41 protein-coding genes (1 of these 41 running past the window's edge) are annotated in these 44803 nt (G+C 64.3%); 16 read left to right on the top strand and 25 right to left on the bottom strand.

All coding sequences use genetic code 11. The features are described 5' to 3' along the window. From FJ951_RS21295 to FJ951_RS21285, 3 genes are all read right to left on the bottom strand, one after another. The coding region (locus FJ951_RS21295) for an FAD-binding oxidoreductase (RefSeq protein ID WP_140517274.1) at positions 1-765 on the bottom strand (765 nt) is incomplete at its 3' end. Continuing rightward, positions 762-1232, bottom strand: coding sequence for a DUF559 domain-containing protein (locus FJ951_RS21290; RefSeq protein ID WP_140517272.1), 471 nt, complete (start codon positions 1230-1232; stop codon positions 762-764). The genes FJ951_RS21290 and FJ951_RS21295, both read right to left, overlap by 4 nt. Positions 1233-1369: 137 nt before the next feature. Next, entirely contained in the window at positions 1370-2947 is a 1578-nt protein-coding gene (locus FJ951_RS21285) for a trimethylamine methyltransferase family protein (protein ID WP_140495671.1), read from the bottom strand. A 216-nt stretch (positions 2948-3163) separates the two neighbouring features. Here FJ951_RS21285 and FJ951_RS21280 point away from each other — a divergent pair, with 216 nt between their 5' ends. The 6 genes from FJ951_RS21280 (at position 3164) to FJ951_RS21250 (ending at position 12232) form a co-directional block, all read left to right on the top strand. Further along, a complete protein-coding gene (locus tag FJ951_RS21280) occupies positions 3164-5053 on the top strand; it encodes a phospholipase D-like domain-containing protein (protein ID WP_140517270.1) in 1890 nt (629 codons plus the stop codon). Between the two features lie 165 nt (positions 5054-5218). Then, on the top strand, positions 5219-6394 hold the full coding sequence (locus FJ951_RS21275; RefSeq protein ID WP_140517268.1) for an MFS transporter: 1176 nt from the start codon (positions 5219-5221) through the stop codon (positions 6392-6394). A gap of 94 nt (positions 6395-6488) precedes the next feature. Continuing rightward, positions 6489-7649, top strand: a complete 1161-nt coding sequence (locus tag FJ951_RS21270; protein WP_140517266.1) for an MFS transporter — start codon at positions 6489-6491, stop codon at positions 7647-7649. Between the two features lie 104 nt (positions 7650-7753). Continuing rightward, positions 7754-9814 (top strand): prolyl oligopeptidase family protein, encoded by a 2061-nt coding sequence (locus tag FJ951_RS21265; RefSeq protein ID WP_140517264.1) that lies wholly within the window; start codon positions 7754-7756, stop codon positions 9812-9814. A gap of 257 nt (positions 9815-10071) precedes the next feature. Continuing rightward, complete coding sequence (locus tag FJ951_RS21255) at positions 10072-11451, top strand: aspartate aminotransferase family protein (RefSeq protein ID WP_140517262.1); 1380 nt, start codon at positions 10072-10074, stop codon at positions 11449-11451. Between the two features lie 136 nt (positions 11452-11587). Continuing rightward, positions 11588-12232 (top strand): cytochrome c oxidase assembly factor Coa1 family protein, encoded by a 645-nt coding sequence (locus FJ951_RS21250; protein WP_140517260.1) that lies wholly within the window; start codon positions 11588-11590, stop codon positions 12230-12232. 271 nt (positions 12233-12503) lie between these two features. Here the strand turns inward: FJ951_RS21250 and mmsB are convergent, their stop codons facing one another. Together mmsB and FJ951_RS21240 are read right to left on the bottom strand one after the other, a co-directional pair. After that, positions 12504-13388, bottom strand: a complete 885-nt coding sequence (gene mmsB / locus FJ951_RS21245; RefSeq protein WP_140517258.1) for a 3-hydroxyisobutyrate dehydrogenase — start codon at positions 13386-13388, stop codon at positions 12504-12506. 26 nt (positions 13389-13414) lie between these two features. After that, a complete protein-coding gene (locus tag FJ951_RS21240) occupies positions 13415-14581 on the bottom strand; it encodes an isobutyryl-CoA dehydrogenase (protein ID WP_140517257.1) in 1167 nt (388 codons plus the stop codon). Between the two features lie 144 nt (positions 14582-14725). Between FJ951_RS21240 and FJ951_RS21235 the strand changes: the two genes are divergently transcribed. Both FJ951_RS21235 and FJ951_RS21230 read left to right on the top strand, forming a co-directional pair. Further along, the gene (locus FJ951_RS21235) at positions 14726-15340 is read left to right on the top strand and encodes a dimethylsulfonioproprionate lyase family protein (protein ID WP_140517255.1); all 615 of its coding nucleotides are present in this window, start codon (positions 14726-14728) and stop codon (positions 15338-15340) included. A gap of 3 nt (positions 15341-15343) precedes the next feature. Then, the gene (locus FJ951_RS21230) at positions 15344-16819 is read left to right on the top strand and encodes a cobyric acid synthase (RefSeq protein WP_140517253.1); all 1476 of its coding nucleotides are present in this window, start codon (positions 15344-15346) and stop codon (positions 16817-16819) included. On the opposite strand, the gene FJ951_RS21225 is transcribed toward FJ951_RS21230, so the two are convergent. From FJ951_RS21225 to FJ951_RS21210, 4 genes are all read right to left on the bottom strand, one after another. Beyond that, complete coding sequence (locus FJ951_RS21225; RefSeq protein ID WP_140517251.1) at positions 16820-17242, bottom strand: VOC family protein; 423 nt, start codon at positions 17240-17242, stop codon at positions 16820-16822. It lies immediately after the preceding gene. Positions 17243-17327: 85 nt separating this feature from the next. Continuing rightward, on the bottom strand, positions 17328-18167 hold the full coding sequence (locus FJ951_RS21220; protein WP_140517249.1) for an AraC family transcriptional regulator: 840 nt from the start codon (positions 18165-18167) through the stop codon (positions 17328-17330). An 82-nt stretch (positions 18168-18249) separates the two neighbouring features. Continuing rightward, a complete protein-coding gene (locus FJ951_RS21215) occupies positions 18250-18420 on the bottom strand; it encodes a hypothetical protein (RefSeq protein ID WP_140517247.1) in 171 nt (56 codons plus the stop codon). Positions 18421-18476: 56 nt separating this feature from the next. Next, positions 18477-19262: a TSUP family transporter gene (locus FJ951_RS21210; RefSeq protein ID WP_140517245.1), complete on the bottom strand. Its 786-nt coding sequence runs from the start codon at positions 19260-19262 to the stop codon at positions 18477-18479. A 185-nt stretch (positions 19263-19447) separates the two neighbouring features. Between FJ951_RS21210 and FJ951_RS21205 the strand changes: the two genes are divergently transcribed. Beyond that, positions 19448-19879, top strand: a complete 432-nt coding sequence (locus FJ951_RS21205; protein ID WP_140495687.1) for a TerB family tellurite resistance protein — start codon at positions 19448-19450, stop codon at positions 19877-19879. Positions 19880-19974: 95 nt separating this feature from the next. On the opposite strand, the gene FJ951_RS21200 is transcribed toward FJ951_RS21205, so the two are convergent. The 5 genes from FJ951_RS21200 to FJ951_RS21175 all read right to left on the bottom strand — a co-directional run bounded on the left by FJ951_RS21200 (position 19975) and on the right by FJ951_RS21175 (position 26548). Then, positions 19975-21597: a dipeptide ABC transporter ATP-binding protein gene (locus tag FJ951_RS21200; RefSeq protein ID WP_140517243.1), complete on the bottom strand. Its 1623-nt coding sequence runs from the start codon at positions 21595-21597 to the stop codon at positions 19975-19977. Next, entirely contained in the window at positions 21594-22463 is an 870-nt protein-coding gene (locus FJ951_RS21195; protein WP_140517241.1) for an ABC transporter permease, read from the bottom strand. Before FJ951_RS21195 ends, FJ951_RS21200 begins: the two co-directional genes overlap by 4 nt. Beyond that, positions 22460-23407: an ABC transporter permease gene (locus FJ951_RS21190; RefSeq protein WP_140495690.1), complete on the bottom strand. Its 948-nt coding sequence runs from the start codon at positions 23405-23407 to the stop codon at positions 22460-22462. The genes FJ951_RS21195 and FJ951_RS21190 overlap by 4 nt, the downstream gene beginning before the upstream one ends. A gap of 229 nt (positions 23408-23636) precedes the next feature. Beyond that, positions 23637-25115 (bottom strand): ABC transporter substrate-binding protein, encoded by a 1479-nt coding sequence (locus FJ951_RS21180; protein ID WP_140517237.1) that lies wholly within the window; start codon positions 25113-25115, stop codon positions 23637-23639. 158 nt (positions 25116-25273) lie between these two features. Beyond that, positions 25274-26548 carry an acetylornithine deacetylase/succinyl-diaminopimelate desuccinylase family protein gene (locus tag FJ951_RS21175; RefSeq protein WP_140517235.1) on the bottom strand — a complete coding sequence of 425 codons (1275 nt, stop codon included), beginning with the start codon at positions 26546-26548 and terminating at the stop codon, positions 25274-25276. A 217-nt stretch (positions 26549-26765) separates the two neighbouring features. Here FJ951_RS21175 and FJ951_RS21170 point away from each other — a divergent pair, with 217 nt between their 5' ends. After that, positions 26766-27194 (top strand): L,D-transpeptidase, encoded by a 429-nt coding sequence (locus FJ951_RS21170; protein WP_140495693.1) that lies wholly within the window; start codon positions 26766-26768, stop codon positions 27192-27194. Between the two features lie 46 nt (positions 27195-27240). Here the strand turns inward: FJ951_RS21170 and FJ951_RS21165 are convergent, their stop codons facing one another. The 6 genes from FJ951_RS21165 to FJ951_RS21140 form a co-directional block, all read right to left on the bottom strand. After that, positions 27241-28209 carry a lipid A biosynthesis lauroyl acyltransferase gene (locus FJ951_RS21165; protein WP_224519172.1) on the bottom strand — a complete coding sequence of 323 codons (969 nt, stop codon included), beginning with the start codon at positions 28207-28209 and terminating at the stop codon, positions 27241-27243. A gap of 12 nt (positions 28210-28221) precedes the next feature. Further along, entirely contained in the window at positions 28222-29250 is a 1029-nt protein-coding gene (locus FJ951_RS21160; RefSeq protein WP_140517233.1) for a zinc-binding dehydrogenase, read from the bottom strand. Positions 29251-29287: 37 nt separating this feature from the next. Continuing rightward, complete coding sequence (locus FJ951_RS21155; RefSeq protein WP_140517231.1) at positions 29288-30559, bottom strand: beta-ketoacyl-ACP synthase; 1272 nt, start codon at positions 30557-30559, stop codon at positions 29288-29290. A 41-nt stretch (positions 30560-30600) separates the two neighbouring features. Then, positions 30601-31788 (bottom strand): beta-ketoacyl-ACP synthase, encoded by a 1188-nt coding sequence (locus tag FJ951_RS21150; RefSeq protein WP_140517229.1) that lies wholly within the window; start codon positions 31786-31788, stop codon positions 30601-30603. Between the two features lie 17 nt (positions 31789-31805). Further along, positions 31806-32087, bottom strand: a complete 282-nt coding sequence (locus FJ951_RS21145) for an acyl carrier protein (protein WP_010909964.1) — start codon at positions 32085-32087, stop codon at positions 31806-31808. A gap of 303 nt (positions 32088-32390) precedes the next feature. Then, a complete protein-coding gene (locus FJ951_RS21140; RefSeq protein WP_140517227.1) occupies positions 32391-32939 on the bottom strand; it encodes a histidine phosphatase family protein in 549 nt (182 codons plus the stop codon). A 263-nt stretch (positions 32940-33202) separates the two neighbouring features. Here FJ951_RS21140 and FJ951_RS21135 point away from each other — a divergent pair, with 263 nt between their 5' ends. The 3 genes from FJ951_RS21135 to FJ951_RS21125 all read left to right on the top strand — a co-directional run bounded on the left by FJ951_RS21135 (position 33203) and on the right by FJ951_RS21125 (position 36946). After that, positions 33203-34153, top strand: coding sequence for an AEC family transporter (locus FJ951_RS21135; protein ID WP_140495699.1), 951 nt, complete (start codon positions 33203-33205; stop codon positions 34151-34153). A 227-nt stretch (positions 34154-34380) separates the two neighbouring features. Continuing rightward, on the top strand, positions 34381-35838 hold the full coding sequence (locus FJ951_RS21130) for an NAD-dependent succinate-semialdehyde dehydrogenase (protein ID WP_140517224.1): 1458 nt from the start codon (positions 34381-34383) through the stop codon (positions 35836-35838). A gap of 85 nt (positions 35839-35923) precedes the next feature. Continuing rightward, positions 35924-36946, top strand: a complete 1023-nt coding sequence (locus FJ951_RS21125; RefSeq protein ID WP_140517222.1) for an aldose epimerase family protein — start codon at positions 35924-35926, stop codon at positions 36944-36946. A gap of 3 nt (positions 36947-36949) precedes the next feature. On the opposite strand, the gene FJ951_RS21120 is transcribed toward FJ951_RS21125, so the two are convergent. After that, the gene (locus FJ951_RS21120) at positions 36950-37870 is read right to left on the bottom strand and encodes a sugar kinase (RefSeq protein ID WP_140517220.1); all 921 of its coding nucleotides are present in this window, start codon (positions 37868-37870) and stop codon (positions 36950-36952) included. A gap of 151 nt (positions 37871-38021) precedes the next feature. On the opposite strand from FJ951_RS21120, the gene FJ951_RS21115 reads away from it, so the two are divergent. Together FJ951_RS21115 and FJ951_RS21110 are read left to right on the top strand one after the other, a co-directional pair. Next, positions 38022-38471: a FixH family protein gene (locus FJ951_RS21115; protein WP_140495703.1), complete on the top strand. Its 450-nt coding sequence runs from the start codon at positions 38022-38024 to the stop codon at positions 38469-38471. A gap of 7 nt (positions 38472-38478) precedes the next feature. Further along, positions 38479-39678, top strand: a complete 1200-nt coding sequence (locus FJ951_RS21110; protein WP_140517218.1) for a cytochrome c peroxidase — start codon at positions 38479-38481, stop codon at positions 39676-39678. Between the two features lies 1 nt (position 39679). Here FJ951_RS21110 and FJ951_RS21105 read toward each other — a convergent pair whose 3' ends face one another. Continuing rightward, positions 39680-40132 (bottom strand): Lrp/AsnC ligand binding domain-containing protein, encoded by a 453-nt coding sequence (locus FJ951_RS21105; protein WP_140517216.1) that lies wholly within the window; start codon positions 40130-40132, stop codon positions 39680-39682. Positions 40133-40296: 164 nt separating this feature from the next. Between FJ951_RS21105 and putA the strand changes: the two genes are divergently transcribed. Then, entirely contained in the window at positions 40297-43908 is a 3612-nt protein-coding gene (gene putA, locus FJ951_RS21100) for a bifunctional proline dehydrogenase/L-glutamate gamma-semialdehyde dehydrogenase PutA (protein WP_140517214.1), read from the top strand. A 28-nt stretch (positions 43909-43936) separates the two neighbouring features. Here putA and FJ951_RS21095 read toward each other — a convergent pair whose 3' ends face one another. The 3 genes from FJ951_RS21095 to FJ951_RS21085 all read right to left on the bottom strand — a co-directional run. Further along, positions 43937-44251: an antibiotic biosynthesis monooxygenase gene (locus tag FJ951_RS21095; protein ID WP_140517212.1), complete on the bottom strand. Its 315-nt coding sequence runs from the start codon at positions 44249-44251 to the stop codon at positions 43937-43939. A 71-nt stretch (positions 44252-44322) separates the two neighbouring features. Continuing rightward, complete coding sequence (locus tag FJ951_RS21090) at positions 44323-44766, bottom strand: hypothetical protein (protein WP_140495707.1); 444 nt, start codon at positions 44764-44766, stop codon at positions 44323-44325. Between the two features lie 2 nt (positions 44767-44768). Next, positions 44769-44803: the 3' end of a TonB-dependent hemoglobin/transferrin/lactoferrin family receptor gene (locus tag FJ951_RS21085; protein ID WP_140517210.1), read on the bottom strand. Its footprint extends 2155 nt past the window's final position; 35 of the gene's 2190 nt are visible here — the last part of the coding sequence; its start codon lies beyond the right edge, outside the window; its stop codon occupies positions 44769-44771.

Genomic DNA, 44803 nt, shown 5'->3' with positions numbered 1-44803 from the left:
AAGCGTCAGTTCCATGACGCCGATCATCTCGCGGCCGGTCGATTTGTTGAATTCCTCGACCTCCGGCATGGGCTCGGTCAAGAGATACATGTGCTCCATGGCGAGCACCGGCAGTTCGAGGCCTACCATGCGGCCGATCTCGCGCGCCCACAGACCGCCGCAGTTGACGACATGCTCGGCGTGAACCGTGCCTTGTTCGGTGATGACGTTCCAGGTGCCGTCGACCTGCTGCGTCAGTTCGACGACGCGGTTGCGCAGCACGATCTCGGCGCCGAGTTTCTTCGCCGCTTTCGAGTACGCAATCGTCGTGCCGGACGGATCCAGATGGCCTTCGACCGGATCCCACATGGCGCCGACGAAATTCGTCTCGTCCATCAGCGGGAACATCGCCTTGGCCTCGGATGGCGTGATCAGCTCGGTATCCATGCCGAGATAGCGGCCCTTGGCATGGGCAAGCCGCAGGAAGTCCATGCGCTCGGGCGAGTCGGCCATCATCACGCCGCCGGTCAGGTGCAGCGAACAGGACTGGCCGGAAAGCTCCTCGATCTCCTTGTAGAGCTGCACGGTATAGGCCTGCAGCTTGGCGACGTTGGGGTCGCCGTTGAGCGTATGGAAGCCGCCCGCCGCGTGCCAGGACGAGCCGGAAGTGAGCTCCGAACGCTCGATCAGCATGATGTCGGTCCAGCCGGCCTTGGCCAGGTGATAGAGCACCGAGCAGCCGACGACGCCGCCGCCGATGACAACCGCTTTTACATGGGATTTCATGAAGATAGGTCCGTTTTTGAAGAGATTGAATCGGGTGAGTGCGGTGTGAAAACAAGGCGGAGGTCGGATGCAGCGATGTTTTCGGTCAGCCTGCCGTCGAGCGCGGCAAGGACGGTTTCACAGACGGGAGTACGATGTTTCGAGAGGCGCAGGATCGAGTAGCCTTGGGCGCGCATGAAATCGTCGCGGCGGCGGTCGTAGGAACTGTCGGCGTGCTGTGAGCCGTCGAGCTCGACGACCAGCCATTTTTCGCGGCAACAGAAGTCGGCGTAGTATGGTCCGATAGAGAACTGGCGTGTGAACTTGTAGCCACCAAGTCTGCGGGCTTTTAGTTCGAGCCAAAGCAGTGCTTCGGCCTGATTGTTGCCTTGCCTGAGTTTCCTGGCTCTCTGGGTTGTGCCTGACTTTCGGCGACTGCGGGTTTTACGAGCGGCTTCCCCCACTCCGTCGCTGCTTCGCAGCGCCACCTCTCCCCCCTCCGGAGGGAGAGGAAGGGAGCCAGCCCGGCCAAGCTCACGCCCTTCCTCTCCCCCGTCGATCGGGGGAGAGGTGTCGAGCGCAGCTCGACGGAGTGGGGGTCGACTGCTCATGAAGCCAATACAGATCAAAAATCGGTCGGCGCGCCGCCTTCGGCGCGGCGTTTCTGGACGAAGGCGTTGAGCTCTTCGCGGATCGCCGGGTCCATGTAAGGCTCCTCATAGGAGGCCAGCCGCTCCTTCCACACCTTGTTGGCCTTTTCGAGCGCCGTCGGCGAGCCGGCTTCCGCCCAGGTCTCGAAATTGCGCCAGTCGGACAGGATCGGCGAGTAGAAGGCGGTCTTGTAGCGGTCCTGCGTGTGCTGTGTGCCGAAGAAGTGGCCGCCGGGGCCGACCGACTGGATGGCGTCGAAGCCAAGCGCCTGTTCGGACAGGTCGAGCGGGGTCAAGAATTCCGCCACCATCTGCAACAGGTCGATGTCGAGGATGGTCTTCTCGTAGGAGCAGCGCAGGCCGCCTTCGAGCCAGCCGGCGGCGTGCATCATCAAATTGCCGCCGCCCTGAATGGCGCCCCACAGCGAGAACACGCTTTCATAGGCGGCCTGTGCGTCGACCGTGTTGGCGGCGCAAGTGTTGGAGGTGCGGTAGGGGATGTTGTAGCGGCGGGCGAGCTGGCCGCCGACGAGCTGCGCCTTCATGTATTCGGGCGTGCCGAAGGCGGGCGCACCCGACTTCATGTCGACATTGGAGGTGAAGCCGCCATAACCGACCGGCGCGCCCTTTCTGACCATCTGGGCAAACGCGATGCCGGACAACGCCTCGGCGTTCTGCTGCACCAGCGCGCCGGCAATGGTCACCGGCGCCATGGCGCCCGACAGGGTGAAGGGCGTGACGATGACGACCTGGCCCTTGCTAGACATCTGGATGATGCCTTCCATCATCGGCACGTCGAGTTTCAGCGGCGAATTTGTGTTGATGATGGTGAAGACGGACGGTTCTTCGAGCAGCTGCTCGTGGCTGATGCCGCGCGCGATACGGGTGATCTCGATGCCGTCGACATTTCGCTCCTTGCCGAGCGAATAGATGTGGAACACCTTGTCGGTCAGCGTGGCGAGGTCGCGGATGCATTCGAGGTGGCGGACGGAGGGGTGGATGTCGATCGGCTCGACCGGATAGCCGCCCGTGCAGTTCAGTATGTTGTGCATCTGCGCCAGGCGCAGGAAATTGCGATAGTCCTGCTGGTTGCCGGGCCGGCGGCCACGATCGATGTCCGAGCAATTGGGCGCCGAGGCCATCATCGAGATGATCAGGTTGTCGCCGCCGAAGCGCACATTGTGCGCGGGGTTGCGGGCATGGATGGTGAATTCAGGTGGGCAGTGCGACACCAGATCGAGGATCATGTCGCTGTCGAAGCGCACGCGCTCGCTGCCTTCGCGCACGTCGGCGCCATGTTCCTTCATGATGCGGCGGGCTTCGTCATGCAGGACGTCGACACCGATCTCCTTCAGCACCCGCAGCGAGGCCAGGTGGATCGATTCCAGCTCGTCGTCGGAAACCAGCTTGGTCGGCTGGAGCGGGATTTTCAGCTGGCGGAACGGCGGCTGCTCGAACGCGGCCGAGCCGCCTGCGCGTTTTCCGGCGCGGCCGCCGCGGCGGGCACGATCGGTTGCCAATGCCGGTTCGGCGGGTTGAAGGGCGGCGGTCATGAGGGGCCTCGTACGATGCGAAAGTGGGCGGCATAATGGACCGGCGGCTGTCCGGCCATTGCGGAGGCGGCGACCACTAGAGCGAGGGAAGCGACATGCCGGAACGGCAGCTGCGTGGTCCCGAGGCGGGCCCGCGGATAAGGGGGCGCCATTCGTTGCAGTATCGTCTTTTGCTTCTGATAAACTTGTGCGTCGAATATCTCCGGAGGGAGAGCCATGCCTGACGTCGTCAAAGTGCGTGCCGCCACCAACAACGAAGTCGCGTTCCTCTCCTGGGACCTCGACGGGATGATCCCGGGCTGCCTGGGCTTCGAGATCGTTCGCCTCTATCCCGACACCGGCGAGGAGCGTTGCCTGGCTTCCTGGGTGCCCTTCAAGGGACAGCGCAACAAGGACTGGATCCCCCAGGATACCGGCGTCTGGCCGGTGCAGAAGACATTCTGGCGCGATCTCACTGTCCGGCGGCGCCGCGACAGCCTGGATGTCAGGCCAGACGGCGAAATGATCGCCTACCGGGTGCGTCCGGTCGGCGATATGAAGGCCGGGCTCGATCCCGTGCCGGTGCGCCCGGAAAAGACCTATACCGGCCCAGCGCGGCCGCTGGGCTATCTCGGCCGGGGCGCGGTCAGTCCGCCGATCTTCCTCGGCCAGATGTTCGGCAAGGCGCGCGTCGCCTTCACGAATGGCGTGCTGTCGACGCAATGGATGTCGCGCGCGCTGGCCGAGGCCGGCATCAAGCTCGGGCAGCGCGACAAGATCAGGGCTGTGCTGCAGGACCCGACCAGCAAGATACGCGCCTACCTGCACGGCGACGTGCCTGATGTGCTGACCAGCCTGCTGAAGCGGGCCAAAGCCGAAGGCGGCACGGTCAGGCTTGCGCTCTACGAGCTTGGCGACGACGAACTGTGCGACGCAATCATTGCCGCCAAGGATGTCGTGGAGGTCATTCTTTCCAACTCGGGCAGGGATGACCAGACGAAGGCCTGGGACGCTGGCAACGCGCCTTACAGGAAGCGGCTGCACGACGCGGGCGTCGCGGTGACGGATCGCCTGTTCAACAACAACCATATCGGCCACAACAAGTTCGCCGTCTATCGCGATGCCCAGGGCAAGCCGCAATCGGTGATGACGGGCAGCACCAACTGGACCTCGACGGGCATTTGCGGGCAATCCAACAACGCCTTCATCCGCGACGAGCCGGCGATGGCCGAGATATTCGACGCCTACTGGCAGCGCATGAAGGCCGACCTGTTCCCGCCGCCGGCCACGGAAAGCGCCGCCGGCCATGTCGCGCAGACGCAAGGCGTGCCGTTTCGCAGGGAAAACCACAGGCCAAACCCGCTCAACGGCGCCACGGCGGCGCTGGACGGCATGACGGTGTGGTTCTCGCCCAATGATCCCGAGCGCAACAAGAAGGACATCTCGGTGCGGCCGGTCGATCTCGAGGACCTCTTCGCCCGCATCAAGGCAGCCAAGCGCGCCGTGCTGTTCCTGGTGTTCAATCCTTCGCGGCTCGGCGACAATTCGATCGTCGACCAGGCGGTGGCGGCGGCAAGGGCCGATCCGAAGCTGATCGTGCAAGGGGCAATCAGCGATGAGACCGCCATGCCCAATTATGTCGCGCCGACCAAGGATCCGGTCACCCATAAATCAAACAGGGACGGCAAGTCGCCCTTCGTCTATCCGGAGAAGGTCTGGGAGGCGCCGAACGTTTCCATCGTGCGGGCGGCGAACCTGACCGGCGCCACGATCGCCCGCGATTTCCAGGCGGAGGTGCTGACCGTCGGCCATGCCATCGTGCACGACAAGATCGTCATCATCGATCCGATGGAGGACAACGCAACGGTCGTCACCGGCAGCCACAATCTCGGCTACAAGGCTTCCTACGAGAATGACGAGAACATGGTGATCGTCGAAGGCGACAAGACCTTCGCCGCGGCCTATGCCGTGCATATGCTCGACGTGTTCGACCACTATAAGTTCCGCGCCTGGCGCAGGACCATCGGCAAGGGACCTTCGGATGACGATGGGCTGTCCATCGACGACAAGTGGCTGAAGCCTTACGCGCAAGGCAGGAAAGGCGCGATCGCACGGTATTTTCCATAGCGCTGCCGGCGGGTGCTGACGGCTTTTGACGCGAGCCTTCCGGTGCACGGCGCCGGCCGTTGGCGCAAGCGGATTTCGCTGTCCGGCCCTTCCTTTCCGGTGATCGAACCGGTAGCTGATGGCTTGCCGATCCGCTGGTCGGCGATTCACTCATGGAACGGCAGCATGGTCGCGACCGGCTCGAGCCAAGGCGAAGCGGCAACGCAGTGGGCAGCGCTCGCCGGCGTCACCGCAGCGCTGGCGATGTTCGGCGCCGCGCAAGGGCTGAGCTCGCCGCTGTTCACGCTGCTGATGCAGAAGCAAGGCATGTCGCCGGGCCTGATCGGCCTGTCGGCGGCGATGATGCCGGTTGGCTTGATCCTGTCTGCCTCGTTCGTGCCCGCCGCCGTGCGGCTGGTCGGCGCCCGCACGCTCGCCGTCGGCTGCTCGCTGATCGGTGCGCTGTGCTTCCTGGGCATCGGCTATCTGCAGGACTGGGTGGCGTGGTTCGTCCTCCGTTTCATCATCGGCGTGGTCATCAACCCGCTTTATATCCTCGGCGAGGTGTGGGCGCTGTCGCTGGCGCCGCCGGCGCGACGCGGCCGGGTGATGGGCGTGTTCAACACGCTGATGGGGGCCGGCTACGCGGCCGGGCCTTTCACACTGACCCTGCTCGGCACGTCGGGCTGGGCTCCCTTCAGCGTCGGCATTGGCGGGTTCGTGCTCTGCGCCGTCATTCTGCGCCTTGTCTCCTCAAAGCTCACCGGTTTCGAGGATGACGGCCAGCCAGCCGGCAGCTTTATCGGTTTTGCCCGGCTGGCGCCGGCGCTGCTGCTGGCGGTGCTGGTCTCGGCAGCGGTCCAGCAAAGCACCTATGCGCTGGTTCCGGTCTTCGGCGCCGGCTATGGCTTGCCGGAAGCCGTGCTCGCCGCTCTGGTGATGGCGTTATCCTTGGGCAATATCCTGCTGCAGATCCCGCTCGGCCTGCTCGCCGAACGCTTCGGCGGCCGCCCCATGATCCTGGCCTGTGCGGTGGCGACCACCGTTTGCGCGCTTCTGCTGCCGCTGCTGATCACGACGCCGCTGATCTGGGCGGTGCTGCTGGTGATGGGAGCGGTCGGCTATGGCGTCTACACGATGGCGTTGGTGGAACTCGGCAGCCGCTTCAAGGGCTCGCTGCTGGTCACCGGCAACGCCGCTTTCGCCTTGTTGTGGGGCGTTGGCGGCATTGTCGGTCCGCCCAGCGCCGGTCTGCTGATGCAGGCGATCGGGCCTTTGGGATTGCCGGCGGTGATCGTCGGCCTGGACGCGCTGCTGGTCGCCTTCGTGCTCTACAGATCGGCCAGCCGCAGAGGCTCCTGACAGGGTTTGGCCGGAACAAGCGTGGGTTCGGACTTTGGGGCTTACGGCTGTCGGGTCGAAACGCTAAGCCTGCAGCCGAGAGGCGATGTGGATCATGGACCGGGTGGAACCGAAGCGCGACGATACGATGCAGTGGGCAGCGATCACCGGTGTGATCGCGACCGTGTCGGTGTTCGCCATCGCGCAGGGACTGTCCTATCCGCTCTTGAGCTTCATCCTGCAGCGGCAGGGCGTTTCGCCTGTCATGATCGGCCTGTCGGCGGCGATGACGCCGATTGGCTTCATCGTCTCGTCGCCGCTCATCCCGTCACTGGCGCGGCGGTTCGGGGCAGGGCGCACGGCGCTGACCTGCGCGGCGCTTTCGGCGGTCGTGCTGGCGCTGATCGGCTGGACACAGAACGTCTATCTCTGGTTTCCGCTGCGGTTCCTGATCGGCGCGGTGACCAATCCGCTCTATGTCTTAAGCGAAATCTGGGTGATCGCGCTGGCGCCGCCGGCCCGGCGCGGCCGCATCATGGGCGTCTATTCCACGATCATCTCGGCCGGCTTCGCCGCCGGGCCGCTTTGCCTGCTGGCCGTCGGTACGGAGGGCTGGCCGCCATTCCTGGTCGGCATTTCCGCTTTCATCTTCTGCGGCGGGTGCCTCGCCCTGGTGGTCGGGCGCCTGCCTAAGGTCGACGAAGCCGGGCATCGGCTTTCGGTGATGGGCTTCATGCCGCTCGCCTGGCTGCTTTTGTCGGCAGTAATCGTGGCTGCCGGCTTCGAGCAGGCGGTGCTGGCGCTGCTGCCCGTCTACGGCACGCATTATGGCATCGCCGAGAACCGCATGTCGGCGCTGTTGTCGACGATGATCGCCGGCAACATCGCCATGCAGGTGCCGCTCGGCCTGCTGGCCGAGCGGCTGACGGCGCGCTTGGTGCGGTTCATCTGCCTGGTGCTGACGCTGCTCGGCTGTCTGCTGCTGCCGCTATTGATCGAAACGCCGCTGGTCTGGCCGATGATCTTCGTCTGGGGCGCGGTGTCCTACGGCATTTATACGATGGCGATCATCGAACTCGGCGAGCGTTTCAGCGGCTCGGCGCTAGTTGCCGGCAATGCCGCTTTCTCCCTGATGTGGGGCGTCGGCGGCATCCTCGTTCCGCCGCTTGCGGGCGGCGTGATGGACGGGATCGGCGCGAGCGGCCTGCCGGTGACGCTCGGCGCGATCTGCCTGGCGCTGGCGGCTGCGACCGTCATCCGGCGGCGGATCGTGTGACGGCCTGAAGCGATCTGCCGCGATGACGCGGCTTCAACACCTTGAATCCGGCGCCCTTTGACGCGATGTAGGCAGGGCCGCCCCCCGATTTCCCGGAGACCCCCATGACCATTTCGACGACAAAGCCTGGCTTGGCGACCGATGATCCCTTTCTTTGGCTGGAGGAAAGGACGAGCAAGGAGGCGCTCGACTGGGTACATCGCCAGAACGAAGTCACGGTGGCGCAATTGCAGGGCGATCCGTCCTACCAGGCGTCGTTCGAAACCGCGCTCGATCTGATGACCGCCGAGGACAACATAGCCGTCGGCTCCGCGCTCAACGGCTACGTCTATAATTTCTGGCAGGACAAGACCAATGTGTTGGGCCTGTGGCGCCGCACGACGGTGGCTTCCTACAAGACCGACAGACCGGACTGGGAAACCATCATCGACTTCGACCAGCTCGCGGCGAAGGAGGGAGTGAAGTGGGTGTTCGGCGGCGCCAGCCGGCTCTACCCCGATTTCAACCGCTGCCTGGTTTCGATGTCGCCTGATGGCGGTGACGCCAGCGAGATGCGCGAATTCGACATCGCCGCCAAATCGTTCGTCGAGGACGGTTTTCGCGCGCCCGCTTCCAAGTCCGGTTTCGGCTGGCTCGACAAGGATACGGTGATCGTCTCGGCAGCCTTCGAAGAGGCCGACAAGACCGAATCCGGCTACCCGCGCGTCGTCAAATTGTGGACGCGCGGCACGGACCTTGAAGACGCGACGCCGATCTTCGAAGCGCAGAAGGAAGACCTCGCCGTCGGCGCCGGCCTGGAGTTCGATGGCGAGAAGCGGCATTTGTTTCTAACGCGGACGCTCAACTTCTTTGCATCGCACAGTTTCCTGCGTCTCCCGTCAGGTGAAAACATACGCATTCCGTTGCCTGACGACGTTACCGACACGGCGCTCTTCAAGGACCAGATGGTGTTTGGCGTGCGTACGCCTTGGACGGCGCAGGATGGAACGGCCTGCCGGCCGGACGGGCTCTATTCGTTCGATTTCGCTCATTGGATCGAGACCGGCAGTTTCGGCGCCACCGAGACCTTGCTCGCGCCGGCGCATCGCGTGTCCATCGCCACTCTTGCCAGGACGCAGGACCGCCTGTTCATCAGCCTGATGGACAATGTGCGCGGCAAGGTTGTGGCCTGCGAACGCAGGGACGGCGCCTGGTCGCTGAAACCGGTCGCGTTGCCGGAAAACGGCACGGTAGGCATCAGCCATGCCGAACATTTCGGCGCCAGCGTCTCCTTCTCTTTCACCGATTTCCTGACGCCGAGTTCGATCATCTGGTCCGACGACAATGGCGAGACGCTCGCCACAGTGAAGTCGCAGCCGTCGCGGTTCGATGCTTCGCAGCTCGTCTCGGAACAGTTCGAGGCGCGCTCGAAGGACGGCACGATGATCCCCTATTTCGTCGTCAGGCGGCGTGACCAGAAGGGCCCGGTGCCGACGCTGCTCTACGGCTATGGCGGCTTCGAAGTGCCTTTGCTGCCTGGCTATGCCGGCGTGCGCGGCAGGCTGTGGCTGGAGAAGGGCAATGCCTATGTGCAGGCCTGCATCCGCGGCGGGGGCGAGTTCGGCCCGGCCTGGCACCAGACAGCGCTCAAGGGCAACCGGCAGAACGCTTTCGACGATTTCGCGGCGGTCGCGCAGGATGTCGTCAGGCGCGGCATTGCGACAGCTGCCTCGCTCGGCATCCAGGGCGGCTCGAATGGCGGCTTGCTGACGGGCGTCTCGCTGACGCAGCATCCTGAGCTGTTCGGCGCCGTCATCATCGAGGTGCCGCTGCTCGACATGCTGCGCTACACCGAATTGCCGCCCGGCGCGTCGTGGATGGCCGAATATGGCGATCCGTCGAAGCCGGAAGATGCGACCTGGCTGGCCGCCTACTCGCCTTACCAGCATGTCGAGGCCGGTGCCTATCCGCCGGTGCTGCTCACCACCTCGACCGCCGACGACCGGGTGCATCCCGGCCATGCGCGCAAGATGGCCGCCCGCCTGCAGGAGGCCGGCCACGCCGGGACGCTCTTCTTCGAAGAGACCGAGGGCGGCCATGGCGGCCGCGGCGACCGCCGGCCGCAGGCGGCACAGGCCGCGATGAAGTACGTTTTCCTGCAGAGGACGCTGGGCGGGAAGGGCTGAACCGAAAGCCTTCGGACCGGAGCGAAGGGTGGTTCACCTCGAACCTTCTTTGCTCTAAGGTGCCTTCATGGCTCCCGTGGTGACATTGGCCGGCCTTTTCGGGGTTCGGGCATTTGGGGGCGCGGTGACGCCGTCGCTGCGCACGTTGCGCGCCGAGCTTTTGCGGCTTTGCGCCCGCATAGGCTATTCGCCACCCGCTATCCTCTGAAGAATCCGCCCCGGCGCAGCCGGATTGGTTCCAGAGGAAGATCAGATCCATGACCTATCAAAATTATTCGCTGAAGCAGCTTCAGCAGATCGATGCCGCGCATCATCTGCACCCGTTCACCGACCATAGGGAACTGCGCGAGGCCGGATCGCGCATCATCACCCACGCCAACGGTCCCTTCATCTACGATTCCGAAGGGAACGAACTTCTCGACGGCATGGCGGGGCTGTGGTGCGTCAATATCGGCTATGGCCGCGACGAGCTCGCGGAGGCAGCCTATGCGCAGATGAAGGAGCTGCCTTACTACAATTCCTTCTTTAAATGCTCGACACCGACGCCTGTGCTTCTGTCGAAGAAGCTGGCGGAGATCGCGCCGAAGACCATCAACCAGGTGTTCTATGGTTCTTCCGGTTCGGAAGCCAACGACACCGCGCTCAGGCTCGTGCGCCACTATTGGGTGCTCGAAGGCAAGCCGCAGAAGAACCGCGTCATCTCGCGCAAGATGGCCTATCACGGCTCGACCATCGCCGGCACGTCGCTCGGCGGCATGGACGCCATGCACAAGCAGCTCAACGGAGAGGTGCCCAACATCGTCCATGTGATGACGCCGTACGCCTATGAGCTGTCGCTGCCGGGCGAGAGCGATCATGATTTCGGCCTGCGCGCGGCAAAGGCGGTCGAGGACGCCATCCTCGAAGCCGGCGCCGACAAGGTCGCCGCCTTCATTGGCGAGCCGGTGATGGGAGCCGGCGGCGTGAAGATCCCCCCGGCAAGCTATTGGCCCGAGATACAGCGCATCTGCCGCAAATACGATGTGCTGCTGATGCTGGACGAGGTCATCACCGGCTATGGCCGCACGGGCGAATGGTTTGCCGCGCAGACGCTTGGCATCGAGGCCGACACCATCACCACCGCCAAGGCGCTGACGTCGGGCTACCAGCCGCTGTCGGCGCTGCTGGTCGGCGATCGCATTGCCTCGACGCTGATCGAGAAGGGCGGCGAGTTCAATCACGGTTATACCTATTCCGGCCACCCCGTGGCTTGCGCCGTGGCGCTAAAGAACCTGGAGATCATGGAGCGGGAGGGTCTGGTCGACCGCGTTAGGACCGACACCGGGCCCTATTTCGCCAAGGCGCTGCAAGAGCGCCTCGCCGGGCACGAGCTGGTCGGCGAGGTGCGTTCGATCGGGCTGATGGGTGCGATTGAGATCGTCAAGGACAAGGCGACCAAGGAGCGGTTCCTGCCGGCTGGAAGTGCCGCGGTGACCGTGCGCGACCATGCGATCGCCAACGGCATGATGCTGCGCGCCACCGGCGACACGATGATCCTGTCGCCGCCGCTGATCTGGACCCGCGACACGATCGATATGGCCTGCGAGCGTATCGGCAAGGCGCTCGACCTGGCGCAAGCGGATCTGCGCAAACGGTAAAAGAAATGGCCGGGCGTTCGTGATCGAGACGCCCGGCCGTCGGTGACCCAATGCCGGCCCCAGACAGACTGAGGGTTCCGGTCGCCGGCGCTATCGGTTACAACCCGCCAAGGCAGTTTTGCCGACGGGGAACGCGATGGCCGGACAACCGCTCAACCAGCCCGCCGAAATCCCGGCTGAGCTCGATCGCTGGAATTGGGGCGCCTTCTTCCTCAACTGGATCTGGGGCATCGGCAACTCCACCTTCATCGCCCTGCTGGCGCTGATCCCGATCGTCAACATCGTCATGATCTTCGTGCTCGGCGCGCGCGGCAGCCGCTGGGCATGGCGGAACCGGGTGTGGCGCGATGCCGAGCAGTTCCGCAGAACGCAGCGCAACTGGGCGATCGCCGGTCTTGCCGTCTGGGTGCTCAGTATCGGGGGCTGCGCGACGATGGTCGGCGGCATCCCTTTCATGATCAAAGGCAGTGACGCCTATCACATGACCATGGAGGTCGCTCGCGCCGATACCCGGGTGAAAGCCGCCATCGGCGACGACGTGACCGCCAATTTCTGGGTCGGCGGCCATCTCAACGTCAACGCAAACGGGACGGGTGACGCGCAGTTCAGCATTCCCATCCACGGCGCCAAGGGAAAGGGCACGGTGTTTTCGCATCTTGTTCGCAATGCAGGCACGTGGAGCACGCGCCTGCTCGTGGTCCGGGTCGATGGCGCCGATGCGCCGATCGTGCTGACCAATGAAGATCACGTGCCGATCCCGAACGCGGCAATCGGAATATGAGGGATGTCGGATCCTGGAACGCAAAAACCGCGCCCCACCGGGAACGCGGCTTTGCCAGATACGCTTGGCGTTTCGCTACGCAAACACTTGGCGAAACTTACGGGCTCCGGTACGCGAGACCTGATCCGGAGCGCCGGGCGGACGCGATATCCGCCTCGCAGTCCGTTTTATAGGGACATCGTTACCGCGGAGTTATCGAGAGCTTAAGCAAACCTAAATTTTGCGGTTCTCCGGCGAGGCGTACGAAAGAAAAACGAGCTTTATCAATTGCTTATTGATTGGCGCCGCGCAGAAAATTTATGATCCCGGAAAAATCGGCGCCGGCATTCCCTTGCGCGTTGAACAGGCCGTAGAGCTGTGTCGCTTCGGCGCCAAGCGGTGTCACCGCGCCCGCGGCTTGCGCGGCTTCCTGCGACAGCTTCAAATCCTTCAGCATGAGCGCGGCGGCGAAGCCGGGCTTGTAGTCGCGGTTGGCGGGCGAGGTCGGCACCGGGCCGGGCACCGGGCAATAGGTGGTCAGTGACCAGCACTGGCCTGAAGAGGTCGAGGCAACGTCGAACAGGGCCTGGTGCGCCAGGCCGAGCTTTTCGGCCAGCACGAAGGCCTCGGCGACGCCGATCATCGAAATGCCGAGAATCATGTTGTTGCAGATCTTGGCCGCCTGGCCGGCGCCGTCGCCGCCGCAATGGACGATGCGCCCGGCCATGGGCTTCAGGATCGGCTCGGCGGCGGCGAAGGCATCGTCCGAGCCGCCGGCCATGAAAGTCAGGGTGCCGGCGGCGGCACCGCCGGTGCCGCCCGAGACCGGCGCATCGACCGACAGCAGGCGGTGCCTTGCGGCAATGGCATGCGCCTTGCGCGCCGACTCGACATCGATGGTCGAAGAATCGATGAAAAGCGCGCCCTTCTTTGCCTTGGACGCGATCTCTTCGTAGACCGACAGGACATGCTTGCCGGCGGGCAGCATGGTAATGACAACATCCGCATCTTTCACTGCGGTCAAGGCATTGGCCATGATCGTAACGCCATGTTCTTTGGCGACGGTGAGGTTTTCGGACACTAGGTCGTAGCCGTGCACGGCATACCCCGCTTTGACCAGGTTCGCCGCCATTGGATTGCCCATATTCCCAAGGCCGATGAAGGCGATTGTGGTCATTGTGTCTCTCCCGGAGTTTGCACGCTTCAGCGACCGATCAACGCACGGGCGATGATGACGCGCATGATCTCGTTGGTGCCTTCGAGAATCTGATGCACACGCAGGTCGCGCACCAGTTTCTCGATGCCGTAATCGTGCAGGTAACCATAGCCGCCGAGCAGCTGCAGCGCATCGTTGGCGACGTTGAAACCGGTGTCGGTGACGAAGCGCTTGGCCATTGCCGACCATTTCGAGGCATCCGGTGCCTTGCGGTCGAGTTTGGAAGCGGCGGCATAAAGAAAGATGCGCGCCGCCTGCAACTCGGTTTCCATATCGGCCAGCCGGAACTGCAGCGCCTGGAACTGGTTGATCCTGGAGCCGAATGCCTTGCGCTCGGCGGTGTATGACAGCGCCTTGTCGAGCGCCGACTGGGCCCCACCAAGCGAACAGGCGGCGATGTTCAGCCGGCCGCCGTCGAGGCCGGCCATGGCGATGCCGAAACCGGCGCCTTCACCCGACAAAAGGTTCTCGGCCGGCACCTTGCAATCCTCGAAGATGACCTGGCGGGTCGACTGCATGTGCCAGCCCATCTTGTGCTCATTGGCGCCGAAGGAGAGGCCGGGAGCGTCTTTCGGCACGACGATGGTGGAAATGCCTTTCGGTCCCTCGGCGCCGGTGCGCACCATGACGGCATAGACATCGCTGTCGCCGGCGCCGGAGATGAACTGCTTGGCGCCGTTCAGCACGTAGTCGCCGCCGCTCTTCACCGCCCGCGTCTTCAATGCGGCAGCGTCGGAGCCGGAACCCGGCTCGGTCAGGCAATAGCTCGCCAGCCATTCCATGGAGGTGAGCTTCGGCAGGAAGCGCTGGCGCTGGCCGTCGTCGCCGAAACGGTCGATCATCGAGGCCACCATATTGTGGATCGAGATGAAGGAAGAAAAGGCCGGGTCGGCGTGGGACAGCGCTTCGAAGATCAGCACGGCGTCGAGCCGGCCGAGCGCGGAGCCGCCGACATCGTCCCTGACATAGATGCCGCCGAGGCCCAGCGGGCCAGTCTCGCGGATCACGTCGGCGGGGAAATGCTTGTTGCGGTCCCAGTCTAGCGCATTCGGCGCGACGCGATCGGCGGCGAAGGCCTGAGCCATCTCCTGGATGGCGCGCTGGTCCTCGTTGAGTTCGAACTGACTGGTGCTCGCATCGACCGCGGCGTCCATGGCGTGCTCCCTATATGCTGGCCAGCTGGCTCGCTGGCCTGTCGTTTTTGGCTTTGCGCGCGCACCAATCTAGACCAATGATGCCGCCGCGCAACCCGAGCCGCCGCGGAGCGGCTGTGCGTCAATGCATGCCCGGAGCAAGATGTGACGACAAAATTCGATGAGCTGCTAGAGCGGTTCCACGCCTATCTCGCTTCCGTGGATGACTTCCTGGTGCAGGATGCGGTGGCGCGCATAGGGTGGGATATGCCCGCCCGCGAGCTTGAACCGCACCCACTCGGCTGCCTGCGCCATCTCGATCGCGCCGCCGAATTGACGCCGGCGCGGACCAAGCAGCTGGTGCAATTTCTGGCGCAGGAGCGCGGCGAATTGCGCTGGGGCCAGACCTACGGCGAGTCGGATTTCGGCAAGGCGTTCATCGACAATTATGGCTGGCTCGAAGTATTCGGCACCCGCGGCCACTTCGCCAACGACGAGGTCGCCGCCGGCGTGCTAATCCTTGGGCCTGATATCGTCTATCCCGACCACCATCATGTCGCCGAGGAGATCTATATCCCGCTGACCGGCGGCACCGAGTGGCGCATGGGCGAGGACAGCTTTCACAAGCGAGAGGCCGGCGAGGTCATCCACCACGCTTCTAAGGTCAATCACGCCATGCGCACCGGCAAGGAGCCGTTGCTGGCGCTCTATATCTGGCGCGGCGGGCCGCTGGCGCAGAAATCCACGATCACCGGGACCGCGACGCAGGGCAGGGGCTGAGCCATGGCTAAAGCCATTATGCTGCAAGGCACGGGTTCGGATGTCGGCAAGACCGTGCTGGTCGCAGGGCTGTGCCGCGCCGCAAAAAAGCGTGGGCTGAAGGTGCGTCCGTTCAAGCCGCAGAACATGTCGAACAATGCCGCTGTCGCCGATATTCCCGGCGACAACAGGGCTGGCGGCGGCGAGATCGGCCGCGCGCAATGGCTGCAGGCGATCGCCTGCGGCGTGCCGCCATCGGTTCACATGAACCCGGTGCTGCTCAAGCCGCAGACCGATGTCGGTGCGCAGGTCATCGTGCAAGGCAAGGTGTTCGGCGAGGCGCGGGCGCGCGACTACCAGGCGTTGAAGGGCCGGCTGATGGACGCCGTTCTGGACTCCTGGGGCAAGGTCGGCGAGGGCGCCGATCTCGTCATCGTCGAGGGCGCGGGTTCGCCGGCGGAGATCAATCTCAGAAACCGCGACATCGCCAATATGGGCTTTGCGACGCGGGCCGATGTGCCTGTCGTACTGGTCGGCGACATCGATCGCGGCGGCGTCATCGCCTCGGTCGCGGGCACGCATCTGATCCTGCCGGAGGAAGACCGGCGCATGATCGTCGGCTACCTCATCAACAAGTTCCGCGGCGACGTCTCGCTGTTCGACGACGGCATCAAGGCGATCGAAGGGTTCACCGGCTGGCGCTGCTTCGGCGTCGTGCCGTGGCTGAAGGCCGCTGCCCGGCTGCCCTCGGAAGATTCGGTGGTGCTGGAACGGCTTGCCTCCGGGGAGGCGCGTGCGCTGAAGGTGGCGGTGCCGATGCTTGACCGCATCGCCAATTTCGACGATCTCGACCCGCTCAAGGCCGAGCCGCAGGTGGAAGTGGTGTTCGTGCCGACTGGAAAGCCGTTGCCGCAGGATGCGGGACTGGTGGTCATTCCCGGCTCGAAGTCGACGATCGGGGATCTGCTGAAATTTCGCGAAAATGGCTGGGACCGTGATCTTCTCGCCCATCGCAGGCGCGGCGGTCATGTCGTCGGCATTTGCGGCGGCTTCCAGATGCTTGGCCGCATCGTGCGCGATCCCGACGGCATCGAGGGCAGCGTCACCGAAGCGGAAGGGCTTGGCCTGCTCGACATCGAAACAGTGATGGAACCGGAAAAGACGGTGCGCAACGTCAGCGCCCGCTCGGTGCCGTTCGACCTGCCGCTCGAAGGCTACGAGATCCATCTCGGCCGCACCACCGGCCCGGACATGCTGCGGCCGTCGGCGATCATCAATGGCGCCGAGGACGGTGCGGTCTCGGCGGATGGCAAGGTGGTCGGAACCTATATGCACGGGCTGTTTGGCGCCGACGGCTTTCGAGGGAGGTTCCTCGAAAGCCTCGGCGTCAAGGGCGGCGGCATCGACTATCGCGCCGAGGTCGAGAGGGCTCTCGACGAGGTCGCGGCCCAGTTGGAGAGCCATCTCGACTGCGACGCGATCTTTTCGCTGGCGCGGTAGCTAGCTGCTCTTTTCTCCCGCCTTCGGCCAATAGGTGCCGAAGGACCAGACATTGCCCTCCGGGTCGCGGCAGATGAACTCGCGACTGCCATGGTCGCGGTCGGTCAATTCCTGGAGGATCGTGGCGCCTGCCTTCTTCGCTTTGGCGTAGGCGGCGTCTGCGTCGTTGACGGCGATGTAGATCGACTTGCCGCCGCCTGTGCCGGGTTCGCCGACCATCTTGCCGTAGTCATCGTCGCGCGCGCTGCCGAGCATGATCATCGAGGAGCCGAAGACCAGTTCGGCGTGATGCACGACATCGCCTTCGCCGTAGCGGGCACGGATGCTGAAGCCGAAGGCTTCGCAGAGCCAGTCAATCATTTTTGCCGCGTTCCTGTAACGCAAGGCGGGGTAGAGGCGGGGGGCTTCAGGTGATGCGGGCATGGCAACCTCCTTCATTCAGGCTGGTCGATGAACCCAGTCTGAGCGACAGCCGTTCCGGCGTCTTGAAGAAATGTTACCCGGGACTTCAGGCCTGTGCCGAACCCTCGATCGCGGTCGGTGTCTCGCCGGCAAGGACGCGGAACTCACGCACCAGATGCGCCTGGTCGGCATAGCCGCAATCGGCCGCGATGTCGGCCCAATCGCCAGCTTGCTGCCTCGACAGGCCAAGCGCGCGGTTGAAGCGGACGATGCGCGACAGCGTTTTCGGGCCGATGCCGGTCGCGTCCGCGAATTTCCCCGCCAGATGCTTGCGGCTCCAGCCCAGCCTGTCGGCCAGCGAGGAGACGCGCACGCGGCCGCCGGAGGCGAGGATCCTGTCATAGGCCCAGGCAACCCCGGCCTGCGTTTCCGGCGCATCGGCCAGCCGGGCGGCGACGAACATCTCGAGAAGGGCAAAACGTTTGCTCCAGTCCGCCGCGTTGCCAAGCCGCTCGCGCAAGGCGACGCCTTCGATGCCGAGCACATCGTCCAGGCTGACCATGCGGTCGGTCAACCCGCTCATCGGCTGGCCAAAGAATCGGCGTGCGCCAAGCGGGGTGAAATTGACCTGGACGCAGCAGGCGCCGCCGAAGGATTCGATCATCACGGGTCCGGCATAGAGGCCGGCGGCGAAACTGGCGAAGCGATCATTGTCGCCGGGCGGCTTGCCAAGGCCGATGGCGAAAGGTTCGGCGAAGCTGATGACCAGAGGCACGGTAAGGGAGGCATATTCGACATTGCGGTAATGGCCGGGCGCCGTTTCGCGATAACCGCAAATGTCTGACACAATGCCCGCGAGGGCAGGGCTGGGAAGGCGCCGCCGCATCTCGAACCGCCCGGGGACTGACCGGTCCTGTTCCTCCTGACATGGCATCTCGATTGGCATCGACAGGACTCTAGCAGAGCCCGGACCCGAATCAAAAGCGCCCGGCTCGGCCGGGCGCTCCGAATTGCCTGAGATTTGAATGTCAGGCGCCGCGCATCAGGCAGCCGCCGGCAAGCACGAGGTAAGCAATGAGCACGATCCACACCGATGCGAGTGGGATGAACGAAAGAAGGCCGAGGGCGGCGAGAATGCCGATGAGGGCGATGACAAGGGAGATGATGAAAACAATCTCGGTAGGTGCGCTGAGATTCATGTGCGGGTCCTCTCCTCGACATGATTCGAACAGCGGCATTCCATCAGGCGCGCGGGTCACACACCAATCAGGACGCGCAGCGGGTTCGCCGGGTCGGCCAGGAGCTTCGCCGCCAGAGCGACGCAGACGATGACAAGCAGCGGCTTGATCAGCCTGGCGCCGATGCGCATGGCCAGGCTGGCGCCGAGGCGGGCGCCGAGGAACTGGGCGACGCCCATCATCAGGCCGATCTTCCAGGAGATGACACCGACCGCGGCGAAGACGACGAAGCCGCCGATGTTGGAGGCGAAGTTGAGCAGCTTGGTGTGGGCCGTCGCCTTGAGTACGCCGTAGCCGGCAAGCGCGACGAAGGCCAGCATGTAGAAGGACCCGGCACCCGGCCCGAACAGGCCGTCGTAAAAGCCGATGGCCGGCACCAGCGTTATCCCGAACAGGAAGGGCGTCATACGTTCGGCGCGGTCAACGTCGGTCATGTTGGGCTTCAGGGCGAAATAGAGCGCGATGGCGATCAGCACCAGCGGCAGAAGCGCCCGCAGCAGATCGCCGGGCACGACCGTTGCCAGCAAGGCGCCGACGGCACCGCCGGCAAGCGCCAGCAGCGCAGAAGGCAGTTGCCGGCGAAGGTCGACATGGCCTTTCGCGGCATAGTGGATGGTCGCAGATCCCGAGCCGAACATGCCCTGCAGCTTGTTGGTTCCCAGCGCCTCGACCGGCGAGAAGCCGGCCAGCAGCAGTGCGGGAATAGTGATCAGCCCACCGCCGCCGGCAATCGAGTCGACAAAGCCCGCGGCAAAACCGGCGAAGGCGAGCATGGCGACGGATTCTAAGGTGAAGTCGATCATCAGGGAGAAATCAAGCCAGAGATGCTCCGGCTTCGATCACGAACACCCCGTTTGCGCAAGACCGATTTCACGCTACTTCTATCCAAGCGCGTCGCGCCTGGATTTCGCGTTGTGCTGTCATTATCCCAAAACCGCTGCGCTTTTTTGGGCTACATGGATTAGAGGAATCGGCAAAGGGGCTCCCGATGGCATTCGAACTGCTCGACCAGATACGCTCGATCTTCGATGGCGACCCCGGGGTGCGCAAGGTGGCGGACGACCCCGTGTTGTCGGCGGAACTTCTGATGCTGTTCCGCATGATCCTGGCTGACGGAACGGTCAGCGAGAGCGAGATGGTTGCCTTCCGGCGCATCTGCAAGGATGCCTTCGGCATTCCGGAAACCAGCATCGACGCCGTCATCGAATATCTCAACGAATTCGGCTACGAAACCAATGGCTCACAGGCCATCGCGCTGTTCCGCGACCTCGATGTCGAGCGGCGCAAGCAACTGGCGCAGCATATGGCCGAGATCGCCAAGGCGGACGCGCAATTGGCCGAGACCGAGGTGCGCCTGCTGCGCCGCACGCTCGACCTGCTCGACATCAGCCCGGTCGACGTGGTGAAATCTGAGCAGTAGGTTGATGGGATCCCAGCCGGGCCGGCTGTCTACGGCAGCCTCCGGCATTTGCGGCCTTTCACTCACACGGCGGATTCGCTTCGCGAACCGATCGCTCACCCCTGCTCCTGCATACGGCGTGCAATTGCCCTGTGCAGGTCCGGCGCTGCGGCGACAAGCGCCTTGGCCGCCTCGGATTGCGGGTGATCCAGCACCTCGCTCGTCCGGCCACGCTCGACGATCTGACCGTCATGCATGACCAGCACTTCGTCCGTTATGGCGCGGGCGACGGTGAGGTCGTGGGTGATGAAGAGATAGGCGATGCCGAGTTTCTGGTTGAGCTCGGCGAACAGGTCGAGGATCTGAGCGCGGATCGAAACATCGAGCGCCGAAACCGGCTCGTCGGCGACGACCAGTTTTGGGCGGGTGATGATGGCGCGGGCGATCGACAGGCGCTGGCGCTGGCCGCCGGAAAATTCGTGCGGATACTTTTCCATGTCGTGCTGGTCGAGGCCGACCTCGTGCAGCGCCTGCGCCACCATCTCGCGGCGCTCGGCGCGCCCCGGTTTCCTGTCCAGCACGTGCAGCGGCTCGGCGACCAGTTTCTCGACCTTCTGGCGCGGATCGAACGAGCCATAGGGGTCCTGGAACACCACCTGCATGTCGCGCCGCGCCGGCTTCAGGTCCGCCTCGCTCTTGCCGGTGAGGGGCTCGCCGCGAAAGCGGATGGTCCCCGAACTCGGCCGGTCCAGCGCCAGGATCATGCGCGCCAAGGTGGACTTGCCGCAGCCGGAGCGGCCGACCAGCGCCACCGATTGGCCCGGCGCCATCGACAGCGACACGCCGTCGACGGCGCGGATATCAGGCGCGCGCCGGAACAGCGAGGTGCGCCGGCCTGGATAGTCGCGCGTCACGCCCTCCACCTCGAGCAAGGGCCGGGCTGCCGAGGCGCCATGCGGCCGGGCGCGGGCCGGCACGTGCATCGAGGCCAGCGCCAACTGGCGGGTATAGGGGTGGAGCTGTTCAGAGAGCGTGCGGGCCGTATCGCCGGCTTCCATGACTTCGCCCCGACGAAGAATGGTGATGCGATCCGCCATCTCGGTGACCACGGCGAGGTCATGCGAGATCAGGAGCAGGCCCATGCCGCTCTCCGCGACAAGGTCGCGCAAGAGGGTGAGGATTTGCGCCTGCAGCACCACGTCGAGCGCCGTGGTCGGCTCGTCGGCGATCAGCAGCTTCGGCTTCAGCGCGCAGGCCATGGCAATGACGACGCGCTGGCGCTGGCCACCGGACAGCTCGTGCGGATAGCGCGACACCGGGAATTTTGCCGATGGCAAGCCAACCCGGTCGAGCATTTTTCGCGCCCGCTCTTCCGCCTCGGCACGTGTTGCCTTGGCATGCCAGCGTATGCCTTCGGCGACCTGCTCGCCGATGGTCTTGAGCGGGTTCAGCGCGGTCATCGGTTCCTGGAACACCATGCCGATATCGTCACCGCGCAGGGCGCACATCTGATCCTCGCTTGCCGCGAGGATGTCGATACCGTCGAAGGTGACGCGCCCGCTGGCACGCGCGGCATATGGCAAGAGCCGCATGACGCTCAGAGCCGTCATCGATTTGCCGGAGCCGGATTCGCCGACCAGCCCCATTACCTCGCCGGGCGCGATGGAGAACTCGATGCTCCGGAGGATCGGCGTGTCGCCGATCGCCAGCGACAGATTGTCGATTTCCAGAAGGCTCATCGTTGCCGCCGCGATTTCGGATCGAGGATGTCGGCGATGCCGTCGCCCAAAAGGTTCAGCCCAAGCACGGTGATCACGATCGCCATGCCGGGAAAGATCGCCATCCAGGGCGCCACCACCATGCGGGTCTGGGCGTCGAACAGCATGCGGCCCCAGCTCGGCATCGGCGGTTGGGCGCCAAGGCCCAGATAGGAAAGCCCGGCCTCGGCCAATATGCCGAGCGCGAACTGGATAGTGCCTTGCACCAGGAGCAAGGTGGCGATGTTGGGCAGCACATGTTCGATGGTGATCAGCGCCTTGCCCTTGCCCGCGGCGCGGGCGGCGAGGATGAATTCGCGCGGCCAGATCGCCAAGGCGCCGGCTCGGGCGACGCGGGCAAAAACCGGGATGTTGAAGATGCCGATGGCGATAATGGCATTGATGGCGCCGGGGCCGAAGATGGCGGTGATCATGATGGCCGACAAAAGCGCAGGGAAGGCGAAGACGAGATCGTTGATGCGCATCAAGGCCTCGTCGACGAGGCCGCCGCGCGCCGCGGCGAAAGCACCGAGCGGCACGCCGACGCCCATGCCGATGCCGACCGCGACCAGCGCCACCGCGATCGAATTGCGGGCGCCGACCATGATCATCGACAGGATGTCGCGGCCGAAATGGTCGGTGCCGAACCAGTGCGCCCAGGACGGCGCCAGCGTCTTGTCGGATATCACCAGCCGGGTCACGTCATAGGGCGTCCAGAGATAGGAGAGGATCGCCACCGCCGCCACGAACAACGTGACGGCGAAGCCGGCAAGAAACGAGCGGTTGCCGAACGCCTTGACGAGGATGCCGCCCAGCGTCTCTTCGGGGATGTCCGGATGCAACATCATTGCCGGCTTCGGAGGCGCGGATCGACGACGGCATAAGAGAGGTCGACGACGAGGTTGACGGCGATGACCGCGGCGACCAGCAGCATGACGACGCTTTCCACGACGATCAGGTCGCGCTGGGTGATCGCCTGGAACACCAGCCGGCCGAGGCCGGGCAGGTAGAAGACGTTCTCGATGATGATGGTGCCGGCGAGCAGGAAGGCGAATTGCAGGCCCAGAATGGTCAGCACCGGGATCATGGCGTTGCGCAGTGCGTGCCGCCACAGGACCGCGCGATAGGGCAGGCCCTTGGCGCGGGCGGTGCGGATATAGTCCTCGTTCAGCACCTCGATCAGTGCCGAACGGGTGACGCGTGCCAGGATCGCGGCCTGCGGCAATGCGAGCGCCACAGCCGGCAGCAGCAGTGATTTCAGCGCCGGCCAGGCACCGGCCCCCCAACCGGGAAAGCCGCCGGCCGGAACCAGCCGCAGCCAGACCGCGAAGAGATAGATCAGCATCAGCGCGAACCAGAAATTGGGAATGGCGACGCCGAGCTGCGCGGCGCCCATCGCCGCTGTGTCACCTATCCGCCCGCGATGGTTCGCTGAAAACAGGCCGACCGGGATGGCGATGAGGGTGGATAGGGCGAGCGCGATCAGCGCCAGCGGCAGCGAGACGACGAGACGCTCGCGCACGAGGTCGATGACCGGCACCGAATAGGTGTAGGAGCGGCCGAAATCCAGGCAGAGCAGGCCGCCGGCCCAGTGCAGGTAGCGCCAGGGCAGGGGCGCGTCGAGGCCCATCTGGTTGCGCAGCAGCTCGACCTGGTCGGCGCTGGCATTCATGCCCAGCATCAGCCGCGCCGGGTCGCCGGGCAGGATCTCCAGCACCGCGAAGACTACCATGGAGGCCAGCGCCAACGTGGCGGCGGCGATCGCGAGACGCCTGAGGAGGTAGGCGGTCATGGGCGGTAGACGGGCGGGCGAAAGTCGAGTTCCCGCGCACCCCCCTCTGTCCTGCCGGACATCTCCCCCGCAAGGGGGGAGATCGGCAGTTTCCATGTCGTCGACCAGCATTCAACGTCGGCGATTGGCGAAAGCATAAAGGAGGGTGCAATCTCCCCCCTTGCGGGGGAGATGCCCGGCAGGGCAGAGGGGGGTGCGGAGCGCAAGCGTCGCCTCTTGGCCAACGGCTTCACTCGTTCCACTTCACCTTGGTGAGATCATTGGCCTGGATCGGCGCGTTTTCCCACAGGCCCTGCAGCTTGGCGTCCCAGACGCCGACCTTGGGCAGTTCGTAGAGGAAGCCGACCACGGCGTCGTCGGCCAAGATCTTCTGTGCCTGCCCCAGCAATTCCTTGCGCTTGGCTTCATCGGAGGTGACGTCCAGATCGGCGATCACCTTGTCGAAGGCCGGATTGTCGTAGTTGAAGTAATAATCCTTACGCGCATAGATACCGATGTCGTTGGGCTCGGTATGGGAGACGATGGTCAGGTCGTAGTCCTTCTTGGTGAACACCTGGTCCAGCCACTGCGCCCATTCAACCGGGATGATCTCGAGGTTGATGCCGACGTCACGGAGCTGCGAGGCGATGATCTCGCCGCCGAGCCTGGCATAGGTGGGCGGCGGAAGCTTCAGCGTCGCCTTGAAACCGTTCTCCAGGCCTGCTTCCTTCAAGAGTTCCTTGGCCTTGGCGACATCGTGCGGATAGCGGCCGGTGAGGTCGACGTAGTCCTTGTTGGCCGGCGACATATGCGAGCCGATCGGCAGGCCGAGGCCGGCCGAGGCACCGTCGATGATCGCCTTGCGATCGAGCGCGTAGGAGATCGCCTGCCTGACCTGCAATTTGTCGAAGGGCGGCTTCTTGTTGTTGATCGACAGGATGGTTTCGCCTTCGGTCGAACCGATCACCACCTTGAAACGCGGATCGTCCTTGACCTGCGCGAGACTGTCGGGATCGAAGAATGGGAACGCCTGGATATCGCCGGAAAGCAATGCCGGTACGCTAGCGGCGGCATCGGGCACGATGCGGAATTCGACCTGGTCGAGGTAAGCCGGCGTGCCCCAATAGCTGTCGGATTTCACCAGTTTGATCGAGGATCCCTTGGCCCAGCTCTGGAATTTGAACGGGCCGGTTCCGACCGGCTTTTCCTTGTTGGCGTCAGCGGATTTCGGCGAGACGATGACTGCATCGCCCCAGCCCATATTGTAGAGGAAGGATCCCTGCGGATTCTTCAACGTCACCTTGACCGTTGCCGGGTCGACCACGTCGACCGTATCGATGGCCGCAAACAAGGCTTTTTGCGCGTTGACCGAATTGTCGGCGCGGGCACGGTCGAGCGAGAATTTCACGTCGTCGGCGCTGAAGCCGGCGCCATCGTGGAATTTCACGCCGGTGTGCAGCTTGAAGGTGTAGGTCTTGCCGTCGTCGGAGATGGTCCAGCTTTCAGCCAAATCCGGCAGGACCTCGCCATTTGGCCCGATGCGGGTCAAGCCTTCGAACACGTTGGCGTAGAGAACCTCGTCGATTGCCGCGGCCGCGCCGGCGGTCGGATCGAGATGTGGCGGTTCGAGCGGGATGCCGATGACCAGATCGGTTCGCGCCGCCAGCGCGGGAGTGCCGACGGCCAGCGCCAGGACGGCCGCGGCCAGGATGGTTTTCCACAATTTCATCGTGCTACTCCCCGTGTGGTCAAACATGCGCTCAAACCGGGCGAATAGAAGCGTGATTTCGCACGGGAGTAAATTGCGTTTCGTGCCGCGCGGCGGCGTAGCCGGGAATGTTTTTCTCCGGACGGCCGCGTCGACCGTTGGCTCTTGCCCGTGCGGCGCTATCGGGCGCCGCGCAGCAGCACGTTGAGCCCGAACGCCATCACCTTGGCCGATTCCACCATATCCGAGATGCCGACCCATTCGTCAGGCCGGTGGGCGAGATCGAGAATGCCCGGGCCATAGGCGATGCAATCATAGACATGGCCGATGCGGGCAATGTGCTTCTGGTCGTAGGTGCCCGGTGAAATGACGTAGTCGGGCTCGCGATCGAAGATCGCGTGGACGCCTTGCGCGATTGCCTTGACGACCGGAGCGTCGCGTTCGGTCATCAGCGGCAGCACCTCCATCAGGTCACGGATCTCGTAGTCGAACTTTTGCCGATCGCGCTTCAGCCGCTCGAGAATGCCGGTCACCTCGCCCTTGACCGTGGCGAGATCCTCTTCGAGCAGGAAGCGGCGGTCGATGGTCAGCCGGCAGGAATCGGGCACGTTGGGCGAGGGCAGGCCGGGCCGGAAATCCTCGGTCTGGCCGCCATGGATGGAGTTGATGTTCATGGTCGAACGCTTCGCCCCTTCGGGCACGACCGGCATGCGCGTCATCTTGCGGTCGAGCGCGGGGAACAATTCGTCCTCGAAGGCCTGCAGCACGGCGCCCATATGGCGCACCGCATTGTCGCCGAGGAACGGCATCGAGCCATGCGCGATTTCGCCCTTGGTCTCGATCTCGGCCCACCAGACGCCGCGATGGCCAAGGCAGATGCGGTCCTTGTTCAACGGTTCGGGAATGATGACGTGGTCGACCCTGGGTTTCGAGAAATAGCCGAGCCTCGCCAGATGCGCGACACCGCCGAAGCCGCCAGATTCCTCGTCGACCGTGCCTGATATCTCGATAGCACCGGGAAAATCGGGAAATACCTCCATGAAGGCTTCGGCCGCGATGATCGAGGAAGCCAGGCCGCCCTTCATGTCGCAGGCGCCGCGGCCGTAGACCTTGCCGTCCCTGACGATGCCGGCGAAGGGGTCGACGGTCCAGCCGTCGCCGGCCTCGACGACATCGATATGCGAGTTGAAATGGACGCAGGCGCCAGGCGAGCGCCCATCGAAGCGAGCGACGACGTTGACGCGCGGGTAGCGGTCGGTGTCGCCGGGCGTGCCCTCGGCACGGATGAACTCGGTCTGAAAGCCGCTCTTCTTCAGCCGCGCGGCAAGAAATTCGGCGCATGGCCGGTACGCTTCGCCGGGCGGGTTGATGGTGGGAAAACGGATCAACTCGGCGGTCAGCGCGACGAGATCGTCACGCCGGTCATCGATCGCTTGGAAGAGTCGCTCGTTCATGGCCCGAGTTGAGCAGCGATCGGCGTCGTTTTGCAAGTCCGCTGGCAATTAGGCCGTTGCGGCGTGTCGTTACGGCAACTCTTGCGGGAATTCGTTCAAATTCGCTGCTTTGGATTGGCGAATTGGTCAAGGGTATATGTTATGCCGTTCACCTGTCATTAAAGAGATGAAAAACGACGTGAAGGCAGGCAAGGGGCAATCAAAGGGGTTTGATCGCATGAAAAAGACAGTTCTCATGGCAGCAGCACTTGTCACGATGCTGTTGGGTGCTTCGGTGCAGAGCTGGGCAGCCAGCCTCATTGCAAATATAGACGTGTCGTCGCAGACGATGACGGTCAGGTACGGCCAGGAGGTCTACCGGTGGAGCGTGTCCACGGCTCGGTCCGGCTACTTCACGCCACGCGGCACCTACCGACCGCAGCGAACGGCCCGGATGTGGTATTCGCGCAAATACGACATGTCGCCGATGCCTTATTCCGTGTTCTTCCACGGCGGCTATGCCATCCACGGAACGGGCGCGGTGAGGCAGCTCGGCCGACCGGCGTCGCATGGCTGCGTGCGGCTGCATACGGCCAATGCGGCGGCTTTCTACTCGATGGTGCGAGAAGTCGGCTTCGGCAACACGCGCATCGTCGTGAGGAACTGACTGCTAAGCCGGCCACTGTGCCGGAGGCGCATCGGACGGATTCAGGCTAGGCGCTTCGGGTCTTTGCCTTGCGTCGCTTGCGGCTGATGTCCCATCTCTTGTGGAACCACATCCACTGGCCGGGATCCTCGCGCACCCAGCGCTCGACCACGTCGTTGAGGAGCTGGGTGGTGGCGCGCACGTCGACACTGCCATCGGCGGTGCGGGGCAATGTCAGCTTCTCTTCTATCTCGAGCCTGAAGCGGTTGCCCGGCAGCCTGACGCAGCGCGCCGGGTAGACGTCGCAATCATAATGACGGGCAAGTGTGCCGAGCACGCGATTGCTCTGGCAGGGGCGGCCGAAGAATGTCGTTTCCAGGCCGCCCGTGAACTTCTGGTCGACGAGGACCCCGATATTGCCGCCGTTTTCCAATACCGAGGCGAGCGCGAACGAAGCGCCCGCCATCGAGGGCAGCAACGATCCCATGGTCGCGCGGCGCGTCGAGAGGATGTAGTCGGCCAGGTACGGATTGTTGGGCGGGCGAAACAGCGCGGTGATATTCATGCCGAAAGTAGCCGCCGCCACCGGCAGCAATTCAAAATTGCCGAGATGTCCGGTGAAGACGATGTGCGGCTTCTTTTCGGCCGCGATCTCGACGAAATGGTCTACTCCCCTGACCTCGACACGGCCGGGACTGGTGGCGGCTGGATCGTAGTCGAACAAGGCGTCGAGAAAGATGTATTCGGCGGCGAGACGCGCCATGTTGCCCCACATGTCGGAGGCGATGGCCTGGATCTCGGCTTCGCTCTTGTGCGGATAGGCCTTGCGCAGATTCTCGACGGCCACATTATGGCGTCCGACCCATGGACCGATGCGGCGGGCGACGCGGTCGGCGAAATTCAGCGCGCTGTCGGGGGGCAGCAGGCGCAGCACCGAGATGATGATCATCGCAATGCGCGCGACCAGCCAGTGCTCGAACCGGCGCAATTGCCGGCCGTAGCGGAACATCAGGTCGCGGCGAAGCTTCTTCAACACAGAAGTCAGGGCCTAGACGACGCGTAGGATGATCTTGCCAAAGACGTCGCGGCCTTCCATGCGCTTCAGCGCGGCGTCGATGTCGTCGAAGCCGACTTCGGTATCGATGACGGGTGCGACCTGTCCCGCCGCCATCTTCTGCATGGCGTCAGCCATGTTCTCCATGCGGCAGCCGAAGGAGCCGAGCAGCTTCAACTGCTGCTGGAAGAGCTGCATCAGATTGACCTGCGCCGACACGCCGGACGTCGAGCCGCAGGTGACGAGCCGGCCACCGCGCTTCAGGCACAGCATCGAGCCGGCAAAGGTGTCGGCGCCGACATGTTCGAAGACGACGTCGACGCCCTTCTTCTTGGTCAGCTTGCGCACGACGCCCTCGAACCGGTCGTCACGGTAGTTGATGACATGATCGGCGCCGAGCGCCTTGGCCTTGTCTATCTTGTCGTTCGAGCCGACCGTGGTGATGACCGTGCAGCCCATCCGCTTCGCCAGTTGGATGGCGGCCGAGCCGATGCCGGATCCGCCGGCGTGGACAAGGATCGTCTCGCCGGGCTCGAGCCTGGCATTGTCGAACAGCATGTGTTCGACGGTGCCGAAAGTGACGGGGGCGACAGCCGCGCCGATCTCGCTCACGCCTGGAGGGACGGGGACCAGCAGGCGCGCCGGCAGGTTGATCTTCTCCTGCGCGAAGCCGTCGAGGTGGAAGCCATGAACGCCCGAGACGTGTTCGCAAAGATTGTCGCGGCCTTCGCGGCAGGCACGGCAAAGGCCGCAGGTGCGCGCGCCGTAGATCGAGACCAACTGTCCCGGCAGCAGGCCGGAAACGCCGGGACCGACGGTCTCGACCTCGCCGGAGGCTTCCGCGCCGACGACCAGCGGCAGCTTGCGCTTGGCGAAAGCCATGCCGCGCCAGCCCCAGACGTCAATGTGGTTCAGCGCCACTGCCTTGATGCGCAGCGTCACCTCGCCGAGCGCGGGCGGCGGCGGGGGCGGCAGGTCCACCGTTTCAAGACGGCGGTCCTCGATAAGTTGCAGTGCGCGCATGGAGCCTGTCGGTTCTGTTCTAGCGGAAGTGGCTCGCTTAGACCGGTTCCCGCGCCATGACAAGGCAAGTGTTCTGGCCGCCAAAGCCGAAGGAGTTCGAAAGCACGGTGCCAACCTGCGCATTGCGCTTCTTGTTGGGCACGACATCGAGCACGATCGCCGGATCAGGATTGTCGTAGTTGATGGTCGGCGGAATGACGCCTTCGCGCATGGTCATCAGGGAAAATGCCGCTTCCACCGCGCCGGCGGCGGACAGCGTATGGCCGATCATCGACTTGTTGGACGAGATCGGCATCGAGCCGATCCGCTCGCCGAACACCGTCGACAGCGACAGGTGCTCCATCTTGTCATTTTCCGGCGTCGAGGTGCCGTGCGCGTTGACATAGTCGATCTCGTCCTCGCCCAGGCCGGCATCGGCGAGGGCGGCGCGCACCGCCGCGATCGCCGGCGAACCATCCGGCTTGGAGCGGGTGCGGTGGAAATCGTCCGCCTTTTCGCCGCAGCCGCGCAGAATGCCCAGAACGCTTGCTCCACGGGCGAGCGCTGCCTCCAGCGATTCCAGCACCAGAGCGCCGGAACCTTCGGCCAGCACGAAGCCGTCGCGGTCCTTGGAGAAGGGCTTAGAAGCCTTTTCCGGGATGTCGTTGTGGGTCGAAAGCGCCGACAGCAGCGAAAAACGGATCAGCGCCTCGGCGGTCGCCGAGCCGTCCGCGCCGATCGACAGCGCCCGGTCGCATTCGCCTCTGCGGATTGCCTCGACCCCAAGCTGGATGGCCGTTGCACCGGAGGCGCAAGCGGTCGACAGCGTGATCGGCAGGCCGCGCGTGCCGAAACGGTCGGCGAGCCGGTCGGCGATCGACCCGAACTGCGTGGTCTCGAATGTATCGAGCTCCTTCAAGCCGCGCGCTACCCGAAGCAGCCTTTCGGCACCGGCGTCGTGCTTGTCGGAATTATAGAGCGCGAACCGCTCATGCCAGTCGAGTTCGACCGGCGGCGAGGCCAGAAACAGCGGTCCGCCGAAGTCGCTGGAATTGAGGCCGGCTTCGGCAACAGCTTCCTGCGCGGCGGTCTCCGCCAGTTCGTAGGTGAGGGGGCTGGCGCCCTTCGAGCTCGACGCAAGGAAATCGACCATGCCGGAAATGCGGGTATTGAGGTGGTCGACAGGGAAGCGGGTGATCGGGTGGATGCCCGATCTGCCCGAGGTCAGCGCCGCCCAATTGTCTGATTTCCCGGCTCCTAGGGAAGTAACCACGCCGATGCCTGTGACGGCAACGATCGGCCTGCCCATGTGATCTCTGAGATTGGCCATCCGGAAGCCCTAACCTTTATCGTTGTATGTGGCTGGCCGCTCTATGCGGCGTTGACCAGCGCCATGCCCTCGAATTGGTGGTAGCCGATCGCCGTTGCAAGGACGCTTCTTGGAATGCCTTCGAACGGTTTCTCGGCAGCGGCATCGAAAACGGGGTAGGCGGCCTTACGGTCGACGGCGAGCGCCGCCAGCGCCACGGCGAAGGGAAACTGCGCTTCCTTCATGTGGCCGGTCAGCGTCGCGAAGCCACGCGCCGCGATCGCGGGATTGGCGTCGAATGCCGACTTCTCGGCGGAGGTAGCCGCGTGAGCGCCTGAGGCGCCAGACATGGTCAGCAAGCCGCCATTCGGCACGGCGGTCTTCTTGAGCAGCGCGGCGATCTCGGAATCGAGCTCGCCCTGCCGCCGCCTGGCACGGCCGGAGACGACCGGGCCGAGCTCGGCATAGATCCTGCGCCCCCGGCTTGCCGCGTGTTCGCGCTGCTCCAGCACCAGGAAAGCGCCGCCGGATCCCGATACCACGCCGCCACCTTCGGCGCCTTGCCGCTGCCAGACGGGCTTCCAGGCGCCGCGATGCAGGTAGCCGGCAAGCTCATAGCCGAGCAACATATCGGAATGTTCGGTCTGGAAGGCGCCGCCCACCAGTATATGCGTCGACTGGCCGGAACGAATGCGCGCGGCAGCCGTCTCGACGGCGGCTACGCCGGCGCCTTCCTCGCCCATGAAGGTCCTGGACGATCCCGTCACCTTGTGGACGATGGAGATGTTGCCGGCGAGCAGATTGGAAAGCTGTGCCAGGAACAGGGTGGGGCGCAGTTCGGTGGTGAGCTTCTCGTTGAGCAGCACGTCACGGTCGTTGCGGCTTTCCGAGGCGGCCAGGATGGCGGCATCGACCGCTTCGTCGCGCTCGCCGCCGCCGGCGGCCACGACCATGTCCATGGTCGTGCAGAGCTCGTCATTGCCCTTGATGCCGGCATCGTCCAGCGCAAGACCCGCGGCATAGGTGCCGAGCCTCTGCCAGGTTTCCATCTGGCGCTGGTCGCCGCGCTTGGCGATCTGCAGGTTCCAGTCGATCTCCGGCAGCGGATGGACGGTGTAGGGCGCGAAACGCTCGGCTTCGAGCACCGGCTTCTGATCCGGCTGAGTGAGCTTGCGCCAGTGTTCATCGGGGCCTTCTCCCAACGAGGAGACAAGGCCAATGCCGGTGATGACGACGTCGCGGGGGCTCATGGATGATCGGGTACGGATCAGGCGGTCTTGGCGGCGACCAGTGCGTCGATCTTGGCGCACAGGTTCTTCATGACAAAGTAATCGTCCGTCGAGGCCTTGCCGTCATTGACTTCCTGGGTCCACTTTTCCAGCGGCACCTTGATGCCGAATTCCTTGTCGATGGCGAAGACGATGTCGAGGAAATCGAGGCTGTCGATGCCGAGATCGTCGATCGTGTGGCTCTCGGGCGTGATGGTGTCGATATCGATCTCGCTGGTGTCGGCAATGATCTTGGCGACTTTGTCGAACGTGGTGGACAAGGGCTTTTCCTTCGGTTGCGGGCGGAATCTGTCCGCATCTTGTTTGGGCGCTGTCTAATCGGTTTTTCCCGGCAGGAAAAGGCCTGATACGCCGGGCGCAGATGGGTAGCGTGCCCAAGAAACGCAAGACGGGCCGCCGGTCAACCCGGCGGCCCCTCCATGGCTGGCGACCGCGGATGATGTTGGCCTCATTGTCGCGGCCCTAGCGCGGCATCTTTTTTGGGTGGTATTTTGGCAACATTACCTCTGTCGCAAGTCCTCATCGACGCGTGGCTGCTCGCGGATGCGCCGGTCGGCCCCGATTTAGAACGTAACCCGGCCGAGCACACGCAGACCGTCGCCCTGCGGCTCGACGACAACGGCTTCGCCCTCGCGCGGCGAGACGCCGGTCAACGCAGCGATATTTTCCAGATGAGTGACCATGACCAGGTTGTCAGAGCCGGAATAGGCGCGGATTTCCTTCATGATCGCGGCGATCTGGGCCGCCTTTTGCGCCGCGTCGCCCTTCAGCAGGTCGAGCGGCGCGAAAGGCTCCGGCTCGGTCTCGAAGGCGATGCGCGCGGTGTCGAGGCAGCGGCAATAGCGGCTGGACAGCACGCGCTCGATCGGCGCGGCGCGGGCGGCAAGCAAGGCGCCGATCTTGCTCGACTGCTGCTTGCCGCGTGCGGACAGATTGACCTGGGTGGCGCAGCTGTCGATATCAAAATTGGCGGGATCGGTGGTGCCGGTGACCATGGCATGGCGCAAAAGCACGACATGGCCGCCATCGCGCAGCAGCGCCCAGCCGGCATCCGTCGCATGCGCTGCAGCCGGAACGCCAAACAGGAACAACGCCAAGGCAAATCGGATCATCGTAATCCTTCCAGAAGCCGGGTACCGGCCACCCGCATATAGGGATCGGAAAGCAGGTACAAAGACAAGCGAAAGGCCTGCGGTCTCCGCGGTCTCACTTCTCCTTCGTCATCCGCTGCTTCACCAGATCGGTCTTCCGGTCGTGAGCGGGATGGGAAAAGTCCAGCCGCCTTCGGCGATGCCCCGCTTGGCAGAACAAATTCGGGGTCGAAGAAATTCGGGCGCGATTGCACCGCGACCTTGGCTCGCCTATCCCTGGAAAAATGTCTCCGCTTACCGAAACCGTCCTTTTCGTCTTCAGCCTCGTGGCGCTCGGCTACCTCGCCGGGTTCACCGGTTATATGAAGCCGGCGAGCGGCGAGGGGATATCCGATTTCGCGGTCAGCGTTGCGATGCCGCTGCTGTTGTTCCAGACGATGGTGAATGCCGATTTCCACGGGGTGGCACCGTGGTCGCTATGGGGGGCCTATTTCGCGGCGGTGGCAACCACCTGGGCCGCCGGCCATGTCGTTACCACGCGGATATTCGGACGCGACGCACGCGCGGGTGTCGTCGGCGGGGTGTCGTCGGCCTATTCCAATGTTGTCCTGCTCGGCGCGCCGTTCATTCTCGGCATATTCGGGCGGGATGGATTCGAGGTGCTGTCGCTTCTGGTTTCCGTGCATCTGCCTGTCATGATGATGGCTTCGATCGTGCTGTTCGAGATGTTCGGCCGCGGCGGCGGCGAGCATGTGCATCCCGTGCGCGTCGTCCGGAATTTCCTGAGGCGGCTGTTCATCAATCCGCTGATCATCGGCATTCTTTTGGGTCTCGCATGGCGCTTCAGCGGCATCCCGCTGCCCGAACTGGTCATGCGGCTGGTGGACGCGCTGGCCGGCACCGCCGGGCCGGTGGCGCTGTTCGCCATGGGGCTCAGCCTGCGCCGCTTCGGCATATCAGGCAATGTCCGCCCGGCGCTGGCGCTATCAACACTGAAGCTGTTCCTGATGCCGGCGCTGGTTCTGATCTTCGTCTGGTTGCTCGGCCTGCCGCCCTTGACCGCCAAGGTAGCGGTCGTGGTGGCGGCGCTCCCATCCGGCATCAATTCCTATCTCATTGCCGTGCAGTTCAACACAGGCCAGGCGCTGGCTTCGAACCAGATGACCATCGCGACCGCGAGCGCGGTCGTCACCACTGCTTTCTGGCTGGCGGTGAGCGTGCACGTCTTCGGCTGACATGAATAAGACCAGGGTCTGAGCCGCTCGGCGTGAGTCCGTTCGACGCGATGTCTCAGCGGTGAAATCAAACCTCGGCTCTCGCCTTGCACTGGCATAACCCCTATATGCCATCTTGCGATTGCTTGCGGGGCTTTCCCTAGGTTAAGAGCAATGGCCCCAGCGCACGGTGCGCTAATCGAAGACATCCAGATAGCGGCCCGTGAGCGCCGAACGGAGGCTAGACCATGCTTCAGAAAACCAGCCATTTCATGCGCCAGGCCAATCTCATCAACGGCGAATGGGTGCAGGCCGACAGCGGCCAGACGGTCGACGTCACCAATCCGGCAACCGGCCTCAAGATCGGCACCGTGCCCAAGGCAGGCAAGGTCGAGACCCGCCGCGCCATCGAAGCCGCCGACGAAGCTTTCAAGACCTGGCGCAAGACCACCGCGCTCGAGCGCTCGAAGCTGCTGCGCAAGCTGCACGATGCCATGATGGACAATCAGGACGTTCTGGCGGAGCTCCTGACCATTGAACAGGGCAAGTCGCTGTTCGAATCGAAGGGCGAGATCGGCTCGGCCGCCTCCTACATCCTGTGGTTCGCCGAGGAGGGCCGCCGCACCTATGGCGATGTCGTGCCGTCGCCGTGGGCGGACCGCCGCATCCTGGTGACCAAGGAACCGGTCGGCGTCATCGCCGCCATCACGCCGTGGAATTTCCCGTCCTCGATGCTGGCCCGCAAGCTCGGCCCGGCACTCGCCGCGGGTTGCACCGCCGTGGTGAAGCCAGCCTCGCAGACGCCTTACTCCGGTCTCGCCTGGGGCGCGCTGGCCGAGGAAGTCGGCTTCCCCAAGGGCGTAATCAACATCCTGACCGGTGCGGCCGGCGAGATCGGCGATGAGATCTGCGCCAATCCGCTGGTCAAGAAGATCACTTTTACCGGCTCGACCGAGGTCGGCAAGATCCTGATCCAGAAGTCGTCTGTCACCGTGAAGAAGGTGTCGATGGAGCTCGGCGGCAATGCGCCGTTCATCGTCTTCGACGACGCCGACATCGACCGCGCCGTCGCCGGTGCGATCACGGCCAAGTATCGCAATTCGGGCCAGACCTGCGTCTGTACGAACCGCTTCCTTGTCCAGGCCGGCGTCTATGACCGGTTCGTCGAGAAGCTGGCTGCCGCCAGCGACAAGCTGAAGGTTGGCTCCGGCCTGGAGGAGGGCGTGCAGCAGGGGCCGCTGATCGACGAGAAGGCGGTCGAGAAGGTCGAGGAACTGATCGCCGATGCGACTTCGAAGGGCGGCAAGGTCGTCGCCGGCGGCAAGCGCCATGCGCTCGGCGGCTCGTTCTTCCAGCCGACCGTCATCGCCGATGCAACGCCCAAGATGCGCTTCATGAAGGAAGAGATATTCGGGCCGGTGGCGCCCGTCTTCAGGTTCGAGACCGAGGAAGAAGCGATTGCGCTTGCCAATGACACCGAATTCGGCCTCGCCTGCTATTTCTACACCGGCGATCTCGGCCGCGCCTTCCGCGTCATGGAAGGGCTGAAATATGGCATGGTCGGCGTCAATGAAGGCCTGATCACCACGCCGGAAGCACCGTTCGGCGGCGTCAAGGAGTCCGGGCTCGGCAAGGAAGGCGGACATCAGGGTATCGAGGATTACCTCGACACCAAATATGTCTGCATCGGCGGCCTCGGCCTCTGATAGACTGTCGCCGGGACAGGCAGGCCTATGATCTGCCTGCCCCGGCTACGAAACGGGCCGTCTGGATCAACTGACGTTTGCGGGCATGGCAATGAAGGACGGCGAGGTTTTCGGCACCACCCAGGCGGGCGACCCGATTCGCCGCTTCACCATCAGAGGCGGCGGACTTAGCGCCAATATCCTTGGGCTCGGCGCGATCATCCAGGACCTGCGCCTGGCCGGCCACGATGCGCCTCTCGTGCTCGGCTATGATAATCTATCATCCTATGAAACCGACACGGCTTTCTTCGGCGCGGTCGTCGGCCGCTATGCCAACCGCATCCGCGACGGCCGTTTCACCATCGCCGGCAAGCGCTACCAGACCGAGCGCAATTTTCTCGACAAGCACACGCTGCATGGAGGCTCGCAAGGCTTTTTCCATCGGCCGTGGACGGTTTCGCTGCACGGGCGGGACTTCGTCACGCTGACGCTGCACGATCCCGACGGCACGATGGGCTTTCCCGGCGCACTCGACGTCACCTGCACCTACCGGCTGAAGATCCCCGGCACGCTCAGCGTCGAGATATCAGCCACATGCGAGGAGCCGACGCTGTGCAATCTCACGCAGCATTCCTACTTCAATCTCGATGATGGCGGGACGGGCGACATCCTCGATCACCGGATGATGCTCAATGCCGGCGCCTATCTGCCGGTGGATGGCGAGATGATTCCAACGGGCACGGTGAAGCCTGTCGACGGCACGCCTTTCGATTTCCGCCAGGCACGGCCGCTGCGCATGGAGATCGAGGGCGAGCAGCTTGCCTATGACCAGAACTTCTGCCTCGCTTCGGCGCGCGGGCCGCTCAAGCAGGCGGCGTGGGTGCAAGGCGCGAGCTCCGGCGTCGAGATGGAACTGTGGACCACGGAGCCCGGCGTCCAGCTCTATACCGGCCAGTATGTGACGCCGCGCACGGGGCTGGAAGGGCGAAACCACAAAGCTTTCTGCGGTTTCTGCCTGGAGCCGCAAATATGGCCGGACGCGCCGAACCGGCCGTATTTCCCGCAGGCGACGCTGTGGCCGGGTGCGATCTACCATCACGTGACGGAATATCGGTTCCGGCTGCCCTGACCCTCAATCCGTTTCGAATGCCGCACGCAACGTCTCGAATGGCGCCAATGCGCCGCGAACCTGCACCACGCTGGCCGCGACACGGTGCGCGCGCTTTGTAGCCTCCGCAGGGGTGTGTCCGGCGAGACGCGCGGCGAGATAGCCGCCGTTGAAGGAATCGCCCGCGCCCGTGGTGTCGACGGGCGTGGCCACATGGATCGCCTGAACGTCCCGCAGCATCCCGTTCTCGACGATCAGCGCCGGCTGTTCCCCGTTCTTGACCACGACTTCGCCGACCAGTTGCCCGAGCCGCCCAGCCGTTGCCTGTGGCGCTTCATCGCCGAACAGCATCTGCTCGTCCGGGAAAGTCGGCAATGCGATGTCGGTGACGGCGAGCGCCTCCAGGATCGCGGCTTGCGCCTCCTCGCGATCGCGCCACAGCCGTGGCCGGTAGTTGGGATCGAAGGCGATCAGCGACCCCGCGGATCGCGCCTCGGCCACGGCCGATAGCAACGTGGCGCGCGCAGCGGAGTCCAGAATTCCCAAAGTGATTCCGGAAAAGTAGACAAGCGCCTGCTTTTCAAGGCTTTTTGCCAACGCAGCCGGATTGGAGGCAAGCTGCCTGGCAGCCGCATCGCCGCGCCAATAGGTGAAGGAGCGTTCCGCGCCGGTCAGCGTGATGGCATAGAGGCCGGGCCGCGCCCCCGGGATAACAGGGCTTTCGCCAATGCCGATGCCATTGTCCGCGAAGAAGCCGATCTGGTCTTGCGAGAAAGGATCGTCTCCGAAAGCCGAGACGTAGCTCGCTGGCCTTCCACTCAGCGCATGCAGGGCCCACAGCGTGTTGAACGTATCGCCGGCAAATCCCATGCGCCAGGTCGAACCTGTTTGGCCCGAAAGCTCGATCATGCATTCGCCGATCGAGGCGACACCTTTGCCGATCATGATCCATCCCCTGTTACGATGCTGCTGTAGCTTTTTGGAGAGTAGAGCGCCATGCTTGGCAAGGGCGGTTTTTTCCGTCACCTGCGATTCCAACAGGTTTGGCGGGATGCGATCGGTGCGGCAAAACGTTATCCCCTGAAGAGGAACCGGCTTGGCTTCGATATGGCGTTATCTTTTGGCGGGTCTTGGTCTGGCAGCCTTGCTGGCTGGCATCCTGGCAGTGGTCTATCTGACCGCACCGCGAACCGCGCAGGTTGCCGGCCCGGATATCTCCCGAACCAAAAAGACCGAGAACGGATTGTTCATGGCGAGCTTCGCGCCGGAACGCGGCGTCGTCCGTCAAGGCGAACTGGAAGCCTGGCTGTTGACGTTGAAGACGATAGCCGGGACGCCGGTGGAAGGGGCCGCGATCGCGGTATCGGGAGGCATGCCGCAGCACCGCCACGGCCTGCCGACCAGCCCGCAAGCGACGGACTATCTCGGCGACGGGCGCTATCGCATCGAAGGCGTGAAATTCACCATGAGCGGCTGGTGGCAGCTGCATTTTGCCATCTCCGCGACGGCTGGGTCGGATACGGTCGTCTTCAACGTCGTGCTGTGAGCCGCAGATGAGGCGTCTTGCGCGCTTTTTCGTCTTGATGGCGATGGCCGTCCTTGCCGGCTGCGGCAAGCCGGACTTTTCCGATGCCGAGAAGAAGACCATCGCCTCGCTGGCGCTGTCGAGGCTGCCGGCGCTGAAACCCGACACCACCAACCGGTTCGCCGATGTCCCGGCCGCCGCTGCCCTTGGCTCGACGCTGTTCTTTGACGCCAGCATGAGCCGCGACGGCACGGTGTCCTGCTCGACCTGCCACAAGATCGACAGGCAGTTTCAGGACGGCCTGCCGCAGGCGGTTGGCGTCGGCCGCACGAACCGGCGTACCATGCCGCTCGCCGGCATCGCGCGCGATCCCTGGTTTTTCTGGGACGGACGGCGCGACAGCCTGTGGGCGCAGGCGCTGACGCCGCTGGAGAACCCCCTGGAGCAGGCGGGAAACCGCGCCGCCTATGCGCATTACATCAAGGCGCGCTTCGGCGACCGCTATGAGCGCATCTTCGGTCCGCTGCCCGATCTGTCCGACATACCAGCCAATGCCAGTCCGCTCGGCAGCGATGCCGAGAAGGCTGCATGGCGCGCCATGAGCGACCAGCAGCGTGACGCGATAAACGGGGTGTTCGCCAACATCGGCAAAGCAATCGCTGCCTTCGAACGCTCGATCGAGCCGCCGCAGGCCCGCTTCGACCGGTTCGCGCTGGACCTGGCGACCGGCGCCGAGCCGAAAGGCGACGCCGCCTTCTCCCGGGAGGAAATCCTCGGCCTGAAACTGTTCATCGGCAAGGCCAATTGCGTGACCTGCCACAATGGGCCGCGCTTCACCGACAATGGGTTCCACAACACCGGCGTGCCGCCGGTCAACGGGCTGCCGCCGGATCGCGGCCGCGTCGACGCGGTACGCCAAGTTCAAGCCGACCCGTTCAACTGCTTCGGCGCCTATCGCGATGGCGATGTCGGCGCCTGCGGCGAATTGCGGTTCATGGTCAAGGATGCGCCGGAATTGGTGCGCGCCTACAAGACGCCTTCGCTTCGCGGCGCGGCGACGCGGCCGCCCTACATGCACGCCGGTCAGTTTGCGTCGCTCGACGAGGTGGTGGCGCATTATGCCAAGGCTGCCCCCAGTGTGGAGGGGACATCCGAAATTCATCCGCTGGCGCTGTCGGACCGCGAGCGCGCGGCGCTGGTGGCGTTTTTGAAGACCTTGGCGGAATGAACTATCGATCCTTCACAGTCTCCATCGCCACGAAGGTCGAGGTCTGGGCGACATGGGGCAGGGCGGAGATGCGCTCGCCCAGCACGCGGCGATAGGCGGCGATGTCGCGGGTGCGGACCTTCAGCAGATAATCGAAGCTCGACGCCATCATGTGGCACTGTTCGATCTCCGGAACGGCTTGGACAGAGCGGTTGAAAGCGTCCAGCGCGGCGGACCGGGTGTCGGACAGTTTCACCTGGACGAAGGCGACATGGCCTTCGCCCATGCGCTCGCGATCGATAATCGCCTGGTAGCCCCTGATATAGCCGTCCTTCTCCAGCCGCTTCACCCGCGCCTGCACCGGCGTCTTGGACAGGCCGACCTTGGCGGCGAGCTCCGACATGGAAAGCCTGCCGTCGCTTGCCAGCGCCGACAGGATGTTCCTGTCGATGCGGTCCAATTGGTCTTCCCTCATCGAAAATGCAGCCTTCTTCGGGTAGTTTGTGGTGACATGATAGATCGATCGAACTGCAATGTCGATTTCTTCAGACCGCCTGAAAATCGGGACTTGTGCTAGCTTGCGCCATTCGGTCCGGTGACCGCCGGCCCGCTCCCTTGTGCTTGCCAGTAGGACCCGCCATGCCAGCGCTCGACGCCATCCGCCAGCAAATCCGCGCCAACTATCTGCCCGACGAGGATCAGGCCGTGAAGCGGCTGGCCGAGGCGAGCGGCCTCTCGGCGGAGGATCGCCGGGCGATTTCGGCTCGTGCCGCCGATCTGGTGCGGGCAGTGCGCGGCTCGTCCGATCCACGGCTGATGGAGGTTTTCCTCTCCGCCTATGGCCTTTCCACCAAGGAGGGCGTGGCGCTGATGTGCCTGGCCGAAGCACTGCTGCGCGTGCCCGATACCGAGACGATGGACGACCTGATCGCCGACAAGATCGCGCCGCACGACTGGTCGGCGCATTCGGGCGGCTCGAGCTCCATCTTCGTCAATGCATCGACCTGGGCGCTGATGCTGACCGGCCGCGTGCTCGATGAAGGCGAGGGCGGCATCGAAGGCACGCTGCGCGCCATGGTGCGCCGGCTGGGCGAGCCCGTCATCCGCAAGGCGGTGGCGGCGGCTATGCGCGAGATGGGCGAGCAGTTCGTGCTCGGCCGCACCATCGCCGAAGCGGTGAAGCGCGGCCGGCCGATGACGCAGAAGGGTTATCTCTATTCCTTCGACATGCTGGGCGAGGCGGCCCGCACCGAGGCCGATGCGCTGCGCTACCACAAGGCGTATGCCGATGCCATCTCGTCACTCGATGCCGGTTCAAACGGGCCTGATATCCGCCACAACCACGGCATCTCGGTGAAGCTCTCGGCGCTGCATCCGCGCTACGAGGAAGCGCAGAAGGAAGAGATGCTGCCTGTCATGGCCGAGCGGCTCCTTTCGCTGGCGCTCGCGGCGCGCCATTCGCGCATGGGCCTCAATATCGATGCCGAGGAGGCCGATCGCCTCGACCTCTCGCTCGACGTCATCGAGCGCGTGCTTGCCGAGCCGGAGCTTGCAGGCTGGAACGGCTTTGGCGTCGTCGTCCAGGCCTATGGTCCGCGCGCTGCCTTCGTCATCGACTGGCTCTATGCGCTTGCCACGAAATACGATCGCACCATCATGGTGCGGCTGGTCAAGGGTGCCTATTGGGATACCGAGATCAAGCGGGCGCAGACGCTGGGGCTCGCCGGCTACCCCGTCTTCACCCGCAAGGTCAACACCGACGTTTCTTATCTCGCTTGCGCGAGAAAGCTTTTGTCGATGACCGATCGCATCTATCCGCAATTCGCCACCCACAATGCCCACACTGTCGCCGCCATCCTGTCGATGACGAAGAACCGTGAGAGCTTCGAGTTCCAGCGCCTGCACGGGATGGGCGAGGCGTTGCACGAGACGGTGCGTAAGGCCGAAGGCACGCGCTGCCGCATCTACGCGCCTGTCGGCGCGCATTCCGACCTGCTCGCCTATCTGGTGCGCCGGCTGCTGGAGAACGGCGCCAATTCATCTTTCGTCCACCAACTCACCGACGAGGATGTCGAGCCCGAAGACATCGCGCGCGACCCGCTAGAAGCGGTCGAGAGCCAAGGCCCCGCCGCCAATCCCGCGATCCCCCGGCCTGCCGTCATCTTCGGTGCAAGCCGCCGCAACTCGAAAGGGTTCGACATCACCGATCCGGTGACGTTGGCAGCAATCGAGAAGGAGAGGACAGCCTTCGCGGGCCCTAACCGCTGGCACGCCAAGCCGATCACGCGCGCGGCCGGCTATGGCGAGCAACGCCCGGTCGTCAATCCCGCCAGGCCTTCGGAAGTGGTGGGCACGGTCAGCGAAGCCACCGCCAAGCAGGCGGCAACCGCCGTGCGCATCGCCGTCGAAGCGCAGCCAGCCTGGGCAAAGCGTCCGGTTGCCGAGCGCGCGGCCATCCTCAATCGCGCCGCCGATCTCTACGAGGCCAATGCCGTCGAATTCTTCGCGCTGGCCACCCGCGAGGCCGGCAAATCGCTGGCCGACGGCGTCGCCGAAGTGCGCGAAGCGGTGGATTTCCTGCGCTATTACGCGGCCGAGGCGGCCAATGCCGAAGCGGGCACCGAGGCGCGCGGCGTCATTGTCTGCATCTCGCCGTGGAATTTCCCCCTCGCCATCTTCACGGGCCAGATCGCCGCAGCGCTCGTCACCGGCAATTCGGTAATTGCAAAGCCCGCAGAACAGACGCCGCTGATCGCTTTCCGAGCCGTCGAAATGCTGCGCGAGGCCGGCGTGCCGGAAGACGTCATCCAGCTTCTGCCGGGCGACGGCCCCTCGGTTGGCGGGCCACTGACATCAGATCCGCGCATTGCCGGCGTCTGCTTCACCGGCTCCACCGACGTCGCCAAGCTGATCGAGAAGCAACTGGCCGAGACAGCCGCGCCCGATGCCATGCTGATCGCCGAGACGGGCGGGCTGAATGCCATGATCGTCGATTCCACCGCGCTGCCCGAGCAGGCGGTGCGCGATATCCTCGCCTCCGCCTTCCAGAGTGCGGGCCAGCGCTGTTCGGCGCTGCGCGTCCTCTATGTGCAGAAGGATGTCGAGAAGAAGATGCTGGAGATGCTGAAGGGCGCCATGGAGGCGCTCAAGGTCGGCGATCCCTGGGCTATCTCGACGGATGTCGGTCCCGTCATCGACGACGAGGCGCAGGGTTCGATCCGCGATTACTGCACGACGATGGGTTTGCAGGGACGGCTGATCGCCAAGCTCGAAGCACCCAGGGATGGCCGCTTCGTCGCGCCGCATGTGTTTCGGGTCAAGGGTATCGAGGAGATGGAGCGCGAAGTGTTCGGGCCGGTGCTCCATGTCGCCAGTTTCGACGCCGATGAGATCGATGCGGTGATCGCCGCCATCAACCGCAAGGGCTACGGCCTGACGTTCGGTCTGCACACCCGCATCGAGGGTCGCGTGCAGCATTTCGTCGACGGGATCCATGCCGGCAACATCTATGTCAACCGCAACCAGATCGGCGCGGTCGTCGGCTCGCAGCCGTTCGGCGGCGAGGGGCTGTCCGGCACCGGGCCCAAAGCCGGCGGACCGCATTATCTCCGGCGCTTTCGCAAGGGACCGGAGGCAGGCACGCCTGTTGGCGACGGCCACAAGGTGACGGCGACCGAACTCGCCGACAATCTGCCCGATCCCGCGCTTGGCGGCTGGTCGACGCGGCCGGACCGCATCGCCATCCTGCGCAAGCACCTGCGAGGCAAAGGTGCCGCGGCGATCGGTGCCGCCGCCGCAATCGATTTCGGCCAGGTCGACCTGCCCGGGCCGACCGGCGAGGCCAATACACTGTCATTGGCGCCGCGCGGCCGGGTGCTGTGCTTGGGACCGGACGGCGACACGCTGCTTGCGCAGACGATCCAGGCGCTCGCCGCCGGCAATGCGGTGCTGGCGGTGGCGCCAGGCGCGCCGGCGGCGCTTTCGGCGCTGACCGGCAAGGGCCTGCCGCTGGCGGCGATCGACGGCCGCCCCGATCCGGTTGAGGCGCGTTCGTTACGCGTCGACGTCGTCGCCTTCTCGGGGACGCCGGAGGCGGCGCGCATCGTGCGCAAAATGATCGCCGGACGCTCAGGGCCGATCGTGCCGCTGGTCAGCGAGGTGCTCAATCCGGCGGCTTACGCGCATGAGCGGGCCGTTTGCGTCGACACGACCGCCGCGGGCGGCAATGCCAGCCTGCTTGCGGCGGCGTGAGGACCCTTATCCGGCTGGCGAGGTTGCTTCAGGCGCCCTCGACGACCGAAAAACCCTCGAACTGGGGATGGCCGAGATAGTGGACCTTCGTCGTGCCGACGTTCCTGTGGGCGGCGCGAAAGTTCTCCGACTTGGTCCAGGCGATGAAATCGTCGTGGCTTGCCCAGACCGTGTGCGAGGCAAACAGCGTATAGCCTTCGGTCTCGTTGACTGGGCCGCGCAGCAGATGGAACTCCCGGAAGCCCTTCATTTCCGCAAGGCTGGAATCACGGTTTTTCCACACGGCCTCGAAATCGGCTTCCGAGCCGTTCTGCACCTTGAAGCGGTTCATGGCGATGTACATGGAGTTCCTTTCGATTTCCTGGACTTAGACGGGTGGTGCCGCAGGATGCCGCGTGCGGCCCCACGCCGTGCTCAGACCCCGAAGGCGATGCCGGTCTTGGCATCTGTCTTGAGTTTTCGCATGCAGGTGTTCGGCTCGACGCCGGTGCCGACGCATTCGGTCGCGCTGTTGATCAGCACGCGGCTGACCTTGGCGCAGTTGGTGCCAGCGAGATCGAAGCGCGTCACCTTGGTCTTGCCGGCCGGCAGGTCCTTGAAGTCGAGCACGGTCAGGCGGTCGACGACGCCGGCGTCGTTGAACAGCGCGATCTCGAACGCCGCCCTGGAAAGGTCGGCGCCGAGATTGTTGGTGACCACGAAGGTCAGGCGGCAGCCCTTTTCAGACGGTTGCGCGCCATTGAGTTCGAGGGAGAGAGCAGGCGCCGGCGCGGACTCTTGTGCCCACGCCGGAACCGCTGCGAGCGACATCGCCAGCGCCGAGGTCAGCAGACGAAGGGATGCCGTCAAGTTCGTCATCATCATCCTCCAAATCGCATCGTTGCCGCCAGCTTCA

This window comes from Mesorhizobium sp. B2-2-3, assembly GCF_006442405.1.
Lineage (GTDB): Bacteria > Pseudomonadota > Alphaproteobacteria > Rhizobiales > Rhizobiaceae > Mesorhizobium.
The sequence above is the reverse complement of the archived record's forward strand: the minus strand, read 5'-3'. Positions and strand labels throughout refer to the sequence as shown.

Excerpts from the sequence above, each read along its gene's own strand:
- mmsB (WP_140517258.1), bottom strand. The coding sequence starts at position 13,388 with ATGACCACAATCGCCTTCATCGGCCTTGGGAATATGGGCAATCCAATG.
- FJ951_RS21220 (WP_140517249.1), bottom strand. The coding sequence starts at position 18,167 with ATGCCAATCGAGATGCCATGTCAGGAGGAACAGGACCGGTCAGTCCCC.
- FJ951_RS21125 (WP_140517222.1), top strand. The coding sequence starts at position 35,924 with ATGGCAATGAAGGACGGCGAGGTTTTCGGCACCACCCAGGCGGGCGAC.
- FJ951_RS21150 (WP_140517229.1), bottom strand. The coding sequence starts at position 31,788 with ATGAGCCCCCGCGACGTCGTCATCACCGGCATTGGCCTTGTCTCCTCG.
- FJ951_RS21180 (WP_140517237.1), bottom strand. The coding sequence starts at position 25,115 with ATGAAATTGTGGAAAACCATCCTGGCCGCGGCCGTCCTGGCGCTGGCC.
- FJ951_RS21210 (WP_140517245.1), bottom strand. The coding sequence starts at position 19,262 with ATGATCGACTTCACCTTAGAATCCGTCGCCATGCTCGCCTTCGCCGGT.
- FJ951_RS21160 (WP_140517233.1), bottom strand. The coding sequence starts at position 29,250 with ATGCGCGCACTGCAACTTATCGAGGACCGCCGTCTTGAAACGGTGGAC.
- putA (WP_140517214.1), top strand. The coding sequence starts at position 40,297 with ATGCCAGCGCTCGACGCCATCCGCCAGCAAATCCGCGCCAACTATCTG.
- FJ951_RS21230 (WP_140517253.1), top strand. The coding sequence starts at position 15,344 with ATGGCTAAAGCCATTATGCTGCAAGGCACGGGTTCGGATGTCGGCAAG.
- FJ951_RS21255 (WP_140517262.1), top strand. The coding sequence starts at position 10,072 with ATGACCTATCAAAATTATTCGCTGAAGCAGCTTCAGCAGATCGATGCC.
- FJ951_RS21280 (WP_140517270.1), top strand. The coding sequence starts at position 3,164 with ATGCCTGACGTCGTCAAAGTGCGTGCCGCCACCAACAACGAAGTCGCG.
- FJ951_RS21200 (WP_140517243.1), bottom strand. The coding sequence starts at position 21,597 with ATGAGCCTTCTGGAAATCGACAATCTGTCGCTGGCGATCGGCGACACG.
- FJ951_RS21250 (WP_140517260.1), top strand. The coding sequence starts at position 11,588 with ATGGCCGGACAACCGCTCAACCAGCCCGCCGAAATCCCGGCTGAGCTC.
- FJ951_RS21285 (WP_140495671.1), bottom strand. The coding sequence starts at position 2,947 with ATGACCGCCGCCCTTCAACCCGCCGAACCGGCATTGGCAACCGATCGT.
- FJ951_RS21225 (WP_140517251.1), bottom strand. The coding sequence starts at position 17,242 with ATGCCCGCATCACCTGAAGCCCCCCGCCTCTACCCCGCCTTGCGTTAC.
- FJ951_RS21140 (WP_140517227.1), bottom strand. The coding sequence starts at position 32,939 with ATGATCCGATTTGCCTTGGCGTTGTTCCTGTTTGGCGTTCCGGCTGCA.
- FJ951_RS21090 (WP_140495707.1), bottom strand. The coding sequence starts at position 44,766 with ATGACGAACTTGACGGCATCCCTTCGTCTGCTGACCTCGGCGCTGGCG.
- FJ951_RS21135 (WP_140495699.1), top strand. The coding sequence starts at position 33,203 with ATGTCTCCGCTTACCGAAACCGTCCTTTTCGTCTTCAGCCTCGTGGCG.
- FJ951_RS21265 (WP_140517264.1), top strand. The coding sequence starts at position 7,754 with ATGACCATTTCGACGACAAAGCCTGGCTTGGCGACCGATGATCCCTTT.
- FJ951_RS21155 (WP_140517231.1), bottom strand. The coding sequence starts at position 30,559 with ATGGCCAATCTCAGAGATCACATGGGCAGGCCGATCGTTGCCGTCACA.
- FJ951_RS21170 (WP_140495693.1), top strand. The coding sequence starts at position 26,766 with ATGAAAAAGACAGTTCTCATGGCAGCAGCACTTGTCACGATGCTGTTG.
- FJ951_RS21120 (WP_140517220.1), bottom strand. The coding sequence starts at position 37,870 with ATGATCGGCAAAGGTGTCGCCTCGATCGGCGAATGCATGATCGAGCTT.
- FJ951_RS21190 (WP_140495690.1), bottom strand. The coding sequence starts at position 23,407 with ATGACCGCCTACCTCCTCAGGCGTCTCGCGATCGCCGCCGCCACGTTG.
- FJ951_RS21175 (WP_140517235.1), bottom strand. The coding sequence starts at position 26,548 with ATGAACGAGCGACTCTTCCAAGCGATCGATGACCGGCGTGACGATCTC.
- FJ951_RS21130 (WP_140517224.1), top strand. The coding sequence starts at position 34,381 with ATGCTTCAGAAAACCAGCCATTTCATGCGCCAGGCCAATCTCATCAAC.
- FJ951_RS21215 (WP_140517247.1), bottom strand. The coding sequence starts at position 18,420 with ATGAATCTCAGCGCACCTACCGAGATTGTTTTCATCATCTCCCTTGTC.
- FJ951_RS21195 (WP_140517241.1), bottom strand. The coding sequence starts at position 22,463 with ATGATGTTGCATCCGGACATCCCCGAAGAGACGCTGGGCGGCATCCTC.
- FJ951_RS21205 (WP_140495687.1), top strand. The coding sequence starts at position 19,448 with ATGGCATTCGAACTGCTCGACCAGATACGCTCGATCTTCGATGGCGAC.
- FJ951_RS21270 (WP_140517266.1), top strand. The coding sequence starts at position 6,489 with ATGGACCGGGTGGAACCGAAGCGCGACGATACGATGCAGTGGGCAGCG.
- FJ951_RS21095 (WP_140517212.1), bottom strand. The coding sequence starts at position 44,251 with ATGTACATCGCCATGAACCGCTTCAAGGTGCAGAACGGCTCGGAAGCC.
- FJ951_RS21275 (WP_140517268.1), top strand. The coding sequence starts at position 5,219 with ATGGTCGCGACCGGCTCGAGCCAAGGCGAAGCGGCAACGCAGTGGGCA.
- FJ951_RS21110 (WP_140517218.1), top strand. The coding sequence starts at position 38,479 with ATGAGGCGTCTTGCGCGCTTTTTCGTCTTGATGGCGATGGCCGTCCTT.
- FJ951_RS21105 (WP_140517216.1), bottom strand. The coding sequence starts at position 40,132 with ATGAGGGAAGACCAATTGGACCGCATCGACAGGAACATCCTGTCGGCG.
- FJ951_RS21240 (WP_140517257.1), bottom strand. The coding sequence starts at position 14,581 with ATGGACGCCGCGGTCGATGCGAGCACCAGTCAGTTCGAACTCAACGAG.